49 protein-coding genes (1 of these 49 running past the window's edge) are annotated in these 57,671 nt (G+C 42.5%); 27 read left to right on the plus strand and 22 right to left on the minus strand.

The features are described from left to right. Positions 1 to 6 precede the first annotated feature (6 nt). Positions 7 to 108 (plus strand): zinc ribbon domain-containing protein, encoded by a 102-nt coding sequence (locus tag NWP21_RS01700; protein WP_271760987.1) that lies wholly within the window; start codon positions 7 to 9, stop codon positions 106 to 108. Between the two features lie 200 nt (positions 109 to 308). Next, the gene (locus tag NWP21_RS01705; RefSeq protein ID WP_280791370.1) at positions 309 to 1,118 is read left to right on the plus strand and encodes a substrate-binding domain-containing protein; all 810 of its coding nucleotides are present in this window, start codon (positions 309 to 311) and stop codon (positions 1,116 to 1,118) included. Here NWP21_RS01705 and NWP21_RS01710 read toward each other — a convergent pair. After that, positions 1,115 to 1,822, minus strand: a complete 708-nt coding sequence (locus tag NWP21_RS01710) for an HAD family phosphatase (RefSeq protein WP_280791371.1) — start codon at positions 1,820 to 1,822, stop codon at positions 1,115 to 1,117. The genes NWP21_RS01705 and NWP21_RS01710 overlap by 4 nt on opposite strands. A gap of 771 nt (positions 1,823 to 2,593) precedes the next feature. Here NWP21_RS01710 and NWP21_RS01715 point away from each other — a divergent pair. Then, the gene (locus tag NWP21_RS01715; protein WP_280791372.1) at positions 2,594 to 3,430 is read left to right on the plus strand and encodes an alpha/beta hydrolase; all 837 of its coding nucleotides are present in this window, start codon (positions 2,594 to 2,596) and stop codon (positions 3,428 to 3,430) included. A gap of 29 nt (positions 3,431 to 3,459) precedes the next feature. Continuing rightward, on the plus strand, positions 3,460 to 4,635 hold the full coding sequence (locus tag NWP21_RS01720) for an inactive serine/threonine-protein kinase VRK3 (protein WP_280791373.1): 1,176 nt from the start codon (positions 3,460 to 3,462) through the stop codon (positions 4,633 to 4,635). Here the strand turns inward: NWP21_RS01720 and NWP21_RS01725 are convergent. The 4 genes from NWP21_RS01725 to NWP21_RS01740 all read right to left on the minus strand — a co-directional run bounded on the left by NWP21_RS01725 (position 4,621) and on the right by NWP21_RS01740 (position 11,359). Continuing rightward, on the minus strand, positions 4,621 to 7,323 hold the full coding sequence (locus NWP21_RS01725; RefSeq protein ID WP_280791374.1) for a PAS domain-containing protein: 2,703 nt from the start codon (positions 7,321 to 7,323) through the stop codon (positions 4,621 to 4,623). The two genes, NWP21_RS01720 and NWP21_RS01725, sit on opposite strands and share 15 nt — an antisense overlap. A 16-nt stretch (positions 7,324 to 7,339) precedes the next feature. Beyond that, entirely contained in the window at positions 7,340 to 7,804 is a 465-nt protein-coding gene (locus NWP21_RS01730) for a response regulator (protein WP_271763548.1), read from the minus strand. Positions 7,805 to 7,808: 4 nt separating this feature from the next. Further along, entirely contained in the window at positions 7,809 to 10,106 is a 2,298-nt protein-coding gene (locus tag NWP21_RS01735) for an ATP-binding protein (protein WP_280791375.1), read from the minus strand. A 365-nt stretch (positions 10,107 to 10,471) separates the two neighbouring features. After that, a complete protein-coding gene (locus tag NWP21_RS01740) occupies positions 10,472 to 11,359 on the minus strand; it encodes a cation diffusion facilitator family transporter (protein ID WP_271734249.1) in 888 nt (295 codons plus the stop codon). A 430-nt stretch (positions 11,360 to 11,789) separates the two neighbouring features. Between NWP21_RS01740 and NWP21_RS01745 the strand changes: the two genes are divergently transcribed. Beyond that, positions 11,790 to 12,146, plus strand: coding sequence for a hypothetical protein (locus NWP21_RS01745; protein ID WP_271734250.1), 357 nt, complete (start codon positions 11,790 to 11,792; stop codon positions 12,144 to 12,146). A gap of 346 nt (positions 12,147 to 12,492) precedes the next feature. Here NWP21_RS01745 and NWP21_RS01750 read toward each other — a convergent pair whose 3' ends face one another. The 3 genes from NWP21_RS01750 to NWP21_RS01760 all read right to left on the minus strand — a co-directional run bounded on the left by NWP21_RS01750 (position 12,493) and on the right by NWP21_RS01760 (position 13,987). Further along, positions 12,493 to 12,738, minus strand: coding sequence for a DUF4327 family protein (locus NWP21_RS01750; protein WP_271734252.1), 246 nt, complete (start codon positions 12,736 to 12,738; stop codon positions 12,493 to 12,495). Between the two features lie 528 nt (positions 12,739 to 13,266). After that, entirely contained in the window at positions 13,267 to 13,671 is a 405-nt protein-coding gene (gene rbfA / locus NWP21_RS01755) for a 30S ribosome-binding factor RbfA (protein ID WP_271734253.1), read from the minus strand. A gap of 109 nt (positions 13,672 to 13,780) precedes the next feature. Next, the gene (locus tag NWP21_RS01760; protein ID WP_271734254.1) at positions 13,781 to 13,987 is read right to left on the minus strand and encodes a DUF751 family protein; all 207 of its coding nucleotides are present in this window, start codon (positions 13,985 to 13,987) and stop codon (positions 13,781 to 13,783) included. Between the two features lie 144 nt (positions 13,988 to 14,131). On the opposite strand from NWP21_RS01760, the gene NWP21_RS01765 reads away from it, so the two are divergent. Then, on the plus strand, positions 14,132 to 14,959 hold the full coding sequence (locus tag NWP21_RS01765) for a DNA adenine methylase (RefSeq protein WP_280791376.1): 828 nt from the start codon (positions 14,132 to 14,134) through the stop codon (positions 14,957 to 14,959). Here the strand turns inward: NWP21_RS01765 and NWP21_RS01770 are convergent. The 3 genes from NWP21_RS01770 to NWP21_RS01780 all read right to left on the minus strand — a co-directional run bounded on the left by NWP21_RS01770 (position 14,956) and on the right by NWP21_RS01780 (position 18,061). Then, positions 14,956 to 15,438, minus strand: coding sequence for a PD-(D/E)XK nuclease superfamily protein (locus NWP21_RS01770; RefSeq protein ID WP_280791377.1), 483 nt, complete (start codon positions 15,436 to 15,438; stop codon positions 14,956 to 14,958). The genes NWP21_RS01765 and NWP21_RS01770 overlap by 4 nt on opposite strands. A gap of 300 nt (positions 15,439 to 15,738) precedes the next feature. Then, positions 15,739 to 16,959, minus strand: coding sequence for a HetZ-related protein (locus NWP21_RS01775; RefSeq protein ID WP_280791378.1), 1,221 nt, complete (start codon positions 16,957 to 16,959; stop codon positions 15,739 to 15,741). Positions 16,960 to 17,410: 451 nt separating this feature from the next. Further along, the gene (locus NWP21_RS01780; RefSeq protein WP_271734258.1) at positions 17,411 to 18,061 is read right to left on the minus strand and encodes an L-threonylcarbamoyladenylate synthase; all 651 of its coding nucleotides are present in this window, start codon (positions 18,059 to 18,061) and stop codon (positions 17,411 to 17,413) included. 167 nt (positions 18,062 to 18,228) lie between these two features. Between NWP21_RS01780 and larC the strand changes: the two genes are divergently transcribed. Beyond that, positions 18,229 to 19,485, plus strand: a complete 1,257-nt coding sequence (gene larC / locus NWP21_RS01785) for a nickel pincer cofactor biosynthesis protein LarC (protein ID WP_280791412.1) — start codon at positions 18,229 to 18,231, stop codon at positions 19,483 to 19,485. Positions 19,486 to 19,497: 12 nt separating this feature from the next. Here the strand turns inward: larC and NWP21_RS01790 are convergent, their stop codons facing one another. After that, positions 19,498 to 20,106, minus strand: a complete 609-nt coding sequence (locus NWP21_RS01790) for a hypothetical protein (RefSeq protein ID WP_280791379.1) — start codon at positions 20,104 to 20,106, stop codon at positions 19,498 to 19,500. 29 nt (positions 20,107 to 20,135) lie between these two features. Further along, entirely contained in the window at positions 20,136 to 20,702 is a 567-nt protein-coding gene (locus NWP21_RS01795) for a DUF6658 family protein (protein ID WP_280791380.1), read from the minus strand. Positions 20,703 to 21,023: 321 nt separating this feature from the next. On the opposite strand from NWP21_RS01795, the gene NWP21_RS01800 reads away from it, so the two are divergent. From NWP21_RS01800 to NWP21_RS01820, 5 genes are all read left to right on the plus strand, one after another. Beyond that, entirely contained in the window at positions 21,024 to 21,935 is a 912-nt protein-coding gene (locus tag NWP21_RS01800; protein ID WP_280791381.1) for a lysylphosphatidylglycerol synthase domain-containing protein, read from the plus strand. Positions 21,936 to 22,649: 714 nt separating this feature from the next. Next, a complete protein-coding gene (gene ndhL, locus NWP21_RS01805) occupies positions 22,650 to 22,883 on the plus strand; it encodes an NAD(P)H-quinone oxidoreductase subunit L (protein ID WP_271734074.1) in 234 nt (77 codons plus the stop codon). Positions 22,884 to 22,906: 23 nt separating this feature from the next. Next, a complete protein-coding gene (locus NWP21_RS01810) occupies positions 22,907 to 23,218 on the plus strand; it encodes a DUF3007 family protein (RefSeq protein ID WP_280791382.1) in 312 nt (103 codons plus the stop codon). Between the two features lie 58 nt (positions 23,219 to 23,276). Continuing rightward, positions 23,277 to 24,119: a tryptophan synthase subunit alpha gene (trpA, locus tag NWP21_RS01815; protein WP_280791383.1), complete on the plus strand. Its 843-nt coding sequence runs from the start codon at positions 23,277 to 23,279 to the stop codon at positions 24,117 to 24,119. A gap of 199 nt (positions 24,120 to 24,318) precedes the next feature. Continuing rightward, the gene (locus NWP21_RS01820) at positions 24,319 to 24,984 is read left to right on the plus strand and encodes a heterocyst differentiation related protein (protein ID WP_280791384.1); all 666 of its coding nucleotides are present in this window, start codon (positions 24,319 to 24,321) and stop codon (positions 24,982 to 24,984) included. Between the two features lie 57 nt (positions 24,985 to 25,041). On the opposite strand, the gene NWP21_RS01825 is transcribed toward NWP21_RS01820, so the two are convergent. After that, a complete protein-coding gene (locus NWP21_RS01825; RefSeq protein ID WP_280791385.1) occupies positions 25,042 to 26,844 on the minus strand; it encodes a serine/threonine protein kinase in 1,803 nt (600 codons plus the stop codon). A 167-nt stretch (positions 26,845 to 27,011) separates the two neighbouring features. Between NWP21_RS01825 and NWP21_RS01830 the strand changes: the two genes are divergently transcribed. The 3 genes from NWP21_RS01830 to rimM all read left to right on the plus strand — a co-directional run bounded on the left by NWP21_RS01830 (position 27,012) and on the right by rimM (position 30,000). Next, on the plus strand, positions 27,012 to 27,509 hold the full coding sequence (locus tag NWP21_RS01830) for a hypothetical protein (protein ID WP_280791386.1): 498 nt from the start codon (positions 27,012 to 27,014) through the stop codon (positions 27,507 to 27,509). A 577-nt stretch (positions 27,510 to 28,086) separates the two neighbouring features. Then, the gene (locus NWP21_RS01840; protein WP_280791413.1) at positions 28,087 to 29,370 is read left to right on the plus strand and encodes a valine--pyruvate transaminase; all 1,284 of its coding nucleotides are present in this window, start codon (positions 28,087 to 28,089) and stop codon (positions 29,368 to 29,370) included. Positions 29,371 to 29,373: 3 nt separating this feature from the next. Next, positions 29,374 to 30,000 (plus strand): ribosome maturation factor RimM, encoded by a 627-nt coding sequence (rimM, locus tag NWP21_RS01845; RefSeq protein WP_280791387.1) that lies wholly within the window; start codon positions 29,374 to 29,376, stop codon positions 29,998 to 30,000. Here the strand turns inward: rimM and NWP21_RS01850 are convergent. Both NWP21_RS01850 and NWP21_RS01855 read right to left on the minus strand, forming a co-directional pair. Continuing rightward, a complete protein-coding gene (locus NWP21_RS01850) occupies positions 29,990 to 30,988 on the minus strand; it encodes a serine/threonine-protein kinase (protein ID WP_280791388.1) in 999 nt (332 codons plus the stop codon). The two genes, rimM and NWP21_RS01850, sit on opposite strands and share 11 nt — an antisense overlap. 172 nt (positions 30,989 to 31,160) lie before the next feature. Continuing rightward, positions 31,161 to 32,075 carry an alpha/beta fold hydrolase gene (locus tag NWP21_RS01855; RefSeq protein ID WP_271733130.1) on the minus strand — a complete coding sequence of 305 codons (915 nt, stop codon included), beginning with the start codon at positions 32,073 to 32,075 and terminating at the stop codon, positions 31,161 to 31,163. 320 nt (positions 32,076 to 32,395) lie between these two features. Here NWP21_RS01855 and NWP21_RS01860 point away from each other — a divergent pair, with 320 nt between their 5' ends. The 5 genes from NWP21_RS01860 (at position 32,396) to NWP21_RS01880 (ending at position 39,023) form a co-directional block, all read left to right on the plus strand. Further along, on the plus strand, positions 32,396 to 32,587 hold the full coding sequence (locus tag NWP21_RS01860) for an NAD(P)H dehydrogenase subunit NdhS (protein WP_271733133.1): 192 nt from the start codon (positions 32,396 to 32,398) through the stop codon (positions 32,585 to 32,587). A 13-nt stretch (positions 32,588 to 32,600) separates the two neighbouring features. Next, positions 32,601 to 33,257, plus strand: coding sequence for an HAS-barrel domain-containing protein (locus tag NWP21_RS01865; protein ID WP_280791414.1), 657 nt, complete (start codon positions 32,601 to 32,603; stop codon positions 33,255 to 33,257). Positions 33,258 to 33,979: 722 nt separating this feature from the next. Further along, positions 33,980 to 36,199: a cation:proton antiporter gene (locus tag NWP21_RS01870; protein WP_280791389.1), complete on the plus strand. Its 2,220-nt coding sequence runs from the start codon at positions 33,980 to 33,982 to the stop codon at positions 36,197 to 36,199. Positions 36,200 to 36,550: 351 nt separating this feature from the next. Next, the gene (locus tag NWP21_RS01875; protein ID WP_280791390.1) at positions 36,551 to 37,486 is read left to right on the plus strand and encodes a UDP-glucuronic acid decarboxylase family protein; all 936 of its coding nucleotides are present in this window, start codon (positions 36,551 to 36,553) and stop codon (positions 37,484 to 37,486) included. Between the two features lie 157 nt (positions 37,487 to 37,643). Continuing rightward, positions 37,644 to 39,023: a UDP-glucose/GDP-mannose dehydrogenase family protein gene (locus NWP21_RS01880; protein WP_280791391.1), complete on the plus strand. Its 1,380-nt coding sequence runs from the start codon at positions 37,644 to 37,646 to the stop codon at positions 39,021 to 39,023. A 79-nt stretch (positions 39,024 to 39,102) separates the two neighbouring features. Here the strand turns inward: NWP21_RS01880 and NWP21_RS01885 are convergent, their stop codons facing one another. Then, positions 39,103 to 39,897 (minus strand): DUF2993 domain-containing protein, encoded by a 795-nt coding sequence (locus tag NWP21_RS01885; RefSeq protein WP_280791415.1) that lies wholly within the window; start codon positions 39,895 to 39,897, stop codon positions 39,103 to 39,105. Between the two features lie 294 nt (positions 39,898 to 40,191). Here NWP21_RS01885 and NWP21_RS01890 point away from each other — a divergent pair, with 294 nt between their 5' ends. After that, the gene (locus NWP21_RS01890) at positions 40,192 to 40,815 is read left to right on the plus strand and encodes a Uma2 family endonuclease (RefSeq protein WP_280791392.1); all 624 of its coding nucleotides are present in this window, start codon (positions 40,192 to 40,194) and stop codon (positions 40,813 to 40,815) included. A 120-nt stretch (positions 40,816 to 40,935) separates the two neighbouring features. Here the strand turns inward: NWP21_RS01890 and recG are convergent, their stop codons facing one another. The 5 genes from recG to NWP21_RS01915 all read right to left on the minus strand — a co-directional run bounded on the left by recG (position 40,936) and on the right by NWP21_RS01915 (position 47,593). Next, positions 40,936 to 43,434: an ATP-dependent DNA helicase RecG gene (gene recG / locus NWP21_RS01895; protein ID WP_280791393.1), complete on the minus strand. Its 2,499-nt coding sequence runs from the start codon at positions 43,432 to 43,434 to the stop codon at positions 40,936 to 40,938. Between the two features lie 40 nt (positions 43,435 to 43,474). Next, positions 43,475 to 44,344 (minus strand): hypothetical protein, encoded by an 870-nt coding sequence (locus NWP21_RS01900; protein WP_280791394.1) that lies wholly within the window; start codon positions 44,342 to 44,344, stop codon positions 43,475 to 43,477. Between the two features lie 149 nt (positions 44,345 to 44,493). Beyond that, positions 44,494 to 45,438 carry a translation elongation factor Ts gene (gene tsf / locus NWP21_RS01905; protein ID WP_271732126.1) on the minus strand — a complete coding sequence of 315 codons (945 nt, stop codon included), beginning with the start codon at positions 45,436 to 45,438 and terminating at the stop codon, positions 44,494 to 44,496. Positions 45,439 to 45,694: 256 nt separating this feature from the next. Further along, a complete protein-coding gene (rpsB, locus tag NWP21_RS01910) occupies positions 45,695 to 46,477 on the minus strand; it encodes a 30S ribosomal protein S2 (RefSeq protein WP_280791395.1) in 783 nt (260 codons plus the stop codon). A 135-nt stretch (positions 46,478 to 46,612) separates the two neighbouring features. Continuing rightward, a complete protein-coding gene (locus tag NWP21_RS01915) occupies positions 46,613 to 47,593 on the minus strand; it encodes a glycosyltransferase family 2 protein (RefSeq protein WP_280791396.1) in 981 nt (326 codons plus the stop codon). 657 nt (positions 47,594 to 48,250) lie between these two features. On the opposite strand from NWP21_RS01915, the gene NWP21_RS01920 reads away from it, so the two are divergent. The 6 genes from NWP21_RS01920 to NWP21_RS01945 form a co-directional block, all read left to right on the plus strand. Further along, a complete protein-coding gene (locus NWP21_RS01920; protein WP_280791397.1) occupies positions 48,251 to 50,452 on the plus strand; it encodes a PhoX family phosphatase in 2,202 nt (733 codons plus the stop codon). Positions 50,453 to 50,764: 312 nt separating this feature from the next. Then, positions 50,765 to 51,745 carry a cation diffusion facilitator family transporter gene (locus NWP21_RS01925; RefSeq protein ID WP_280791398.1) on the plus strand — a complete coding sequence of 327 codons (981 nt, stop codon included), beginning with the start codon at positions 50,765 to 50,767 and terminating at the stop codon, positions 51,743 to 51,745. A 90-nt stretch (positions 51,746 to 51,835) separates the two neighbouring features. Further along, a complete protein-coding gene (locus tag NWP21_RS01930) occupies positions 51,836 to 53,941 on the plus strand; it encodes an alkaline phosphatase (RefSeq protein WP_280791399.1) in 2,106 nt (701 codons plus the stop codon). Positions 53,942 to 53,967: 26 nt separating this feature from the next. Then, positions 53,968 to 54,414, plus strand: coding sequence for a carboxypeptidase-like regulatory domain-containing protein (locus tag NWP21_RS01935; RefSeq protein WP_280791400.1), 447 nt, complete (start codon positions 53,968 to 53,970; stop codon positions 54,412 to 54,414). A gap of 644 nt (positions 54,415 to 55,058) precedes the next feature. Further along, positions 55,059 to 55,481 (plus strand): hypothetical protein, encoded by a 423-nt coding sequence (locus NWP21_RS01940; RefSeq protein ID WP_280791401.1) that lies wholly within the window; start codon positions 55,059 to 55,061, stop codon positions 55,479 to 55,481. Positions 55,482 to 55,690: 209 nt separating this feature from the next. Further along, on the plus strand, positions 55,691 to 57,671 hold the 5' portion of the coding sequence (locus NWP21_RS01945) for a hypothetical protein (RefSeq protein WP_280791402.1). Its footprint extends 425 nt past the window's final position; only the first 1,981 of its 2,406 coding nucleotides appear in the window; the start codon lies at positions 55,691 to 55,693; the stop codon falls past the right edge of the window.

Genomic DNA, 57,671 nt, shown 5'->3' on the forward strand with positions numbered 1-57,671 from the left:
CAAGATATGCCACTAAAAGAAAGAATTTACAACTGTGGAAGTTGTGGTCATTCAATGGACAGGGATTTAAACGCAGCAATTAACTTATCGAGGTTGGCTAAACCTTGAAAGCTTACTGAGGGATAACCGCTCCCATGCTCCCCTTGAAGTAAGAAATAAATGTCTAGACTTGTCTAGGATTTATATAGCAGCAAGATTTACCGGAAATCACCGCAGTACCCGCCTATAATGTACCCCTAGGTGAAGCCCAAGTCGGTAATCAATGGATTGCTCATCCTTTAATTGGTCAAGATGCCTTCCGTACTGAAATGATACCAGCCGATGGGGAAGGCGATCGCCTACCTGGTAAAAATACTATGGTCGTCCAGTTGCTAGATGAACCGGTAAATCTGTATGATACAGTGATTTTGGCAGGTTGTGCGCCGGCTTTATCCCTATGGGCGCGCGCTGCGGAACGTTGGCATCCTCACCTGCGAGTACACTGGATTTTAGATAACAGTATGACAGCATTGCACCGACTGCGCCGGGGGGAAGTTCATCTGGCGGGTATGCATATGTACGATTCCCAGACGGGAGAATATAATACACCCTTTGTGCGTTCCATAATCAAAGATGCGACGACGGTATTAATTAACCTGGGTATCTGGGAAGAGGGAATGCTCACCCAACCCCATAATCCCTTGGGATTAAAAAGTATTGCAGATTTAGCCCAGCCTGGGGTCACCATTGCTAACCGCGAAGCTGGGTCAGGTAGTCGCCAAGTATTAGAGCGATCGCTACAAGAGGCAAATATACCATTTACAGCCGTCAAAGGATTTGACCACATTCTCCACGGACACTTAGAAGTAGCCCAAGCAGTAGCTACGGGTAAAGTAACATCTGGTATCAGCACTGTATCTGTGGCCGCAGCCTTTGGCTTAGGATTCATCCCTTTACAACAATCAAGATACGACTTAGCTGTTCTCCAGCCATACTTAGATGAAGCCCCCGTACAAAAGTTACTGGGTACATTAGGACATCGGCGGGTACTCTCACAGCTAGAGGCTATTGGCGGTTATAATACCAGTCAAACTGGGGAAGTAGTGGCTACAATCGAAGCAATTACAGGTAATTCCTAATTCATGTTTGGGTGTTTTAGGTTCTCAGGAACTTTCAATTCTTTAACCCTCGGTGGTAATAATTCCCCCACCTCTTCCAGGGATTTGAAAACTCCATAAGCTAAATTGCTAATTTCAGGGGATGGTTGTTCAATATCGGGAACCATAATGGCACACATTCCCGCCTCAAAAGCAGCTTCCACACCCACACATGAGTCTTCAAACACTATACACTCTGCGGGCGCAATGTTCATGCGGTGACTCGCTTCTAGAAAAATATCTGGTGCTGGTTTACCCTCAGCTACATCTTCACTGGTGACTATTATGGTGAAATATTGCTTAATCCCCGCATTTGTTAAACGTCGGATGGCTCTAGTACGTCCCGTTCCGGTGGCTAATCCAATCATCATACCCAGGTCATTGAGTCTTTGCAGCAAATCTAAAACTCCTGGTTTCATTGGTAGACCTTCTCTTAATTCCCGCTCATCACCAATGGCGATACGTTGGGTGGTCACTGAGTCAAATGGTAAACTTTCTCCGTAAACTTTTTTGAGTAATTTTTCCCGCCATGATAAGTCTCGTCCTACCAGTGACCTGTATAAATTATCGCTCATTATATAGCCATGCTCTTTGAGCGCCTGTTTCCACGCCCATCGAGCAATACTTTCTGTATCAAATATCAGGCCATCCATATCAAAAATTGCGCCTCGGTAACTTGATAACACTTTGACGACCTCAATAGTTATTATATTTAACTATTTAACAATGTTTTGCCGCCACTAACAAACATCTGTAGGGTCTGATAGCAGAGCATGGCCTTAAGGATAAGGCTCTGTTCTTTTGAGAAAAGATTTACATATAGGACTCCTATTTGATTTTTGAACAAGACTCAGTACACACGGCAATTCTTCTTACCTGTTCGGTGTTCGGTGTGTTCCCTGTTCCCTACGTAAACAAATCAATTCACAAACCAAACCGGATTTCTATATAGCAATCCTAAATGATTCATGAACAATTTCTGTTCCCTGTTCCCTGATCCGGTGTTCCCTTTCCTCACTCATAATTTCTCAAGTCAAACCGGATTTCTATATTTTCTAAAAAAAATCTAAATTATCTCCCAAAGTCTTTGATAAGTAACATTGTTTACGGTATTCATATTCATGAATCAATTATTAGTAGATGAAGTGGTTATAAATAGGATTTAGGAGAATATTTTGAATAAGGATTTATTAGCTTTTTTAGCTAGTATAATTTTCAGTGTTCTCACCATAAACCTGATTAAAACACTGAATCTACCTACATTTCTTACTTTCAGTATTGCTATTTATTCCAGTTATATATTGATGTTTTTTATCCTATTGCATCATTATATTTCTCAACATAGAAAAAAAATTAAATAAATTTGTCTCTAGTCTCTGCGTTATGCCATGGTCTAATCTATGATGAGTGTTGACTGTTGACTGTAAGCAGTTGTATAAACCTATAACTTTGTTCCCATGCCTTTCCGTCAAACCTTATCAAAATCTGATATCGAACTTTCCTATTTAGAGTGGAAACAAGCAGAAGAACCTTTATTGTTATTGCATGGTTTAGCTGACAACGCTTTGGTGTGGTCTAGCTTGGGAGATGACCTAGCCCCACAATATCACATAGTTGCCCCAGATATGCGTGGTCACGGTGAAAGCAGCAAGCCAGAAGATGATTATACCTTTGCAAGTGCGATCGCAGACCTAGAAGCCCTCATGGATCATCTGGGATGGTCTTCTACCCATGTGGTCAGTCACTCTTGGACAGGAAAACTCGCCGCTATCTGGGCGAGAAAAAACCCGCAACGTTTACGCAGTATGGTTTTAGTTGACCCGATTTTTATCTGGAAAATGCCTAGTTTATTGCGGTTAACTTTCCCCCTGTTATACCGTTATCTATCTTTCCTCAAGGGTATGGGACCATTTGCTAGTTACTCCGAAGCTGAAGCACAAGCGCGTCAATTAAAACAATATCAAGGATGGAGTACTTTACAACAAAACGTATTTCAAGGGGGAATTGAACAAAAACCCGATGGGAGTTGGGGTAGTAAGTTTACTATAGCAGCTCGCGATCGCATTTTTGCAGATGTTATGTGTGTACCCGGTTTTATTTCCCCCGTTGATACTCCTACCCTGTTCATACAACCAGAACAAGGTCTCAACCGCCTCAACTGGCAAATTAAACCTTACAAAACTTATCTAAATAATTTGCGCCTTTGCCAAGTTCCTGGTAATCATTGGCCATTTTTGACAGAACCGGAAGCATTTAACCGGACTGTAGCAGCATTTCTAGCAGAACGTAAATAAAAGCAGCCTGACTTTGACATTATTTGATCATGAGCCTTTGTATTAATCCAGTTTGTCCTCAACCTCATCACCCAAATAATCAAGACCGGTTTTGTCAGAGTTGCGGTTCTTCCTTGGAACTACTAGGACGTTATCGGGTGCTCAGTTTGTTGAGTGACAAAACTGGGTTTAGTAAAGTCTACGCAGCCACCGAACAAAACACGCCTAAAATCCTCAAAGTCTTGAATCAAGAGTTATCAAATGACCCAGAAGCAGTAGACTTATTTTGCCAAGAAGCCTCTATTTTGTCAAGTCTGAATCATCCAGTTCTGCCCAAATTTGCCGGATATTTTCAGCATGAAACTAGAAATGGTTTGGTTCTCCACTGTATAATCATGGAAACAATGGAGCAGCCTCATTTGGATGTGTGGCTACAGCAGCAAAATAACCTGGGTTCACCAGGGGAAGCTGTGGATTGGTTAAGAAAATTTATACCTACAAATATCACCCCCACACAGCCATCAAAGAAAGTTCCTTTACAAGGACTATTAGCGGCTCTGTTAGCTTCTTTGGGGATTCTGGGTTTGATAGCTTTAGTGATATACTCTCCCCAGTTTGCCACCTTGACACCATCCACACAATCACCCCAAAGAAAAGGGATGGTTGATTACTTTCCTTATCAGGAAGGTATGGATAGTCAAGGGAAAACTGCTAAGTTTAATATAGCTGTTTTGTCAGTTAAATATAAATGGTTACCTGGTAGCAATTTTCAAGTTAAATATAATGATGAAATTATTAGTCTTGACCTTCTCAACTTAAAACTACAGCCAGAAAATATCCAGGAAATCATGCAAGAACCTAGTGAAATTATTGCTGTGGGTCTGGCGAATTGTGGCGGGAAACCAGGAGTTAAACAACGCCTGGCTTTAGAACGCGCCCAACAAATTCAAGGTTTAGCAACTAGATTATTTCAGAACACACCCAGCGTTAAAAGTTATCGTTTGTTAAACCTGGGTCAATTTCAAGCAAGCACCTGTCAGGAAAATCAGGACTTGACCGCATACCAAACAAGTATAATTATCATCGGGGTGAAGGAAGTACCAGCAGGTCTGATTTTAGATGAAGCCTTAAGAGATAGGTTAACCAATAAACCTTTCGCCGATTTTAAGTTAGAAAATTACTCTCTGGGTTCTATCGGGCAATTTAAAACTTTATTCAGTAAATAAAGGCAACTTAACCGTAAAAGTAGCCCCTAACCCTTCCCCGGTACTATGGGCTTCAATAGTACCCCCGTGTAATTCTACCAAATGACGAGCGATCGCTAAACCCAGTCCCAAACCAGTTTGTTGATGACTACACTCTGCCTGATGATACCGCTTAAACACGTGGGGCAGAAACTCCGGTTTAATACCCACACCAGTATCACTCACCTGAATACGTATTGAAGACTGATCATTTTTTGCTAGTTGTACTTGCACTTTGCCACCAGATGGGGTAAACTTAATAGCATTGGAAAGTAAATTACCTAAAACTTGTGACAATCGATGGGTATCCCCAACTATAGGGGGGATAGATTCATCAATCACAGACTCTAAATGAATGCCTTTACCACTGGCATCCGGGTAAACAGTTTCCACAGATGCTTTGACCAGACTCACCAGATTGACTGGGCGGAGTTCTATCTGTAGCTGACCCCGGAGGATACGGGTCATATTTAACAGATCTTCCAAAAGTTTAGACTGAGATTGAGCATTACGCTCGATAGTTTCTAAAGCTCTGTCAACTGTATCTGGAGGTAGTTCACGAGTCCGTAGTAATTTAGCCCAGCCGAGAATGGCATTAAGTGGCGATCGCAAATCATGAGATACCATAGCCACAAACTCGTCTTTAGTTTGGTTAGCCGTTTCCGCGGCCGTCCTGGCTGCTTGTTCGAGCTGTAACAGCCTATCCCGTTCAGCCTCTAGCTGCTTGTGCTGGTCTATGTCAGTGCTAGTACCAAACCACTTAATCACCAGTCCCTGGTCATTCTTAATTGGTAAACCCCTAGCTAAATGCCAACAATAGCTACCGTCAAATTTCCGGTAACGCGTTTCCGTGTTCATAGCTTCTCCTGTCTCCAAGGCTTTTATCCCGGAGTGGATAACCGAGGGAAGATCATCTGGATGTATAACTTGTCGCCAGCCTAACCCTAGGGCTTGCTCCATAGTTTGACCCGTAAATTCACACCACTGTTGATTTACATACTCGTATTCACCCTCAAGATTGCAAATCCACACCAATTGTGGAATGGCATTAGATAAATAACGGTAGCGTTCCTCACTGTCGCGCAAAGCGGTTTCAGTAGCCTTGCGATCGCTAATGTCCGTAGCACTGCCTACGGCTCGTATGATAATCTGACCATGAGGGTCTCTGACAATTATGCCCTGGTCTAATATATAGCGATACCCCTGGTCTTTATGAAGTATTCTATACTCAAGAGAATAGTATTGACCCTTACTAAGAACATTTCTCCATTGCTCTCCCACACCCTTTCTATCTTCGGGATGAATTTTCTCCATCCACCATTTATGGGTGGGAACTGCTTCTGCTAAGGAATAACCCAAAATTCGGGTTAAACCCTCAGTTCTGCTAACAGTATTATTCTTAAAATCTATGTCATAAATTAAACAATTGACCGCAGCAGCCGCTAGTTGAAAACGCTCATTACTTAAACGCAGCTGTTCCTCTACTTGCTTACGCACAGTGATATCAAAAGCTGTACCCACAATGTGGTGCGGCGAACCGTCAACACTCCTGTTAAATACAGTATCTCGACTGACAAACCACCGCCATTCACCATTGGTGTGGCGCATCCGGTATTCAAATTCGACAATTTCACCATCCCCAGCGGAGTTAATTACTTGCAAGTGTCTAGTAAATCGTACCCAATCTTCAGGATGCATTAACAATGGGAGCAACTCAGTACCCATGTCCTGAATTTCTTGGGCAGTATAACCCAGGAGTTTGGTAAATTGATTATTAGTATAGATATTCTGCTGTTGAATTAAATCATAAACGTATAACATCCCTGGTATAGTATTAGTAATAGCTTCGATAAACTGCTGACTATTGCGTAACTTATCTTCCGCCTGTTTTTTCGCGGTGACATCTCGCCAAGAAGCAACGAAGCCATCCCCCATTTTACTGATGCGAATATCAATCACTTTAGCTGATTGCCGTCTCTGGTCACAAGCAGTCCAGACGACAGACTCTTTCACTAAAGGCTGACCTGTTTCTACCACTCGACAACATTCATCAAACAAGCCATTATCGCGGATATTCAGGAGAATGTTACACAGATATTCCCCCTGGACACCTGACATAATTTGGCTAAATTCACAAGCTGCGGCGTTCATATAATCCACACGAAAGCGCAGGATTTCCCCCATCTGCTGACGTACAGCCGAAAAAATGCCGAAACAATCCAGCATATTCTCAATGGAGGTGCGGAAACGTTCCTCACTGCGTTGCAGCTCTTGACTAAGTTGCACATTTTTAATCGCTGAGTGAATCGTTGAGCGCAAACGCTCACCAGTGGTCTGTCCTTTCACTAAATAGTCTTGAACACCACTTTTCATTGCAGCCACAGCCACAGTTTCGTTACCATAACCAGTTAACATAATCACTGCTGGCATGATTTTCTGTGACTGCTGTTGTAATTCTGCCAGAAATTCCAAGCCATCTAAGTCCGGTAGTAAAAAGTCTAATAAAATCGCATCAGGGTGAAACTGCTGACACAATTTCAAGGCTCCTTCCCCTGACTCCTCTTCCATGACTGTGTAGATGTATTCCTGGTCTTGCAGTAGATAACGACGATAGGCCTGGCGGTCTTCCTGACAATCATCGATAATCAAAACAGTAACCGGTTCTGTCATAACTATTTACTAACAGCTATGGCTTACGCCATGCTACGCTATCGGGGAGGATGACTATATCTAACCAATAAGTGATGAAACTTTGAATAGTTTCCACCAGTCTGTTAATATCAATGGGCTTTAACATATAACTAGCAACGCAAGATTGATAACATACTTCAATGTCTTTGGGATTAGATGATGTGGTAAATACAACTACAGGGATATATTTAAACTCCTCATCCTGCTTGATTTTCTGTAACACTTCTCGCCCATCAGTTCCCGGTAAGTTCAGATCGAGCAAAATAATCGACGGACGCGGTAAGTTTTGAGTATTACTGTAAATCCCGGTGTGGTAAAGGAAGTCTAGCGCCTCATCCCCATCAGTACAGCGAAACACAGGATTAACTACAGCTTGTTTCTTCATAATCCGACACAGGGCTTCAAAATCTTCGTCGCTATCTTCAATTACAAGTAAAGGCTTGGTAAGATTGCCAATCATCAGTTTATTTCACTCCTTCTAATGTGAAATAAAAGGTACTACCCTCGCCATAGGTGGAATCTACCCAAATTCTCCCCCCGTGTCTTTCTACTATTTTTTTGGCGATGGTTAACCCCGCTCCTGTACCTCCCCCATATTTACTGGGAGCGTGTAGTCGTTTGAAAATTCGGAAAATTGACTCAAAGTGTTTCTCTCGAATCCCAATCCCATTATCTCTCACATAAAATATCGTCGGGGATGGTGCTTCCTCTATGTAACCTATGGAAATCCATTTATTGGCTTTATCATTGTATTTGATGGCGTTAGTAATCAAATTGTTAAACAGTTCACCTACTCGGACGCGATCGCAATACACTGTCGGTAGGGGTCTGGAAATCTGAATATCTACTTTCATATCCTCAATCCGCGGACGCAATAACTCTAAACTACCATTTACTAGATCATTCAGGTCTGTGGGAGCCATAGCCAGGTCTGCTCTCCCCAAGCGAGAAAAATGCAGCAGTGAATCGATTAAATCCTCCATCCGCTGAGTGAGACGGATCAACGTTTCTAACTTTTTCTTGCCTTCTTCATTGATCAGCCCGCCGTAATCTTCCATCAGGAAGTTAGAATAATTGTGAATACCCCGCAGAGGCTCCTTTAAATCATGGGAGGCTATATAGGCAAAAGCATCTAATTCTCTATTACTCCGTTCCAGTTCCACATTTAGCTGTGCTAATTCATCCGCTTTGCGCAGCACTAACCCAATAATTGCACTTCTCAACTCCAGCGCTGCATTTATTTCATCGGATTTCCAAGGGAGAGACTTTAATAGTACTGTTTCTTGCCATAACTCAAAGGATTTGCGCGGTGATAGGCGTATACTGCCATTTTCTTGCGCTTCTACCGGTTTATTGGGATTACCACCCCAATCTACAGTTTGCACTACCTCCGGGCGAAACCATAAAACATAGTTTTTCTGAATTGGGGAAATGGAAACTACCATCAAACCACTAGCCACATCCCGCAATTTCTCTGCTTCTGGGTAAACTTGAGATAGGGAATCAGTGTAGAAAATCTCCTCCTTTTGGTTTTCATAAATCCATTGTACTAACTCTTGCACCTCCCGTTTTTCCGGAGTCTTCCCCACCGTAAAATATTCGCCATCAAAGCATACTGCTGCTCCTTGAGCATTGACAATATTTAACAGATTTGGGTCGTGGTTAATTAAACCATCAATGAAGTTCTGTTCCAATGACATATACTCCACTAAGTTGGAGTTGCAAGATTGCAAATACAGCTTATATTCAATATCCTCATGCTCTTGTTTACATGCAATTTCTAAAGAGGCTATTTGTCCTAAAAATTCGCAAGCATTCCGAATTTCATAGGGGATAAATTTCGGTGCTTGGTGATGACAAGCAATTAATCCCCACAGTTTTCCATCTTTCATAATCGAAATTGACATCGAAGCAGCCACGCCCATATTCTGCATATACTCAATGTGTAAAGGCGAGACGCTCCTTAACACAGAATTACTTAAATCTAAAGGTTCCTCAGTTAAAGGATTATTCCTGGGCAAAATTACCGCCGGTTCATAGTCTATATTTGGTATCAGTCTCAGCCAGTTTTGGCTATAGAGTTTTCTCGCTTGTGCGGGAATGTCGGAGGCTGGGTAATGTAATCCTAAATAAGATGTCAAATATTCTGGCTTTTCTTCAGCAATAACTACACCATTCCAATCCTGATCAAATCGATAAACCATCACTCTATGGAAACCGGTAATTTTCTTAGTTTCCTTAACAAGAACCCGACTAAATTCTCCTATATTTGATGCTGCTTTTAGCTTGGAAATTGCACTTTTTATCAAGTGGTAAAATTTGAAAAAAGCATCACCTCTTTCTGCTACCCTTGGTTCTAATTCTAAAACTAAACCCCCCTGATAACGGTGAATAATTCCATCAAAATTCACAGGATGATTATCCACTTTTATGCTCATTTCTATCGGATTAACAATTGGTAAATCATCTTCATTTACAGAGTCTTTTATTAACCTAATTTGCTCGGCATCCAGTAATTGGCTGAGACTTTTATTGATTACTTCTTCTGGAGGTAAACTAAAGAATTTGAGGAGATTATCACTAACTTGGAGGATGGTTAAATCCGGTTCTTTGAGCGCAAAAATCACTCCATGAGGCTGAATAGAGCCAGGAATATGAATAGGCTCTTTGTTACAGTTGCTGACATCAATTGGGAAGGGGATAGTAATATCGTTATTACTCACGTTTAATTCCTGATAGCGTCTCTGTGGCCTGGGTTCCATAGATTATAAGTAGTTTTGAGACTAGCTCTACTATTGTGATTTAGCAGTTCTGTGTCAAACATTCTTCATGCTTGGATTTACATAGTCCTTTATCCCAGCATAACCATAGGACAGACATAATTAATTGCATTTAAACTCATGACTGCTAACTGTCTGGAGTAGCAGTTGACAATTTATGTAAAATTGCTGTTTTTTCGCCTAAAACTGTATTTGCAGCTGGGTAAATAAAATTTAAATAATGTTAATTATAGTTACATCTTAATATAAAGTATCAATCTTTTCAACTAGTGTCTTTTCAGTCAATGACTCATCCCACCCTGTTCTATAACTACGCCACGCAAGCTATCGGTTAGACGTGGGGAGTGTCAAGGTTTAGCTGATTTGCTCTGGTATACCGGCGGCTCGATATGAATTAAAATTCTAGTGGGGTTGAAATGTCTTTCTAGTCGCCTTTCTACTTCTTCACTAATTTTATGGGCTGTTTCTACATCTACTGCATCTATAATTAAATGTATTTCTATGAAGACTTGGCGACCTAAAACACCCCGGGAGGCGATGTCATGACAATTAATCACCCCAGGAACAGCAGTGGCGATCGCCTCAATGGTTTCCGGTGCGATCGCCATTTGATCTACCAACCAAGGTAAATTGCTTTTCAGCACTGACCAAGCACTCCCCAATACTAACAAAGCGACAGGAAAAGCTAACACCACATCCAACCATTGATAACCTCGCCAAACCCCTATCAAACCCCCAATTACAGAAATGGTCACCCAAACATCACTCATGGTGTGTGTAGCATCAGCAATCAAAATTGCACTACCTAAACGCTGACCTACACGACGTTCGTAAAAAGCAACAAAAATATTGATACCTAGCACCACAAGCAATAACCACAACTCTACTGGGGATATCTCTACAGGTTCACTACCTTGAGTAATTCGCTCCACTATACCTTGCAGAATTTCAAAGCAGGCGATGACCAACAGAACCGCAATTCCTAAAGCTCCCACAGATTCAAATTTCTGGTGTCCGTAAGGGTGCTCTCTATCTGGTTCCGGCGCAGAATATCTATTGGCAACTAACCCTAAAATATTACTGGCTCCATCTGTCATACTATGTAAGGCATCAGCTAACAAGCTTAAAGAGCCTGTAGCATACCCCAAAAATCCCTTCAATCCTACCACCAACATATTCAGCAGTAAGGTGATAATTAACACCTTTTGTATTTCCGGGCGGTTGTCCTTAGTCATAAAACATATTTAAAATTTATTGCTATGACTTGTAATATAAAACTTCCCACCAAGAATCAATATGTAAAAATATTACACACTGTTGGCTATATCTCGCTATAATCGCTGTTATTCAACTACTTTACTGAGATTTTTTTTAAATAAACTTTCATCTTATCCTAGTAAAAATACGTTTTCCTCCCCTAAAATATATGGCTTACCCCACGGAAGCCATAGCATATTTTATTGTTAGTCTTGGTAATAGGACTCCTATTTGATTTGTGAACAATTTCTGTTCCGGTGTTCCGGTGTTCCGGTGTTCCGGTGTTCCCTCCGATAGTGCAAGCGATCGCTATCCGGTACAAGTTTTGTCAATACCACCTATTCGGGTAAGATAGGTAATATTATATGGCTGACACCACTCTACGCTATCAATCTTAAGAAATAGCTCATGTCTTACACTCCTCTAACCCTGAATCTGATTTCCGGTTCTGTTTCCTTCAGCTTTTCAGCCGAAAAAGCACGGGAATTAAAAGCCGCCATAGATAAATTAATGTTAAGTCTCAAAGCGGTCGCCGCTAAAACCAATAATCCCAGCGTCGGTAAAGTTACCCCTCAGCCTCCCCTAGAATATCGCTACACTGGTGAAGTATTTTTAGAGATTTTTTGTAATCCCAATATTTGGCCGAGTCCCTTTGCTGCTAAAGTTCTCCTTACTGTACGCGACTTGAATATTCGCTTAACTACAGAAGCTGAACTGACACAAATTCTTGAAGATGTTCACCAGTATTTAGAACAGGTAGGATGAACTATCAAAAAATTACCGCAGCAGTTTCATATGTTAAACTACTACGGCAATTTAATCTATAGTAAAATACTAAATTTTCAATGAGTGGCGCATCTAAACCAAAAATTGCCTCCACCCCTTCTTAACTGGCAAAATTGTATATATTCAGGTTCTAATGCTGCTTGCGTTAGTGCAAAAACTAAGATTCTGCATGAGGAAATACATATCAAAACTAGAGATTATCCGTTCCAATTCGCCATGAAATCCCTTGATCTCAATTACAAACATCCCAGTTGACAAGCTCACCGCCCTAAAAGTGCTGTGATTCCTTAATCTGTAAACAGAGAATTCCAAATCTCAAGACCGATTAGTCATTGTCCCATTCTTCCCGGCCAATTAGGTCGCCAATGCGATCGCGCAATAAAAAGTCACATCTTTCTAACTCACACTCCACGCCTACCCACTCTCTAGCTGGTATATATTGACACAGTGTATATATGGGCTGTTGCCGGCTAACAATTCCCTTTTGTACCAGTCGGCGTGCTTCGTCTTGGATCAAATCCAAAGAGTAGTAGGAGTAGTAATTGATAGAAGGCACCGTATTCACAGTCATGGTTTTTACTCACAAAGTTTACAAGTAGGCATTGTTCCCATCAAACACTAGGAACAAACATGAACAGCATCAGACTTGTGGCTAGGATTTTGTAGTTTGCTATACGGAACTAATCTTATTTTGACGCTATACACCTTCAAATTATCTAAAGAAATGTTAAGAATGTCAATAAATTATAACTTTCAGACGAAAAGTACTAGGATTAATGCTTTCAGGGCAATTAAGGGCAATTAAATTAACTTACTGGCAAGATCATGTCAATATTTCTTGGGGTTTTGCTTATATGAACTATAAGTATATTTTATGACATAGTATTATAGCATATAATTCCTGATAATTGACAAATAATTAGCCGAAACCTCAATGAGCATCAATAAATTGCAGTAATAATGGGAATTTTGCCAGAAAATATCCTCATAGTTAGATTAAAACAGACGTGATCACATCCCGTCTGTTAAGTGTTTAGCGAATTCACTAGGAATTAATTGTTCTCAAGTGACATTGTTAGCGAGTTACTTCTTCTCAAGATTAATCATCTTCATCGCTAGTATTATCCGCTACTTGCGTATTTTCTGGCGATCGCTGATACTCCAGTTGGTTTAAAAGCGACAGCACCTTAGTACCCCGCTCTATAGAATCGTCCTCAATAAAAATCACTTCTGGTGTGCGACGCAGCCTAACTCGTGAACCAAGTTCGCTGCGGACAAAACCAGTTGCAGACCTTAACCCCGCCATTGTTTCTGATTTAGCCGACTCTGTACCATAAATACTGACGTAGACCTTGGCGTGTTGGAGATCACCAGAAACATCTACATAAGTAACACTCACCATTCCTGTACCTACACGGTCATCTTTAATACCATGGAGTAGCATTTGGCTAACTTCCCGTTTAATCAATTCAGCAACGCGGGAAACGCGGCGATTAGTAGCCATAAAGTTGTGCCTCCTCACAGAGGTTGTACGACATAATTATATATAAATTGCACAGGACCGAGTTAGAAGCACTCAATACCCCACACAAGAACACCCTGATGCTTTGAGTCTAGACTGGATTCAAGCCTAGCATCGCCCGCAGTGTAAGACTCACAAACACTAGGCTACCCACAAAGAAACCCAAAAGAGCAATCAGGGTTACAGGGCGTTTTAACAACGGCATTAATGGCTCCACCGTGTTGAGAAACACCCCTAAGAGGATAGTAACAAAGTAGCGCGGGTAGCGAAAGACGTTATCCCAAAATCCGTCAAACATTTCAATATATACTGCCTTGTTATACAATTACACTTGCTTTCACATTTATCTTATTGTAATCTATGCAGCCAAAAAATTACTCAACTCAGATAAAATATGCTGCCTGCGCTATATTTCTTATGTTTGCTAGCTGAGTTGGAATCAATGGTAAGTCAAATATCTCCCAAAATTTTTCCGCGTCCATTTTTAAAGTGGGCTGGTGGTAAAGCTCGGTTAATCACACAATATAATCAATATTTTCCCCAGGAATATCAAACCTACTATGAGCCATTTTTAGGAGGTGGCGCGGTTTTTTTCTATCTCCATCCCCCCGCATCTATATTAAGTGATATTAATACAGAATTAATTACAACTTATCGCTGTGTCAAGGATAGTGTTGAAGAATTAATCTCTCTGTTACAAGCACATCATCAGCAGCATAGTCAAGACTATTACTATCATGTCAGAGCCTCACCGGGAGGGACTGACTTACAACAAGCTGCGCGTTTCATATATCTAAATAAAACTTGTTTCAATGGACTTTATCGAGTCAATTCTCAAGGTAAATTTAATGTCCCACTGGGAAAATATAAAAATCCTAATATTTGCCCGGAAGATATACTGCGAGGTGCATCAGCAGCCCTTAATACCGCGCAAATTAAACAAGCAGATTTTACAGATGTGTTAAATTATGCCACTAGTAGTAATGATTTTGTCTATTTTGACCCGCCATACTATCCTGTCAGTGCAACCAGTTATTTTACAGCTTATAGTCACTATTGCTTTGGTGAAACCCAACAAGTTCAACTCAGAGATATATTTGTAGAACTAGCCGGGCGGGGAGTAAAAGTTATGTTATCTAATTCAGATTGTGACTTTATTCGCCAACTTTATGCCGGCTTCCAGATTTATAGAATATCAGCCAGTAGGTCAATTAATTCTAATCCTAAAAAGCGAGGACAGATCACTGAAGTATTAGTAACTTCCTATTAAAGGTTATTATTAGACCAGGTAATAAAGCCTCTCAAGTCAAAAACTGCTAATAAGTTTTGATTAGAAACAACTTGTGTTTCTAACCATGAGATGGCTTGTGGTTTCGCGCCTTTACCATCGATTAATACTATCGCTTGTGTGGGATAGCAGTTTTGAATATTCAAGTTGAGATAGGGAAGTTTTTCATCTACTGAACCACTAGTTTGCTGCCATTTACATTCAATAATTAGTCCAGAACCAATTGGACTGCTACCAATAATATAAAAATCTACATTTATATCGCTGCCATAAATTCCTGGTCCGATATCAACCTGTCTTGCATATCTTTTGGGTATATTATTCGCACTCAAGAGACATTGTAGGCGCTGTTTTCTGGGTAAAACAGCGCCTACTTGAAGATATCCATGTCCCTGCAAAGTACCTTCTACACAGTTTTCTAAGACATTACCAGATGTAACTGCCCTTCCGCCCTGACTCATGTTGATTTTGCTTGATTTGACAAGATTTCCTGATTTTAGGATTTCCTACAAGCAACAGTAAATACTACGTTAATAAATTTTTAATTTTGCCACCTGAACCACAAATATAAAATAGTACTTTTGTACTAAAATAAATAGGCTTCGCAGCAGATGATCAAACTATCAAACCATTGGATAGTCAGCATTTGACTTTTGTCATAATTTCCCCATCTTTTTGAGTGAAGTAGTAGAGGTAATTTTTTATAGTTTTTGAGTTATTGATGGGGAATTAAGATCGGTTGATCTGCGATAAATTCACATTTAACTGGCTTGGATATGATTCTCGCCATTACGAATATCCCATGCCACTTCTAGCATTTGAGTCCAGCGCTTTTGCAGCTGCTTAGGTGTACATTTTATCGCTTTAGCGATCGCCTGATCACTGTGTCGAGTAGTTTTCAACTGCAAAATCTGTTTCTGCTCAGGAGATAACACACTCACAAAGATGTCCCATTGTCCAGAAGTTAAACCCAACTTTTGCTCTAGACCTGCACCCAACCATTGATGAACTAATTGCCATTGGTGGTTCTTGGCAAATTTTTCCACATGGTATTTAAAACGCTGTTGTAGATAGTCGCGCTCACGGCTAGTTAAACCCAGGATTTGGTCAATTTCTGGGGCACAGAGGTCTTGTAATTTCAGCTTCAGGTATTCCACACAGTCAGACTGACCTTGAGATTCCAGGTATTTTGCCAATTCCGCAATCACGCGATCGCGCTCCGACTCCTCCGACGGATCAAAATTAGTTTGAGCAACCATCTGGGATCTAATCTGTTGCACTGCCGAGTGACGCTGGTAAGATTCCGCATCTTCACTCCTAGTAGATTCCACCGCCATTTCAATATCTACAGTAGTTTCTTGGGGCTGACGACGAGCAAAACCTTGAGCGCGAAGGATAATCAATTGCTGATTATTCCCACCAGGTAAATTAATTCGGCGTTTAGCATATTGCTCTGTAAAAGCCATGTATTCTGCCAATTGCAACTGAGTCCGGGGTTGATAATCTTCTGACAATTGGTTTTCCCTGCGGAAAGCTTTAATAGCTTCGATGTAAAACGCTTGTAAAAAATCTTCAATCAGAGTGTAACGAGCATTAAACCCCAACTCTGAACCAGCCGCCGCAACATGACGGTAAACCATAGCACCTAAAGTACTATGTAATTCCACCCTCCCCCGCCGGGAACCTAGTTGGTAGTAATGCAGGCACTTTTGCAGGCGATGCCTAGCTAAATTAAGTTGCCATGACTGGACTTCTCCAGATTCTTGGATACGGGTGCTTTTATGACATATTCGTTCAACTTCTGTAGCTATACGCTGTGATACTGCTTGTACACACTCAGATGCCGCTTTCACAGACAAAAGCATTTCTTGATACAAGAATTGTCTCAAGCTATTGTCATCGTCCTGGAGCAATTCTGCAGGCGAAACATTGCAGAAAACAGCAGATTTTGAAGTTGGTAGATTTACAAGGTTGGCTTTCATGACTTTTCGGTGAGTGTGGTATTGCACCATAACTACAACGCAGGTACAGCAAATAAGGCCAGCCTTGGCTGGAGAACTATTTAGCATTCTCAAAACCCACTGCAAGCACTGCTCAGATACAAGACTGTAGGCAATTGAAAAATTTACACGGAAAATAGTGTGTTACTTCTTATAGATGTTCTCGCCTCAGTGAAGTACACGCAAGAGTTAATCAACCACAGATGTCAGGCTAACTATGAGAACGGCAAATACTATATATCAACCAGCAGGTTAGATATGACACATAGATACTTACCACGCCTCAAATGTGGTTAAAAGACTTGCTATCTCTACATTTATTGCCATTGTGTTTTAACCACTGCCAGATAATGTAAGTATGTCACTCTCAAAACTTGAGTTTTTCTATGACATTTCTGGAGAAACTAAAAGATAAACCTGTGTAGTTTGTTTGTTATACCCAAGCTGCTGCTGCTTCCCAACCTAACCCCTGCCTTGTGATCATTGGTTCGTCTCCCGTTAAGTCCAAAATCGTAGACACTTCATAAGTTGATTCCTCACCCGTGTCTATAATTAAATCTACTAAATTATCCAAACGGTCAAACAGTTCCATCCGCGATAGTCTAGGTTGTAAATCTAGGTCTACAGGTTCATCATCTGGCGGTAAATGTGCCGAAGTGGAAATAATCGGATTTTCCAATGCTGCTAGCAATGCCAAGCATACCGGATGGTCTGGTACACGAATCCCAGTAGTTTTTCGCTTAGGACTTTGTACCAGTCGGGGTACTAACTTGGTAGCAGGTAGTAAAAACGTGTAAGTACCAGGTATCAAGCGCTTCATAATCCGATAGGCTGTATCACTGACAAACGCATAAGTTGCCACATTTGATAATGAAGGACACAAAAATGTCAGTGGTTTATCATTGGCTAGCTGTTTAATTTGCCGCACTCGTTCTACTGCCGACTTGGCATTTAAATCACAACCAATAGCATAAACTGTGTCTGTAGGGTAGAGCATCACTGCGCCACTAGAGAGCGCTGACTTTATTTCCTCTATACGTCGAGTTTGTGGATTATCAGGATGGACAGCGAAAATTTTTGCCATAGCCAATTTTGAATTAGAGGTGGACAATTGTGCCAACGAGGAAAAATATCAAATTAAGCGTTACACATATTGTCACCGATATAGATGAGCGCCTGCCTCAAATAGGCCATAATTTACATCAGAATAATTGTGCAAAGTCTAAAAATAAAGTTGTTGAAGTTATCTATATGAGTAAAGTGGCTTATCTTCAATGTCCCACAGGAATTTCTGGTGATATGTGCCTAGGGGCTTTAGTTAGCTTGGGTGTTCCAGTAGAATATTTACGTGAAACACTCAATAAATTGGGGATTGACCAGGATTATCAGCTCACAGCCGAACTTGTGCAACGCCATGGTCAACAGGCCACCAAAGTTCATGTAGATTTATTACATAAGCATCACCATCACGGCCGCCACCTCCCAGAAATTGAAAAAATCATCTGCAAAGCTAACTTGCCATCACGGGTAGAAGCCTGGAGTTTGGCAGTATTTCGACAGCTAGCAGTAGCTGAGGGTGCAGTGCATGGGATCGCGCCAGAAAAGGTACATTTCCATGAAGTGGGCGCTGTAGATGCAATTGTCGATATTGTCGGTACCTGCTTGGGCTTGGACTGGTTAGGGATTTCCAGTAATCATCAAGGATTACCCCTACTATACTGTTCAGCCTTACCCACAGGAGGGGGAACAGTACGCGCCGCCCACGGTGAAATGGCTGTACCAGTACCAGCAGTATTGAAATTGTGGGAAATGCGGGGTTGTCCAGTTTTTAGTAATGGTATTGATCGGGAACTCGTGACACCAACCGGCGCCGCCATCGTTACTACCCTAACTAGAGAGTTTGGTTCACCGCCACCAATGACCATTAAACAGGTAGGACTGGGAGCAGGAACGATTAATTTACCTATCCCTAATATATTACGTCTGTGGCTGGGGGATTCCGCCCATAATTTTGAAGATACCAATGCCGATTTAGAAACCATCACCGTACTTGAAACCCAAATTGATGACTTAAATCCCCAAGCCCTCGGCTATGTCTTTGAAGCCTTGTTTACCGTTGGTGCAGTGGATGTGTTCACCCAACCCATAGGAATGAAAAAGTCACGCCCGGGAATTTTACTCACTGTCATTTGCCATCCTGAGAATTTACTCCCTTGTGAAGCAGTTTTATTTCGCGAAACCACTACTTTAGGAATTCGCCGCAGCACCCAACAGCGCGCCATTTTACAACGGGAAATTCAATCAGTGGAACTGGAATATGGCACTGTCCGGGTTAAAGTTGCATGGCACCGACCAAGACAAGATCAGCGTATTGCCAACGTCCAGCCAGAATATGAAGATTGTGCACAATTAGCTCGAAAGCATAATATCCCCTGGCGCGAAGTTCAACGATTAGCATTACAAGCTTGGTATTTGCAGCATCATCAATCTGGAGTTAATTACAGCTAGTTTTACCTGGTATTAATCTATCTCAATTTCTCTGATTCTCCTTTTCACTGCCTCCGCTGCATCCTCCCCTTGGCGTTGAACACTCTTTGCGGTGTCCTCCGCCCCGCGTTGGATATTTGTCGTCAGGTCTTCGGCAGTGCGTTGAGTGCTTTTCTCAATATTTTCTACTCCGCGCTGAGTCCCCTTAATCACACCTTTACCTAATTCCTCTGCAGAACTACCAATGTCCTCCCCCAAACGCCTGACCCGCTCATCTAAAGGTGTACCCTCCTGATAATTGCGAATATATTGCTCCGAGCTATCAATACCCTTTTTTTGAACGTTTTCCCGCGCTTTTCTGGCCAATTCTGCGGCTCTAGCATTTGCTTCTCTTTCAGCCTCTTTGGCTCTAGGATCGACATCACTAAAGTTATTCATTCCACCTTCTGGGGTGTTAAGTTTATAAATTTTTGTCGGGTCGTATCTTTCTACATTAGGCGGTTGACCACTGGGTTGCGGTGGCTGTTGAGCTATCCCTGGACGATTACAAGCCTGTGTCGTTAACAGCAATGTTACTGCTACAAAGACTGTTAAAATCTTCACAGGACTAATATTTTTTAGCCAATTAATGAATTTCTTCATAACTTTACTCTTGTGATGCTTTTAAGTTCCTACTTACCGACTGCTGGATTTTTTTGTAACTCAGGTCTAGAATTGGCTTGTTTTGCCTTTTCTTGTAAAAAACCAGAAGCTTCTTTAACTGAATCTTGTACTGTTTCCACCCGTTCTTGAATGCGAGTTCCTATATCCGGTTCTCGTTGAATCCAACCACCAGGCGCAGGTCTTTGGAAGTTTTTGTCAGTGATGATAGGCAATTCTTTTTCTTTTTCAACTCTACCTTGAGGTGTATCCGCACCGGGGTAAAGTATTTCTGAGTCTCTACTTATGGCTATCAAAAGTTGTAAATCTGATTGTGAACTAGCTCGATCAATTTCTTTTTTCTCTTCTGAATTAATCGCTTTAGTATCTGTACTCATCCTATATTTAGTATATTTATCTCCACCACCTTTATCAGGATTATTAGCACCACCAGCCTGAACTGCTGGGTTTTGTGGTTTTGAGCCTTGAAGATTTGCTCCACTACAAGAAGTAGTAACTATCAACAATAGACCAGCCACAAAGATAACCACAAACTGGCGTAGTTTTAACTTTTCCCAGAAAGCTATCATATTGTCCATCAAATCCTCCTTTTACAGGAAAATAGGTTACCCATTTAATTGATTATTTGATAGCATCAGCAAATTCTGACATTTCTCGGTTAACAGATATCAATTTCATCCCTGTTTATCTGTGGTTCCTAAGCTTTCTATTTACTCACCGGATTACAAACATCTATGTTTCATAACCCCACTCAAGATTAGAAATAAAACTATCAGTTAACCTCTAGCGTAGGTAACATTATACTTGCTACCAAAATCAGACTATGATCTAACTGTAGAGAGATTAATACCAGCAATTGATTATATTCGGGTGATTTAAGATATCTTTATTTGTTGCAAATGACGAAGCAAATTTTACGCGGACTAATTTTCGGTGTAACCATATTTTTTTTAGCGAAAGCCCTCAAGGATCATTGGTATGAGGTGATAACAATCCAAGTTGATGCAGTCGCATGGGCAATTCTGTGCATAGCCACAGGGGTAACTTTACTAGCACATATTTGGGGTGGTTGGATATGGACTTGGATTCTCCACGACTTAAATCAACCAGTCCCACCTGTGGAATTTATTCAGGTCTACCTCAAAACCAATATTGCTAAATATTTACCTGGTAATATCTGGCATCATTATGGCAGAATTATGGCAGCGAAAAATGCTCAGATTCCTGTGGGTGCTGCTACTTTAAGCGTATTGCTCGAACCCCTATTAATGGCGGCGGCGGCTTTAATTATGATTATTATCTTCGGTAATCAATTTGCCCCTCATCATATTACCGGTTCTGTGCAAATATTACAATTTTTTAGTTTGGCTGTAGTCCTGGTTGGTGTTCATCCCCGATTTTTAAATCCGGTGATTTGCTTCTGTCAGAAAATCAAGGTGAAAAGGTCTGCTACTGAGCCTACTATTCCTTTGGAAGTTAAACGTTATCCCCTTAGGGCTTTGTTGGGGGAATTGGGGTTTTTAGTCTTGCGTGGTTCTGGGTTTGTTTTAACTGTTTTTGCCCTGACTCCATTGCATTTGAGCCAATTACCTTTATTATTAGGTGCTTTTTGCTTTTCTTGGTTATTAGGTTTTGTGGTTCCCGGTGCCCCGTCCGGCTTGGGTGTGTTTGAACTGACAGCCATGGCTCTTTTGCAGCATCGGTTTCCTTCTGCTGTGATAATTAGTGCGATCGCTTTTTATCGTCTGGTTAGTATTATCGCCGAAACTGCTGGTGCAGCCCTAGCCTCCCTAAATAAACCCATACCCTAAGATTGTGCCAAAAATCAAACCTGCCCATGTTTAACTAGGCAGGTGTACTTCTACGTTAAATTTTTAGTGGGGGTGGAGGGACTTGAACCCACACGACCTTTTACGGTCAACGGATTTTCATTCTCTCGCAGTTTTCACTACTGCCGGGTTTTGACAACCTGCGGCTTTGAGAATTGGACTCTCCCTTTACCCTCGGCTTTACGTTAGGGTAGCTCCCGTCGAGTCTCTGCACCTTCCGATTAGTTATGAGTTTTAACACTCAGCACTTGTTTCGGCTTGGCTCAGGATTGCCATATCTGTGAACAGATTTAGGTTTCCCTGAGTTTGACAGCTTACACTTGAAAGATTTCTCTATCAAGGCTCAGTTTTCTAAGTCCGTAGCGTCTACCATTCCGCCACACCCCCATATCTATATTGGGTAGCCCTTTTGTTTAAGGCAGCCAATCTACTTAGTTTACATTAGCATCAAGTAGGTCATTTGTACAAGCAAATTGAGATTTTTTTTCCAGATTTGGTAGTTTATGGTTTTTATTCCTAGTTTTCTGGGATTGAGTATCTACAATTGTGCTTAACTTCAACTGTTTTTTGTTGCCTTTGTGATTGTAGCATCTATGTCAAGAATATACAAACAATTTCTTCTTGACAACTGCAATAGCTAGACTTTCCTCAGGCGAGGGGTTCAGCCTATGATGGGGAATAGATGCACTTAATGCTATTGTCCACCTCAAGAGAAGATATATGATTGTAGCCCTGCTGTATCTGGCTTTGGCTGGAGCTTACCTGTTAGTAATCCCTATTGCTGTGATGCTGTACCTCAAACAGCGCTGGTATGTAGCCGGATCCATTGAGCGAACCGTGATGTACTTTATGGTGTTTTTCTTTTTGCCAGGGTTATTAGTTTTATCGCCGTTTGTGAATCTGCGGCCCCGTCCCCGGCTTGAAGTTTAACAGATTGTTAGGTCATAAATCTCATGCGACGCATTGATGCTATTGGTATTGGCTTGGGTGTTTTTATTGCTGGTGGTTTGGGATACGTAGGATTACAGTTAGTGGGTTTAGAAGCTGCACAAGCTGGGATCTGGAGCCAAGTTTTACTAGTGAGTGGCTTGCTCGGCTGGTTGGCTTCCTATATATTCCGGGCGGTGGGAAATAACATGACCTACCATGAACAACGGGAACAGTATGAACAGGCCTTCCTCCAACAACGCCTAGATGAACTTACTCCTGAAGAACTGGCAAAAATTCAGGCAGAAATCGCACAAGAAGAACAAAGTCAAGTGTAAAGTTATCATTGATCAGTTATTTATAAACTGACCACTGACTCATAATTATTCTGGACACATGACCGCGATTTCTGATTGCTTTAACACCTTGGGACGAAATCGAGAGTGCGCTCTGATTCCGTTTATTACTGCTGGAGACCCAGACTTAGCAACGACAGCCGCAGCTTTGCAAGTTCTGGATCGTCACGGAGCCGATATGATTGAAGTCGGTATTCCTTACTCCGATCCTCTAGCAGATGGGCCGGTAATTCAAGCGGCTGCTACTCGCGCCTTGGAACGAGGGACAAAGTTAGAACAGGTTTTAGAAATGTTGCAAGCTACTACTCCCGGCTTGCGATCGCCTATTATCCTGTTTAGTTACTACAATCCCATTTTGCACCGGGGAATTGACAAGTTTCTTGGGCAAATTGCGGCAGCAGGGGTTTCAGGATTAGTAGTCCCCGATTTACCTTTAGAGTCAGCAGCAGAATTGCTGCAACCAGCAAGTGAAATGGGTATTGACTTAACTTTGTTGGTGGCTCCTACCAGTTCCCCCGCCAGAATCAAAGCCATTGCTCGCTCTTCCCAAGGATTTATTTATTTGGTCAGTGTCACTGGTGTTACCGGGATGCGAACTCAAATGGAGTCACGAGTGTCAGAGTTACTCCAACAAATACGTGAGGTTACGGGTAAACCCATCGGGGTGGGATTTGGCATTTCTGAAGCTGCACAAGCCCGTCAAGTCAGAGAATGGGGAGCAGATGCGGCAATTGTGGGTAGTGCATTTGTCAAACGTTTAGCAGAAGGTACACCAGAACAGGGACTAAATGCGATCGCCCAATTTTGTCAGCATCTCAAGGCTGCGATCAAAACAAGCGATAACATCACAAATACTCAAGCGCCAGAAGACAAAGTTGGTTAAAACTAATGGAACCATAACTTTGTGAAAGTGACTTTGTGGACAATTGAGCCAATATAGTTTTGAATATTAACAGCACAAATAAGCTGTAAAAAAACTAGCTAGTCCGGTCGCTTATAGTTGAGTATTATGTAAAGTTGAGTAGGCGAATTATGATGAGTGTGAGAGTGAGTCAGTCACGAGTAACAGAGGAGCAAAAGCGATGAGTGAGAGTATGGCATTTATCGGCGGTGTTGCCGTGGCCGGACTAGCGGCGCTTGTCTTGCTCAGGGGGGCAGATAGTCCCATACAAAGTAATTTCGCTGTTTCTGCTCCCCAGATACCGGCTACTATAGCGCCGCCCCTAATGCCCCAACCCCAGATGTATTCCCCCTATGGGGTGAATCCATACTATCCCCAACCCAATCAACCGCCCTCCCAGGCTAATCCAGAGCAGCGGGTGGAAATGGAACGGCTAAATATGCAGTTGGAACGCTTAAAAAGCGACAACGAACAGCTCAGAGCGCAAAACCAACAACTCCAGTTCCAATTCCAAAATTGGCAGAACGAGCAGGTACAGTTAAATCAACAAAATAGCCAAAAACTTACATCAGAAGCATTAAAGCCTCAAACTCCAGCAGCCCTGTGGTCTTCACCTATCATTTGGGCAGTAGGAGGCGCAACTCTCACTATTGGCGGTGGTGTTGTAGTCGCTGGTGTACTGGCTTTATTTGCACCACGCCAGCGTCCCGGTCGTACAGTACAAGTTATACATCCTTACCATGGTCCTACCCCACCCTTAGCCCCTGTACGTCGCGCGGAGATTTTGCCTTCTTCACGGATGGAGTCCAGAGGATTTGAAGCCCGAGAATATGACCAGATGCACTAAGAGCAATATAGCCAAATTAGAATATTGATTTTAGTTATTGACCAGGCTCCCACTCCCTTACCTTGGTAAAGGAGTGACTTTTTTGCTTTGTTGATGATCTAATTTCGGTGATGTCTCTTTTGTCAGATTGTCGTCTGCTTGTTCAAATAACGATTGTATTTTGTCGCGCCAGTATTGGGTATCTGGCAACTTTTCGGGATTATTTTTATAATCTAAAACTTTGTCCCATTCACCGTCTTCTATAGCTCTATTGATATCATTAAATAGCGCCTCGGCCTTAGCCCAGTCTTTTTGCCACTGATGAATCATAGTTACTGTCTGTTTCATAGCTTGCGTGGCGTAGTCATGGGCAGAAGAAGGCGATAGCTTACCTGGCGTAGCCATACCAGGAATAGACCGACCCAAAGCGGGGGAGCCTTGCAAATCTCCTGATTCAGACTCATGAGGATCATTGGTAGACGGTGACTGATTGAATGTCTGTGCTGGTTGGGGCTGAGGAACTGGTGAAGATGCAATCAAATTACTATCATCTACTGTGTTAATAGCAATACCTTGATCTGCCAGACAAGAAACCCACTCCTGATGATTGGTAATGACATCTACATGGGCCCAACCCAAATGACCAGAATTCAATTTAACTTGTACCCAACCTAGTTTTGTCTGCTTGCCTGTAACCTCAAACTCCTTATGGGTAATGGTTTTTTGCAAAATATCAGAATTAATGGAGCTAGGTTGAGAACGAATATTGGAATTACCAGCAACCACAGCCGAGCAGTTGTTTCTGATAGTATTATCCGCTAATTTCCGCACATTAGGATATACATTTGTGACTAAAGCCGCCGCCCCACCTGCTAAAAATAAACCAATCAAGAACGGCCAAGGATCTATTTTGTCAGATTTTTGACTACTTGGTTTGACAGCGACAAAATTCGCCGGCGCTACTGCAACAGTTTTTTCTGGGGATACTGGGGATAAAGATTGAGTGGGTTGATGGTGATGATGGTGAGAAGATTCTGGAGGTGTGGCGGGTGTAAATACTGGATGAATTTTATGACAAGCTTGCAATGCTTCTGTTGCGCTTTGGTAACGGTCTTTGAAGTGATAATGTACCATTTTCGTCAGCACTGCCGCCAACCGGTAGTTGACGGTTGCTAAATGCTGCCATAGCAATTCCCCTGTATTGGTGTTTTCTTCTAATTCCAGGGCTGGTAGTCCTGTAAGGGCTTGAATCGCAATAATCCCTAGTGAATAAATATCACTATTAGGGCGGGGTTTACCTTGCCCTTGTTCCGTAGGCATATAGCCAGGAGTCCCCACGGCAACTGTAGCAGTAGTTTTTCCCCCAACAGTGGCCATTGGTAATCTTAGCTGCTTGACTGCCCCAAAATCTACTAAAACTAATTTCTGGTCACAGGCGCGACGGATAATGTTGTCTGGTTTAATATCACGGTGAATTACGCCTTTTTGGTGAACAAATTGGAGGATTTCCAGGACTCCTAGCAACAGTTCCATGACTCGGCTTTCACTCCAAGGCTGACCGGGTATCAGTTCCGCCCCTAGGGTCTGTCCGGCAATAAATTCTTGTACTAGGTAAAATTCTTGGTTTTCATGAAAGTAAGCCAGTAGCCGGGGTATTTGGTCATGATAACCTAGATTTTCCAAGGTTTCCGCTTCGCTGTTAAATAAACGCTGGGCTGTCTCAAAAGCTCTGGGGTCGGAGGTTAAGGGCTTGAGGTGCTTAACAACACAGATAGGGTTGCCCGGTCGCTTGGTATCTTGGGCTATATAGGTTTGACCAAATCCCCCTTGAGCGAGGACTTGAATGATTTGGTAACGATGGTCTAATAGCTTACCGATCATATTTTCCCATCAAACTTATTACTTAATGATCTTACGTAATTTTTCATTTCATGAAAAACTATAGGGATGAAATCCGCTATTTTGCGATAAAGATTTAAACTAAAAAATTTAGTTTTTTAATAAACTTAGACTGTTTGTTTAGCATTTACTGTTCCCGGTTACTAGCAATGCCTCCTAAAATTACTAACCCAGTCACATGGCAGCAGGCTGAACTCCTGATGCAACCTGCTTTTATTCGTGTTGTGGATAATATTCGCAAGGGTCTTGACGCGTCTACTTGGAAAGGGACTTACCAGGATGTCCTGATTTGGCCCGCCAACACTACTGATGAAATTAAGGCTTTGGTAACTCAGCTGTTGCAAGAAATGGAAACTGCCACCGTAGAAAAGACAGAAGAAATTCGCGCTACTCTTGCTGATCTACCAATGCCTCATCCAGGATATCATTTACTTTTGCAGCGTCAACAGCATCAGGTGAGTATAGATTTATGGGAAATTTGTTATCAAGTGTGTTTTATAAATTACACTGCGGCGAATGCAGGGGCAAATATTGATCCTAGTTTAATTGATGATGCGGGGGAGGTGGATTGGCAGCGCTTGGAAGATAAGACTAGGGATTTAGTTTCCCAGGTATTTGCTAATTTACCAGGTGATGACAGTCGGTAGGTGGGTAATTTTGGTGTTGATCGGCAATTAGTGAGAGGAAGTTTTTTTCACTTTCATGTAAATTAACTATCAAAACATAGTGGGGGCGTGGGAACCCCTACGCTTTAGCGAGGGGCTGAAACGCGACTCAATGGGAATCAAAACTTTATCCCCATTCCCACAGGGCGGCTAATTCAACTTCATGAACAACTTTGTCCAGAATATGGCATAAAATTAACGATTACCGAAGAGGCGTATACTTCAAAAGCGTCTTACCTGGATGGCGATCGCCTCTACAAACATGGTGAAAAACCCAGGGGGTGAAAACCGTCAGGTCAAAGCGTAAAACGCGGATTGTACAAAACTGCTGCTGGGATACTGCTAAACGCTGACTGTAACGGTGCCGCGAATACCTTAACAAAAGTAGCCACACACCTAGGTGTTAGCCTAGCCAAGTTGGGTAGGGGAGATGTCAAAAAATTTCCAAATTACTTTTTCCCTTGAGATTGCTACATTAGTTACAGGTGGCAAACCTGATGCCATCATAGAACTTAATAATTTTGTCCATTTCTACCTCATCGATATTTTTACAAAGCTTATGAATCCTGCCCTCACAAAAATTGGCGCTCAAATGTCTAACCTAACTGGCGTTAGAGCAATTATGAAAGATATTATCGAAACTTTGAAAGCCGGGGCGGGGCAAGAATTTATTAATTTGAGCGCTGGTAACCCGTTGATTTTGCCAGAGGTAGAACAGTTATGGCGAGACTGCACGGCTGAATTATTAGCTAGTTCCGAATATGGGGAAGTGGTTTGTCGTTACGGTTCGAGTCAAGGGTATGCACCGTTAATTGAAGCGATCGCCCATGACTTTAACAACCGATATGGTTTAAACTTAAGCGATCGCAATATTTTAATTACACCCGGTAGTCAAAGCCTCTACTTCTACGCTGCTAATGCCTTCGGCGGTTACACAAGTAACGGTGATATTAAGCAAATTGTTCTCCCCCTCAGTCCCGACTATACAGGCTATGGCGGTGTGTGTTTAGAGCCAGAAGCCTTAATCGCATATAAACCCACTTTAGACATTGATGTAGAGGCTCACAGGTTTAAATATCGTCCAGATTTCAGCCAACTGTCAATTACAGAAAGTACCGGTTGCGTGATCTTCTCTCGTCCCTGTAACCCCACGGGTAATGTTCTGACTCAGGATGAAGTGAAAAAAATTGCAGCTTTAGCAGCACCTCACGATATACCCGTGTTAATTGACTCAGCTTATGCGCCTCCTTTCCCGGCTTTGAACTTCACAGAAATGACACCCGTATTCGGTGGGAATATTCTACATTGCATGAGTTTATCCAAGGCGGGATTACCGGGGGAACGTATAGGTATCGCCATTGGTGATGAAAGCATGATTCAAGCCTTAGAGTGCTTTCAGACAAATTTGTGTATTCATCCCTCACGGTATGGACAAGCTATAGCCGCTAGTGCTATTAACTCTGGTGCTTTAGCCCAAATAGCTGAAGCAGTGATTCGTCCCTTCTACCAGAAGAAGTTTTCTGTGCTAGAAAATACTCTAGATGCCGCAATGCCCCGAGATTTACCTTGGTTCCTCCATCGCGGTGAAGGTGCTATATTTGCTTGGTTGTGGCTGCAGGATCTACCCATTACTGACTGGGAATTTTACCAGGAACTCAAGCAAGTGGGTGTAATTGTTGTTCCTGGTAGTAGCTTTTTCCCTGGTTTGCGGGAACAATGGCAGCACAAGCATCAATGTTTACGTATTAGTCTAACGGGTAGTGATGAGGAAATCGCCATAGCTATGCAACGTTTGGCACAAGTGGCAGCACAAGTGTATCAGCCTGCTGTAGTAAATGCATAAATTATGAAAACCAAGAGCCAAGGCGCAAAAACCGCCAAGAATCAAATTACCTCAGTCCCGAATCTTGATGAATGGTTGGAAATTGGTAAAATCGTCGCACCTCAAGGCTTGTCTGGGGAGTTGCGGGTTTATCCCCAATCGGATTTTCCCGAACGGTTTGAGGTTCCGGGAATACGTTGGTTATGGTATCCAGGCGACAGCGAGCCACAACCAGTGGAGTTGTTGTCGGGACGTTATGTAGAAGGTAAAAATTTGTGTGTGATTTGTTTGGCGGGTGTGGAAAATCGTAACCAAGCAGAGGCTTTGCGTGATTATATGTTACTAGTACCCGCAAGCGATCGACCCCAATTAGGTGAAGATGAATATCATGTCACCGATTTATTGGGGATGTTGGTTTTTATGCAAGAATCAGGGGAACTTGTGGGGGAGGTGGTAGATGTAATTTCAGCCGGTAACGATTTATTACAAGTGGAGATGCATCAGGAAAATGAACCTGTAACCTCAGAAAAATCACTTAAGACTGTTTTGATCCCATTTGTCAAAGAGATTGCCCCGGTGGTAGATTTATCATCCCGTCGGATTGAAATTACTCCCCCTCCTGGTTTGTTGGAACTAGCCATTAGTCGTTAGTCAGCTGCTGGGCTACCTCACTTTTGTGGGAAAGTATCAAGGTTGTTGTCGCTACTGCTAGTATGCCTGTGATCCCTAGGCATAGCAGAGCGGTTTTTTGTCTGAGTTTGATTGACCTGGTAAAACTGTCGATGTGATGATCAGCACAAATAACTGGAATTTCTTGCAGTGCTTTTAAAGCCAGAGATGCACTAGCATAGCGATATCTACCCTGAAATTTCACCAGTTTCATTAACCACGATTGAAAACGCGGATGTAATTGGGGAAGTATTTCCCGGCAATTAAACCCATACTGCTTGTCTATCAATTGACAAATCTCAAGAGAACTAGTACCACTGAGTAAGCAAATCAATGTTATCCCTAAACTGTACAGGTCTGTAGCCTGGGTGAGGGGATGACCAAGTTGCTCCTCTGGAGGCATGAAACCAGGCGTTCCAGAAGCAATGCTAGTGAGAGGCATTTTCACCTCCTGTAACCAAGCTAAGTCAAAATCCACTAGGTAAGCGTTGAGATCCTCATCAACTAAAATGTTTTCTGGTTTGATATCCCGATGAATAATTGGGTTGGGTCTTGTCTGCAAATAAACTAAAATCTCTAAAACCGATAGGGCTATTTGTTTGACTTCTTCCGGCTGAAAGCTGCGTCTTAACCCCAAAGATGGAGCATTTTTATACTCCTGTACCAGATAAAAATGATCGGAGGTGGCACAAGAGTCTATGTAGCGGGGGATACGAGGATGATCAAGTTGTTGCAGAATTTCTATTTCCCGTTCGTAAGTTTTTAAACCTGACCAATCAGCATTCGTATGGGCAAAATTGAACTGTTTAATTACCACCTGTTGATGAGATTTACAGACCTGAGCCTGGTAAGTAATGCGCCCCTCTATCTGGTTCCGTCCTAGTTCTCTGATCACTTCATAGCCTAGCTGAGAAAAATCAGGACTATGAGTGAGGGGAATTGCTTCTGCATTGTGTACATCAAGCTCCATTACACACACCATCTACGTCTGATTTGCTCAAGGGGCGACAGCTACTGCTTGCGTAAGCCATAGAAAAAATAAGAGGTGTTGACGCAGTTTTGTCACCTTACCCACACTAGAAGATAGTTTGTGCATCTATTCACCGGCTAGACGCCTTTTGGGCGTCTGTATAGCTCAACTATTAATTTTGCGCCAACCAAGCGACAATGTGGGCGTTAACAATGTCTGGAACTTCATCGTGGGGACAATGACCGGCGTTAGGAATGGGCATAATTTTGATCTCTTTGCCATTCTCACGCGCTTGTTCATAAATCTTCGCCCCGGTAATTGGTGTCCAAGGATCATCAGCACCCCAAATTACTAATAAAGGACGTTGGATGTTGGGCAATAGTTCCTCTGGACTAGGACCAGGTGGGGCTGTGAGGATGGAGGCGAAAACTTCCTGCGCCCCTGGGTCACAAGATGGAGTATAAAGAATATCTACTAATTCATCTGTTACAGCTTCCCGGTGGCGGTAAACTTGGTATAGGGTGCGACGAATTTGGGATTTTTGACGAATGCGGTTATAAACAAATTTACCTGTGATCGGCGATCGCACGAATTTATTAAAAGCTGCCATTACTATGCGCAAAGGTGGATTCAACTCATGGGGACGATGACTCAAACCACCAGCAGAGTTAATTAAAACACCACCCGCCGTAATTTCTGGATGTTCTGCCAGCACTATCAAGCTTAAAAGCGCACCAATAGAGTTACCGATAAATACAGCAGGTTCTTGGATATGTGCTTCCCAAAAATCTTTCAGTAGTTCTACCCAGACTTCTACACTGTAGTTGATTATCGCCTTATCAGAACCACCAAAACCCAAAAGATCTAGAGCAAAAACCCGATAGCCGGCGTCAGCTAAAACCGGGATATTTTTCCGCCAGTGTCCAATGGAAGCACCAAAGCCGTGAACCAGTACCAAAGGGCGGCCTGTACCCATGAGGGTGTATTGAATTTTGTGACCTCGCCAAGTCCAAACAAGTTTTTCTAAGGTGACTGATGGCGATGGGGTGGCGTTAGCCATAGATGGCTGCTGTGTAGTTCCGGTCATTGTCATTATTAAAATTAATCAAGTATTGTTATATATAATTATTGTCCCTGAAAGCATGGCTACGCCACCTAAACCACTGAGAATATGTTAAAATCAGGTAGCCTAGACAGGTAATTGTGCCAAGTAAGGCCTGGTGAGTGGTTTATGGCTAACGCCACGCTATCGGCTACGATAAATGGCAGTCTTTGGGGTTACCACCCCTGGAGAAGTTTCACTGAGGGTTTTGCAAACTAGTGGGAAAGGTGACGCTCTCACTAAGTTGAATAGGAATCTCCCGTTAATGTATTGTCAAAAACAGTAAACCAGCGAGGGTAAACATGATGATTCTGCCTGGATCAATAGTTAGGGTTAAAAATCCCGCAGACACCTATTATCGCTACGAAGGACTTGTACAACGTGTCAGTGACGGCAAGGTAGCTGTGCTGTTTGAAGGTGGTAACTGGGATAAATTAATTACCTTTCGCTTATCAGAATTGGAACCCGTAGAACTCAATGCCGGCAGAAAGGTTTAACTGAACTAAGATGATGCGTCTACCACTACCACAGTTTACCACAGGCGATCGCCAGCCCCGGCATATTGCGGAGGTGATAGAAACTAGTTCTACTGAATTTCTTGCCCAGTGCTTGGAAGCGGAAGACTTAAGTGTTCCCGCCATGCCGCCTTTTGGTAGTTGGGTTTGTGCCGTGGATGAAGAGTCAGGCCATCAGATTTATGCTGTGGTGTATCTTGCTACCACGACTCCCATAGATTCAGTACATCGCGCTGTGGCCTTGGGGTTGTCTTTGCAGGACTTACGCGAGGAACAGCCCCAAATTTTTGCCATGTTGAAAACTGAATTTCGGGCGGTTATTGTAGGGTTTAAGCATTCGTCGCGGACTCTAGGGCTAAACCAAGGCCTATATCAGTATTTACCACCCCGTCCCCCGCAAATTCATCAAGCTGTTTATCTGTGTGAATCAGAAACCATCATCAAATTCACCGAAGAACTAGATTTTTTACGGACATTGCTTTCTCTAACTAGCGCCCCAGTAGAGTCATTAACAGCAGCAGCCATCCGCCATGTTTACCAATTACGCCAAGCTGACCGACAGTGGCTGATCAAAGCTGGGCGTACTCTCAGTATTTTGTTAAAAGACGATTATGATCGCTTAAGGTTTATTTTAAGTCAAATCCATCCTTAGATTACCTAAAACGACTTGAAAAAACCAAAGTATGTAACCAAAGGTCAAGATGTGATCCAGTGAGTATCAGCGTTAAAGCGCACATATAAAAAGCTAAGTAGTAAAATCCTAAATCCAAGTAAAGGCAGGTTGACCAAAAAACGAGACGTGAGCCAGTGGGTTTAGACATGGGGATGAGTCGGTAGCGACTGAGAATATTATATAGCTTGACTTGTTGCGAAGGTTGCAGCTAATATTCTAAGAAAAGTAGCGATCAAGCTAGGTTTAGACCTAAGCCGAATCAGTAGGGTGTCTTTGATCACCATTGAAAGTTCATTTGTGGACTCTTCAAGAATCCCCCGGCTTCTAGCCGTCGGGAGTATCAAAGATATCATTGGAGTTAACATTACGTGGAAGTCCCCACCCTTAAAGTACTCGTAGGGTGGGGATAGGGAACGGGCAAAATGAGGATTGCATACCTGACTAATATTAACCGCAAGGTTGAATAGGGAATGGTATGTATGAGGAATCGCCAATTAATCCGGTGGGAGCTTCTTTATTAAACACCCACTTCAGTTGTAATATTAAAGTAGGGAAATAACTGGTGTCCCAATAGGGACGAACCATAATCTTTTAGTTTTTTGAATTTTTCGCCAGGGTGGATTTTACGTTAATTAATCATTTTGAGTTGATTGCCTGGTAGGTAATCACAAATTCGGCGTAACCCCTTAAAGTCTAAATCCATGGAACTAATATCACAAGTTCTGCTCACCGATAGCTTGCGTGGCGTAGCCATACCAACTACTCAGGTTATCGGCGAGGAAGCAATTGTGACCTTTGCTGTTTTGCTGGTGGTCATCTTAGTTATACCCATCCTCTTTGAGCGATTGAGACTACCAGGATTTATCGGCTTAGTCTTATCTGGGTTAGTACTCGGTCCATCAGGGTGGAATCTCTTGCACACAGAATCAGGGGTTATGAAGCCCTTATCAGACATTGCCTTACTTTACTTGATGTTTGTAGCTGGTTTAGAACTGGAACTGAAGCATTTCCAACGCCAGAAACAACGCTCATTAGGGTTTGGTATCCTTACCTTTAGTTTTCCCCTACTCATGGGAATCTTGGTAGGACAGATTTTTGATTTTCAATGGAACACCTCGATTTTAATCGGCTCCTTATTAGGTTCCTATACCCTTGTGGCATATCCCATGATCACTCGTCTGGGGATGATAAATAATGAAGCTGTCAGTATCACCGTGGGAGCAGCCACTTTTACCAACCTCAGCGCTGTACTGGTATTAGCTGTTTGTATAGCGACCCCTGACCCGGAGTTATTCAGCTGGGCGTCACTAATGCGCTTGTTGATCTGGTTGAGTATTTACACCATCCTCATTGTAGTTGGTTTAAGCATTCTGGGTAAAGAATTTTTCCGCCAATTTAGAGACGACGAGGGTAATCAGTTTTTATTTGTGTTACTCAGTGTATTTCTGGCTGCGCTGGGTGCTCAATTGATAGGAGTGGAAACAATTGTCGGAGCCTTTTTAGCAGGTTTGGCGGTGAATGCAGCCTTGGGTGAGGGGCCAGTTAAAGAAAAGGTGATATTTATTGGTAGTGTCTTATTTATTCCCATTTTCTTGATTAATTTTGGCTCAATTATTGATTTAACTGCCTTAATTACCAGTATTACCACCCTGGAATTAACACTTGTGATTGTAGTCAGTTTAATCAGCAGCAAATTCATAGCAGCTTTATTCACAAAACTGCTTTACGGCTACAACTGGGGGGAAATATTGACTATGTGGTCATTGTCAATACCTCAGATGGGGATAACTTTAGCAGCCACTTTAGTGGGATATCGGGCTGGGTTGCTCTCAGAAGCAGTATTAAACAGTGTCCTTGTTTTAATGATCGTTACCTCGATCTTAGGTCCATGGATGACCAGTCAGACAACTGTAGCCTTAGTCTCTACCCCCGTTGCTACATCAACCGCAACTCTATCTAAAGAGAAAACAGAAGCAAAACACAGTTGTATGACCATAGTTGTACCTGTGTGTAATCCTCATACTCAGCAGTATTTAATTGAAATGGCAGGATTATTAGCAAATCAAGCTGAAGGTAAAATTGTACCATTGGCCATTGCTACTGCTACCGGTAATATGGATGCACCGCATTTAGAAACTGCTCTGCGCCGCAGTGAGCGGTTATTAGCAAAAGCTAGAGCACAAAGTCGACTCTTGGGAGTAAAAGCAGAACCATTACTGAGAATTGATGATGCTTTTGCTTCGGGTATTAGTAGAGCAGCTCGGGAACAAAAAGCTAATTTAATCATCATGGGTTGGGGTAACCGCACTGGGTTGAGAGCGCGTTTATTTGGCAATGTAATTGATAATGTCCTGTGGTCATGTCATTGTCCGGTAGTAGTGACCCGTCTGGTGGACTCGCCAAAGAAAATTCAACGCATCTTAGTACCCTTAGAAGATTTAACAGCATCATCATTGCCACCTGTACAATTTGCCCAGATGTTGGCTGAGGCTAATCAGAACGCCATCGTTACCGTACTGAATGTATGCACTCGTCCAGCTTTTAATTGCGGTCTGTTATGGCGGACTCATAACCGCAGCAGTATGGCTAACGCCACGCTATCGCTATCAGAGAAAATCGCCAACCGGCGATCGCACCTGGCCTCATTAATATCTCAACTAGATGTACCTATTCCCCCAGAAATTCAAATTATCGTTCATGAAAATGCTGCCCAAGCCATTTTACAGGCAGCACGATTATATGATTTAGTAGTATTACCTTTTATACGAAATCGTACAAGTCCCGGAGGGTTAGCTGTTAGTGATGTCACCAGCCAGTTAGCTGGAGAACTTACCTGCTCTATTGTCATGCTGGGAACACCACAACAGAGTCAAGGGGGAGTGTTACAGCCCCAGATTTCCCGGTCGACCTCTGTCCTATAGAAAAACGGTGTCTCTATATTTTTCCGGTAAATCACTTGATATGAGCAGATGTTTTGATTGTGTCCTCAACCGTTCATTGAAGGCGGCAAGAGAGTGATATTTGATCATTGAAGATTTGATGAATTATCAGACCAATCAGACCATCTGATGGGGCTGTTTGCTATCTTTATACTATGAATTATTCAGCAGTAAAGTTGAAAATTGACAAAATTCAGTTTATACTGTTCTTGTATAAAAATGTTTCTTTAAAGTTACATTTGTTGGTTCGATATTTATTTGCGCACGGAAACCGGATGATTTCATCCTCAGTTCCAGGGTAACTACAAATATTTGTAAACTTTCTGTAAAAATATGAGAATTTTGGTTACGGGCGGCGCTGGATTTATTGGTTCTCATCTGATTGACAGATTAATGTCAGCAGGCCATGAGGTTATTTGTTTGGATAACTTTTACACAGGTCGTAAAAGTAATATCCTCAAATGGATGAATAATCCATATTTTGAGGTGATTCGTCATGATATCACAGAGCCAATTCGCTTAGAAGTCGATCAAATATATCATCTAGCCTGTCCAGCTTCTCCAGTACATTACCAGTACAACCCGGTAAAAACTGTAAAAACTAATGTGATGGGGACATTAAATATGTTGGGACTAGCTAAACGTGTTAAGGCCAGATTCTTTTTAGCCTCAACCAGCGAAGTGTATGGTGACCCCGAAGTTCATCCCCAAACAGAAGAGTATTGGGGTAATGTTAATCCCATCGGCATTCGTTCATGTTACGACGAAGGCAAACGCATTGCTGAAACTTTAACATTTGATTACTACAGACAAAATAAAGTCGATATTCGCGTGGTGCGGATTTTCAATACTTATGGTCCGAGAATGTTAGAAAACGATGGTCGAGTAGTCAGTAATTTTATTGTTCAAGCCTTACGGGGTATTCCTTTAACTGTGTATGGTGATGGTTCCCAAACTCGGAGTTTCTGCTATGTTTCCGACTTGGTGGAGGGATTTATCCGCTTAATGAATAGTGACTATGTTGGTCCGGTGAATTTGGGTAACCCTGGGGAATACACGATTCTAGAATTGGCGCAAACTATACAAAATATGGTCAACCCAGATGTGGAAATTCACTACGAGCCTTTACCATCTGATGATCCGCGTCGTCGCCAGCCTGATATTACTAAAGCGAAAACCTTGTTAGATTGGTCACCTACTGTCCCGCTGCAAGAGGGGTTAAAGCTGACAGTGTCAGATTTCTGCGAGCGGATAAAATACGGTACTTAAATATCAGCTTTTTGCGGTATTTACTGTTGTGCTTAATTAGCCTGTAGGCTAAATATGTTCCTATTCGTTATTTTGCATTATCGGTGCTTCCGACATTAATGTAATATTTTAACGATTTTTTTCAAGGCTAACCCCAAAAAACGAGGAGTTAAACTCAATGCGTGTTTGCGTAATTGGTACTGGTTACGTTGGTTTGGTGACGGGCGCTTGCTTGGCCCGTATCGGCCATGATGTAATTTGTGTCGATAATAATGAAGAAAAAGTTAAGTTAATGAAATCGGGACAGTCCCCCATTTTTGAACCGGGACTCTCGGAAATTATGCAGTCTGCTATTCGAGAGGAGAAAATTCACTTTACTACAGATATTGCCGCCGGAGTAGCCCATGGTGAGATTCTGTTTATTGCAGTGGGAACACCACCCTTACCTACTGGTGAAAGTGATACCCGTTATGTGGAAGCTGTCGCTCATAGCATTGGCGCGAATCTCAACAGTGGTTATAAGGTAATTGTCAATAAGTCTACAGTACCCATTGGTTCTGGTGACTGGGTGCGGATGATTGTTTTAGATGGTATTGCAGAACGTCAAAAAACACTTATACCCAACGGTGGGTTGGCTGTCCAGGAGAAATTACCTGAGTTTGATGTTGTCAGCAATCCAGAGTTCTTACGTGAAGGTTCGGCAGTATATGATACTTTTAATCCCGATCGCATTGTCTTGGGGGGTAATAGTCAAAGAGCGATCGCTTTAATGCAAGAATTATATATTCCCATTGTCGAACGTCAGTACGCTGCGGATAAATCTTTACCTCCTGTGCCGGTGCTGACCACAGACCTGAGTTCGGCAGAAATGATCAAATACGCTGCTAACGCCTTTTTAGCTACCAAAATCAGTTTTATTAACGAAGTGGCTAATATCTGCGATCGCGTCGGTGCTGATGTTACCAAAGTAGCAAAAGGCATAGGTCTGGACTCCCGGATTGGTTACAAGTTTTTAAACGCTGGTATTGGTTGGGGTGGTTCCTGCTTCCCCAAAGATGTGGCCGCACTGATTCACACTGCTGATGATTATGGCTACGAAGCCCAAATTATGAAAGCTGCTGTTAGTGTAAATGAACGCCAACGCTTAATCGCTTTAGAAAAACTCCAACAAGCCTTAAAAATCCTCAAAGGTAAAACTGTGGGACTTTTGGGTTTGACCTTCAAGCCAGATACAGATGATATGCGCGACGCTCCAGCACTCAACCTCATTGAGCACCTCAACCGACTGGGCGCAAAAGTCAAAGCCTATGACCCCATTGTTTCCCAAACAGGTATACGTGATGGTTTAACCGGTGTACTAGTAGAAACCGACGCCGAAAGGTTAGCTGATGGCTGCGACGCTTTAGTATTGGTGACTGAATGGCAACAGTTCGGCAGTCTAGATTATGCTAAAATGGCGCAATTAATGAACCATGCGGTAATTATAGATGGTCGTAACTTCCTTGACCCTGACACTATGGTGAGGGCTGGTTTCCAATATATAGGCGTGGGAAGATAGAGATCCCGGACTTCTGTATGGATACTCAAGGGTTGGGAATTCATGAAAGAAGTCCGGGATCTAATTAACGGTGGTGTAACTAAGGATTACGAGGTATACGTTCTATTTCTGCATATCCACTAAAGATTAACTTTTTACCTTCAGTTTCTAAACGATTCAGCCGCATTTTTACACCATCAAGGTCAAAGCGATCTAAGTCAACCATATTATCTAAAATTTCTGCGAATGCTATCCCCAATACTTGGGACACTTCTCGTTGTGCTACAGGTACTGTGTCCAGTTCAATTTTAGGGTCTTTAAAAGAAATCCGTCGCCGTCTTTCCACCGCGACAGCCATGGTCATACATAGGGGTATGAGTTCCCCATTATTTAAATCTGCCTTAGCCATCATTCGCAGACGATTTTCTGCCAACAGTTCTACTTGAATATTAGTGAATGTTACCGGTTCACCGCCAGATATTGCCGTCAAGGAGGGTATGGTAAGGTTCACCAGATGCTGTGTTACTAGTTTGGCATTGAAGGCTTGGTTAATGCCAGCTTCTGATAATACTACGTGAGCGATCGCTTGAGTAGGCTGCTTGAGCTTGAGCTTACCACTCATAACCGCGCCGAAGTCAATGGCAACAGCATCCGTTTCAAAGGACATTTCCTCTACCAAGAAATCTTTGCGAATCACCAACCCTCGACCGCTCATTTTAAAGCTGTCAATGCTGCCTTGCAACAGTTTGCTGGAGGGATAGCAGCGTACAAAGACTTCTACTGACTCGCTTTGGGTAAACAAGTGGCGAATCGTTTGGCTGGCGACTGTGTTTAGCATTCGCTCTCCCCAATCTGTACCTTGAGAATCTTTTAAACCAGTAAGTCCGCCTAACATGAAGTTTTGGGTCTCTAGAAGTTCTTTATACTTTTGTAACAAATTGTGAACAATACAGCAAGCGATCCCCACATTCATTTTGCTGATGGTGAGGTGAGCGACAAGTGATAATTGATGTTTAAATGTGTCAGATATTACATTATTCTATCTCGGAAACCCAAATTCTTGTTGTTCACGAATCGATTCAACGTCAAAATATTAATTATGGATTGGGTTTTAGTTAAGAGTGCAGATTTCAGGATTTCAGAGAGAGTAGACTAGACCCTAAACCGCAAATCATACGGAGGAACAACGGTGGTTACACTACAACTGCGCCAAATTGATGTTCAACCAGGACAATGTTTGATATTACGCGAGATTAGTTGGGCAGAATTTGAAGCAATTTTAGAGGAATTAGGAGAACATCGCGGTGCGCGAGTTGCTTACTATCAGGGAGTGTTAGAAATTCGGATGCCGTTGCCAGAACATGAAAAAGCTAAGATAATAATTGGCGAATTTGTGAAAATTTTGCTTGATGAATTAGAAATAGACTGGGAACCTTATGGTTCAACTACATTTAAGCGTCAAGAAATGGCCGTAGGTTTAGAACCAGATGATTGTTTTTATATTCAAAATGCAGCACGAATGATCGGTAAAAATCGACTGAATTTATTAGTTGATCCGCCTCCAGATTTAGCGATCGAAATAGACGTAACCTCAAAGACTCAACTTTCAGCTTATGTGGCGTTGGGTGTTCCTGAACTTTGGTGTTATGCGGATAGTCAATTGCAGATTTTTCTGTTACGTGAAGGTGAGTATGTGCAGGTACAAAATAGCCCCACATTTGGAGATTTGCCTGTGATTGAGGGCATTTTGCAATTTTTGAAGTTGAGCGAGATAGAGGGTGCTAGTGCAGCGCGGCGAGCTTTTCGGCAGTAGCTGCGTTCTCTTCTAGGGGGATGAGTAGATACGTTTAAGCTCTTTCCATTTCTCGGTCTGTGAAAGGTATTGCCATTAAGCTATATTCAGTCTTGGTAAATAAGAGTGTACCCAAATATACTATGTTAAAATCGCCCCACCCATTAACCGCTCATAGCGATACTTCAACTCAGCTTTCATCAGATCCCAACGCCCCAGAGTGACATCTATTTCTATCACCTTCTCCGCCGCTTGTCTAGCTAACAGTAAAACCTCCTCATCTTCCACCAAGCTGGCTAAAGTAAAATCTGCTACACCTGATTGACGAGTTCCCAGAACTTCCCCCGGTCCACGTAACCGCATATCCATCTCCGCAATAAAAAAGCCATCCTGGGACTGTTCCAACACCTTTAACCGTTGTTGAGCATCAGGACTGCGAGAACTACTCATCAATAGACAAAAAGACTTCGCAGCCCCCCGACCCACACGCCCCCGTAATTGGTGCAGTTGTGACAAGCCAAATCTCTCGGCATTTTCTATGAGCATAACGGTTGCATTAGGGACATCGACACCCACTTCTACAACGGTGGTAGAAACTAAAATCTGGGTTTGGCGAGCGCGGAATTTAGTAATTGCCGCTTCCTTTTGTGCCGCACTCATGCGACCATGCAACAATCCCACCTGAAACTCTGGGAAAACAGTTTCCTGTAACTTTTGATGCTCCTCCACCGCCGAACGCAAATCTAACTTTTCCGACTCTTCGACAAGTGGTAAAACTATATACACCTGTCTTCCTTGGGCAACTTCCCTGCGGATTAAATCATAAGCTTGGCGGCGTTGTTGACCCGTTAATACAGTAGTCTGAATTTTTTGCCGTCCCGGTGGTAACTCATCAATCTGACTAACATTCATATCCCCATGTATAGTTAACGCCAAAGTCCGAGGAATGGGGGTCGCCGTCATAGTTAACACATGGGGTTGCTCACCTTTTTGCTGTAACAGCGCCCTTTGTTTCACCCCAAAACGGTGCTGTTCATCAATTACCACCAGCCCCAGTTGCTGGAAGTTAACAGTATCTTGAATTAAGGCGTGAGTACCCACCAACAGAGGTAATTCACCGGTTCCTAGCTGCGAGTGAATTTCCCGGCGTTTAGGAATTTTAGTGGAACCTGTGAGTAATTCTACTGGTAAATGCAACAAGTTAAACCAGCTAACTAACTTACGATAATGCTGTTCTGCTAAAACCTCCGTAGGAGCCATTAACGCAGCTTGATAGCCAGACTGAATCGCCGCCAAGATAGCAATTACCGCTACCACAGTTTTACCCGAACCCACATCCCCCTGTACTAAACGATTCATGGGTGTGGATTGTTGTAAATCCTTGAGAATATCATTAATTACCCGTTGCTGCGCCCCTGTGAGTTGAAAAGGCAAAATTTCCGAGAACTTCTCAATTAGCTGACCTTTAGGGGCGATAATAGCACTAGTTTGGATAGCCTTAGCTTGCTGCTGACGTTGTAGTAAGCCCAGTTGCAGGTAGAAAAATTCATCAAAAACTAGACGACGACGGGCAACTTGTAAACTGGTACTGTCATCAGGAAAATGGATATTAGCGATCGCATCCTTCAACTCCATTAAACCATACTTTTCCCGTAACCCCTTAGGTAAAGGGTCTTTCAGATTAACCACAGCAGGCAAAGCAGCCCTAACCGCCTGTCTGAGCGTATTGGCCACCACACCCTCAGTGAGAGGATAAATGGGCACTACCCGACCAATAGTCAGAGAATCAATGGTATCCCCAGGATGTGCTAATACTTCCAGTTCTGGGTTATCGAGAGTCAAACCATATTTACTTTCCTTCACCAACCCGCAAGCCGCCAAAATACTACCCACAGGGTAGCGGCGTTTTAAACCTTCTTGCCAACCGCGACTAGCAAAACGCGCACCAGCAGCAAAGCGACTAATTTTAATTTCGCCGGTCTTATCCTTGAGGACTAATTCTAAAATGGATAATTTTTTATTTTTGGGGCTAGTAAAACAGTTACAACGCTTGACGCTGGCAATTATGGTAACTGTTTCACCCCCTTGTAAGTCTCGGATATTCACCTGACGACCATAGTCAATGTGGTCACGGGGATAGTAGTAAAGTAAATCACGCACCGTGTACAAATTCAGCGCTGCCAATTTTTCAGCATTGCGGAGGCCTATTTCTGGTAAATCACTGAGTTTTTGGTCAATCTTAGGCGCTAACCGCCGAGACACCTCTGCTACAATTGGGGTTTTAGGTTGAGGATTTTGGCTTTGGTATTTCTGCTGTGGCTGTGTGGTAGTTTCCTTTGGTTCTTGCTGTAGTTGGTAGAGATACCGGCGAGTTTCAGCCACTAAGTGCTGTCTTTCCTCTAGGTCCAGATGGGGATAATTAGCAAACCTCGCCGCTAGTTCTTCCCAACGGCTACGTTCTGATCGCCATAGCGTGGTAGTTTGTTCCCTAGAGGGCGAAACTGTGGGGAATTTCCCAAAAGTCAAGCACAGAAATTCACTGAAGCGGTATTGTTTGCCCATCAAGTCTGTAAAGCCCTGGTCTGCTTCTATTGCCAAGGCTTTCTGCAATCTTACCCAATCTGGTTGGTCATTGGTCATTGGTCACTGGTCATGGGGAATGGGGTAAATGGGAATATCTCTACTCAAACCAACTCGCGCGCCATGCAGACTCAGCTTGAGCAACTGAGCGCTCCCGTTGCTTTTTTTGATAATCTCGTCCTACGCTCTGAAGTTGAACTAGAATAGGGCGAATTTGTTTACGATCAGATGAAAGTTTTGTATCAGCAAATTCCATTTCTGCCAATCGGAGATTAATCGCCATAACCTGTGTGAGTTTTGAGTTTTCCGGACTTTGTTCATTTTCAATTTCCACCACCAAGTTTAACAGGTTGGGTAGCCCTGGTATAACCTGAACAGATGCTTCTGATAGGGATAGCGTGGCATTTGGTTCCATAACCGCCGCTGCTGCTTCTAAAAGAGGTTCAGGTATTTTTTCGGTTATAATACAAAATCTTTGTAATAAAATATTTGTCTCACGGGAGATATTTTTCAGTACACCTTGGATGAATTCTTCTATGCTCTCTTGCCATTCTAATACTTCCATGGGGTTGGATAAATCAGGCGGGGAATTTTTTTTAGTTACATTGCTCATAGGTAAGTCTGATGACTCAGATAACATCTCCCTGACTTCCTCATCTACTTGATCTACTTGATCAGAGCTTATCCCTTGAGCTTGGAGATAAGAACTTAATAACTCTGCACCTTGGGTACCCAAATTGCGGATACCTTGCTGCAACTTTTGGCGCTGATTCAGGGATAAATTGAGAAACTTTTCGGGATACCCTTGAGTACATAGATAGTAACTTGCCAAAATCAACTGCTTGGTGCAAGCTGTCCCCAAACTATGACAATAACTAGCATAAGCATTTTGGAGCGACCTGGCGATCGCCCGGATAGCCTCTTGTAAAGCTGTAATATCCCGTTCAATTAGCTCAATTGCTCTGGTCATATCTTCCTTACTTATCTGTGTACCCTAGGTCAAGCCGCTAACTTCGACAACCCACCACTACCCCAAAAAAACACAGGCCAGTTAATTATCACTGACCTGTCATTACACAACCAAAGAGTTATAAAAATAACTCATAACCACCAGTAAAATTACTTAGCACCCATTTGTGCAGCAACTTCTTCGGCAAAATTACTTTCTTGCTTCTCAATACCTTCACCCAGGATGTAGCGCACAAAGCGACTCACCTTGATAGGTTCCCCTACTTTGCCTTTAACTTGTTTTACCAAGTCTTCCACAGAAATACCCTGGTCGCGAATGAAAGGCTGATCCAACAAAGTCATTTCTTTCAGGCGTTTCTCAATGCGACCTTGAACAATTTTCTCTTTGATGTTATCCGGCTTATTAGCCAAATCATCCCGCCCCATTTCAATCGCCTTTTCCTTTTGAGCAATTTCCGCTGGGATTTCCTCGATGCTAACATACTCAACATTGGGACAAGCAGCCACTTGCATAGCAGCATTCTTCGCCAATGTTTGAAACTCTTCATTCTTAGCTGCTGAATCAGTTTCGGCGTTAAGCTCTACTAAAACCCCAACTCGACCACCAGTGTGAATGTAGCTGTCTACGATACCTTCTTTACCTTCTGGAATGGCAAAATTGATAAAGCGACGTACCTGGATATTTTCACCAAGCTGGGCAATGGTTTGCTTGATAAACTGGTCTACCGTGACGCTTTGATCTTCAAGATAGGGCTGAGTCAATAAAGACTCTACACTATCAGCTGTGGCTGCTTGCTGGGCTAGGTTTTTCACGAGAGCTTTAAACGCTTCGTTACGGGCGACGAAATCGGTTTGGCAGTTAACTTCTATGAGTACACCAACCTCACCACCGGGTTGAATGTAGGTCTCTACTAGACCTTCTGCCGCAATGCGATCGCTTTTTTTCCCTGCCGAAGCAATGCCTTTTTGTCGCAGCCATTCTATAGATTTTTCTATGTCGCCTTCATTTTCCTTGAGGGCTTTTTTGCAGTCCATCATGCCTGCACCAGTTTTTTGGCGTAGCTCTTGGACAAGTTTTGCCGATATTTCCGCCATGTTGCCTTAATTCCTAACTTTACCTTGAGTTGTTATCGCTCACGGGTGTTGAGTATTTCTATCTTACTCAGGGCTGGGGAAGAAAAAGCTGTGAAATCTGATAGAGATGGTGAAAGAAGAACCCCACCCCCGTCACCCCCTCCCCTCAAAACAGGAGGGGGAATCATAATATACTTATTCTCATTAGCATGGCGTTAGCCATACTTGTTTCTTCCCCTTTGAACACTCAGCAACGCCAGATGCTGATTGATGATGATTATTCCTCGTCCTCAGAGGTGGAGTCAGCATCTTCGTACTCCTCGTACTCCTCGTCATACTCAGAAGCATCATAATCTTCGTATTCGTCAGTTTCTAGCTGACCGTGACGACCTTCATAAATTGCATCCGCCAATTTGCCAACTATCAATTTAATTGATCTGATGGCATCATCGTTAGCTGGTATGGGAATATCTACTACGTCTGGGTCGCAGTTTGTATCTAACATAGACACAATAGGCAGTCCCAGTTTTTGGCATTCTTGAACTGCATTATATTCCCGCCGTTGGTCTACAATCACCACCACATCGGGTACTTTCCGCATGTTCTTAATCCCACCCAGGTATTTCTGAAGCTTCACCATCTCGCGACGTAACATAGAAGCTTCTTTTTTGGGTAGTAAATCTAGAGCGCCGTTTTCTTCCCGGCGTTCCAAATCTTTGAGACGGTCTGCTCTGGTTTTGATGGTTGCCCAATTGGTGAGCATTCCACCCAACCAACGCTGATTAATGTAGAAAGAGCCACAACGTGCCGCTTCTTGGGCAACGATTCCGGCTGCTTGGCGTTTTGTCCCAACGAACAGGAATTTCTTACCTTGTTCAGACTGCGATCGCATATAACTATACGCATCTTCCATCAACTGGGCAGTTTGCACCAAGTCAATGATGTGTACGCCATTGCGAGAAGTATAAATGTAGGGAGACATTTTTGGGTTCCAACGCCGGGTTTGATGCCCAAAATGTACCCCTGACTCCATCATTTGAGCCAATGAAACTACTGGCATATTTTTTTACTCCTATTCGGGTTAAACCTCCACCCAGTTGTATTTCCCTGGTGAGGAAACACCCGAATTACTGGATGTGCGAGTTTAGACAACCCTCCGAGCATATCACAATAAATGTACTATTTCAACTCAATTTTACTGGTTTCTGACTTGGGCGTAAGCAGCATAAACTCCCTTGACGTTGTACCAATTAAGGAAAATTCGCGCCAATTCTAAGGCTAACTGGGGTTTACCTAAGTTAATTAGCCACCGCAACAAAGGCGCCATAGTCCGCTCATTCAGTAAGCCATTCAGGGAGAGAATACCCCACAGTAAACGATGTAACCAGGTCATTTGAATCATCATTCGCACTTCCCAACAGGGATGCTTTTGATAAAATAAAACTCCCATGCGTCCGCGTTGAATTTCTTGGTCAATCAAACGGGGAATTTGTTCTAAGTTAAATGGTGGATGCCAATGATAGCCCACCGCTGCTGGACATTTAATTAGTTTTAGCCCCAGTTTTTTGAGTCTCACACCTAATTCTAAGTCTTCCCAACCATACAGTTGGAAGCTATTATCGAACATTCCCGCCTTCTCTAGCCAATGCTTGGGGATGGCTACGTTACCCGTGGCAAAAAAAGCCGCAGAAAAATCTGTGATTTTATAGGGTTCAGCCGTGGGTTCATGGAAATTGCAAGTATTAATTACTGCACCATATGTAAAAAAGCGATCTGCTTCCTGCCGCGTTTCCCGATCGCTTCCTAGTTTTTTGCGCCCCTGCACCAGCGCCTCCCCATGGGCTTGCAGAAAATTCTTCACCACCACCAAATCACTATCAATAAAAACTATTATATCTCCCCGTGCTTGGGAAATCCCCAAATTTCGAGCCGCCGCCGGTCCGGCGTGGTCTTGCTCAAACCATCGCACATGGGGAAATTCTTCCTTATGTGCTTTCAACCAGTCCAATGTGCCATCAGTAGAGCCATCATCTACTAAAACAACTTCGTATGCACTTGATCCACTCAACTCTTGCACCTCCAAAGCGCGGAGGCACTTTTCTAGAATTGGTCGGCGATTATAAGTCGGTATAACAACACTGAAAAACACAGTCTTACCCACAACAGAATTACCCATCTCCAGGATAAGACAACAACAGACCAAGATAACTGCGGCGAGCCAGCCCCTGGCTTTAATCAAAAATAGGGGTGTTCAGTTGAAGTCACACAGTTTTGCCTAGTTACTCCAAATCATAAATTAAATAATAAATCAAGTATAGTTTTAGCAGTTTATAGAATAATTTTACTAATATTTATTTAGAGTATTTTTCTATGCACAGAAATTATTCTTAATCAAGACATCTGAGTAAATGTTTATTATTCAAAATTAAATGAGAATTATTTTTAATAAGTTGGGAAAAATGATCAATTAAGATAAATGTCAACCAAGGTTAGATAGCTAATTTATAAGCCTGTAGCTGAAATTTAGCTGCTGTAATAGCAGTGATTTATTTGATCAATAAAACAAATTATTCTCAAATAAAGCTACTGAATAAACTTAAATTAATCAGGTTATAACCATATTTTAATCTTTATTACATAAATTGAGGACAAAATATTGGTGCTTATGTTCAGTCAGGAAAATATCTGATTTTCCAATTTCCTCACCTGTGGGTAATTGGTTATCACAAGAGTAAAAACTATTCAATGGATATTGCAATTATCCCCATCAAGTCTTGTTTGAGTGTGCCAACTAAATTGCTTTGGTTATAAAGATTAAACGGAGTCACTATAAATGAAAGGTCATCTTCATCCGAAGAACAACATAACCCTCAACCCATCCGGTAATGAGTCAATTCTCGACGTAATTGGACGGGTGAGCATGAAGCGCCGGCGCTTTGTGGCAACAGCAGCTAGTACATCTATATTGGCAGTTTTGGGTGATACTACCGTCAGCGGCTTGCTGCAAACAGCAACTGCTTCCACATCCACAGTACCTGCAGGGCTTGGCTTTGCTGGTATAGGCTTCCAAAGTATTGAACCAAATCTCCGCAACGCAGAAACTGGACTGTTAGAGAAAGATTTAGTTAGTGTTCCACCGGGTTACACAGCGCGGATTTTATCGGCTTGGGGAGACCCCATCATGCCTGGTGCGCCTGATTGGCTACCCGATGCTTCTCAGGATGCAGCAGCCCAGGAAAAACAAGTGGGGATGAACCATGACGGGATGCACTTCTTCCCTCTTCCGGGACGCAGCTATTACAACCGGACATCGGGGTTAGATGTCCCTGTAGAAGGTCGGGCTTACAATAATAGGGGAATACTGTGTGTTAACCATGAGTATACCCAGGAATACTTCTTACATCCCGATGGTAACAACATCAGTAACACAACAATGACCATTGAGAAAGCCAGAAAATCTCAGGCTGCTCATGGTGTATCCATCCAAGAGGTATCCAAAAATAGATTTGGGGGTGGTTGGAGTGTTGATCGCAATTCCCGCTATGGTCGCCGCATTACCGTTAACACAGAAATGCGCGTTTCTGGGCCTGCGGCTGGCGATGCGTTGATGAGGTCTAAGAAATTCTCTATTCAACCCAATGGATCATTTGAAATTGGAGTGAATGATGGTTTCACTGCATACGGAACTGTGAACAACTGCGCCCATGGCATTACACCCTGGGGTACTTACCTGACCTGTGAAGAGAACTTTCACGGATATTTCGCTAACAGCACATTTGTAGATGGGCAAGATGACGATATAGTTAATATTCCAGGTCTGGAGGCTAAAAAGGCTGATATCATCAATGGACAAAGACGTTATGGTGTCCCTGCAGCCTCTAACTACTATCGCTGGCCTGAGGTTGATCCCCGCTTTGACGCTTTTAACAATCCCCTGGAGCCCCATTTATTCGGCTGGGTAGTGGAAATTGACCCCTACGAACCCAACAGCAGGCCAGTTAAGCGTACTTCCATGGGTCGCATCAGACACGAGAGCGTTCAATATGTTGTTGATGACAATAACCGTTTAGCTTTCTATACAGGTGACGATAACGTCAACGAATATATCTATAAGTTCGTTTGTTCTCGTACCTACGATCCTAAAGTGCGTGCCAATAACCGTGATATCCTTGACCACGGTACTCTCTACGTTGCCAAGTTCAATGACAATGGTACCGGTGAATGGCTACCTCTAGTGTGGGGTCAACGGGGACTGACACCAGAAAATGGATTTAATAACCAAGCAGAAGTGCTGATTAAAACCAGACAGGCTGCGGACAGAGTTGGCGCTACCATGATGGACCGCCCAGAGTGGATTGCTGTGCGTCCTCGCATTCGTGGGTTTAATGAAGTTGAAGTTTACTGCACATTAACCGCTAACTCTCGTCGCGGTACAGAACCCCCATCTGTTAATAATCCAGATGGCACAACCCGCGGAGGTTCTGCTCGTCCTCCTGTTGATGCGGCTAACCCCAGAGAGAACAACCGTTACGGTCACATTATCCGTTGGCGGGAGACTGGACGCAGCGTTGCAGCTACCACCTTTGACTGGGATATCTTTGTTCAAGCTGGGGATAAAACCAGAAGTGAGCCAAATCTACAAGGTAATGTGAATGGGGATGACTTTAGTAATCCAGATGGTTTATGGTTTGACTATTATGGTCGTCTGTGGATTCAAACTGACCACTCGGGTACTGGTACAGGTGATGTGGTTAATATTGGTAGTAACACCATGTTATGTGCTAACCCTAATGATCCTAGACAGGTCAAGCTTTTCCTCACTAGCCCCACAGACTGTGAAGTCACTGGTGTAATTACTACACCCGACCACAGAACCATGTTTATTAATATTCAGCACCCCGGCTCTCGCGGAAGTGCGGCTAATCCTACCAGCAATAGCAACTGGCCACATAGTCAAGGTCATGGCCCATCCGGTCGCCCCCGTTCTGCTACCGTGGTAATTACCAAGAATGACGACGGTATTATTGGTACTTAAATCCTAGACAGGTGACAAGCGTCAAGATTATTTTCCTATCCTCGACTTAAATAATAGTCGGGGATATTTTTTGCTGGGTTACAGGTTGGATATCTGACCTAGGGTAAAAGAGATATATATTTAACTGTTTATTAATTGTTTATTTCCTAAATTTTATTCTGGACTTTACCTATTCTTAAATTAAGCAAAAAATTTTCAACATAAATTAAATATATGTTCTTATGTTCAAGGTTTGGAATTAGTCAAACTGACTCTTAATTGAGTTTGGATTGGACAATTATATGGCGCTTCGCTATTAGTTGGGTTGGGATAATGCTTTCACTTGAATGGTGTAGATGTGGCTGTAATGATAATTCTCAAACAGTGCCAATAGGTGAGCAAAAAACTAAAGTTCTCCTGGTAACAGCAGCCTTGCTGAGTTTTTTCTTTGTGGCTGAGTGGACTGTGGGGCTGTGGAGTCACAGTTTATCTTTACAGGCAGATGCTGGACATATGTTTTCTGATGTGACAGCCCTGGGAATATCACTATTTGCTAGTTACCTAGCCCAGCAACCAGCCAGGGGGAAAGCAACTTTTGGATATCAACGTATTGAAGTTTTAGCGGCGTTGTTAAATGGTTTGAGTTTGTTGGCTATTGCCTCCTTTATTACTTGGGAAGCTGTTCAAAGATGGCAAAATCCGGGGAATATTTTAGGTTTACCGATGTTGGTAATTGCCATTGTCGGTTTAATTGTGAATCTAATTAATATTAGCTTTTTACATCCCCATACTCACAATGACTTAAACCTGAAAGGGGCTTTACTACATATCATAGCTGATACTGCTAGTTCTGTGGGTGTGATTGCTGCGGCTGTGGTTATCCATCTGTGGAATTGGTGGTGGGCTGATGTGGCTATTAGTTTAGTTGTGGCAACTTTTACCGGTGTGAGTGCATTGCCTTTAATCCAAGAAAGTTTAAAGATTTTTCTGGAATATGCACCTAAATCTATTGACCCGGTGGAGGTGAAAAAGTTTATTGAATGTTTCCCAGGAATTGTGGAAATAGAGAGGCTGCATATTTGGACAATTAGCAGCAGAAAAGTCATGCTTTGTGCCAATGTGACGGTGGAATGTGCCACGAATATAGAACGCGATCGCCTACTTGAGAAATTACATACTCACCTCCAGGACAATTTTCAAATTACAGATATAACTTTGCAGTTAGCTAGTCCCGCAAAACCAGGAAAAGTCCGTTTACATCCCTTATTTAATCAAGATTTATCTTTAATGTTAGCCGCAAAAAAATCTGGTTAACCCCATTAAATTTACCTTTACACATGATGCTTATAGCCAGGATTCTCAGCATAATCATCACCCATTTATTCGTCCACAATAGGAAGTAAAATGAAGGATTTCTCAGGATTCGGGTCTGTTTGGACTCGATGGCAAACAGCATTAGTAGCAATGCTATTAATGATATTCTACTGGTCATTTACCATAGTACCGGCTCATTCCCAATCCCTAGTGGCTGAACAGGTGAGGATTTGGCCTACTAACAACTCCACTCTGTTAGTAGACCAGCGTTTTGATTTGCGGGTAGAAAGTATCTTCCCAGCGGAAACTCAACAGGAACCGACTTTAACCTCTATTAGAATCAATGGGGTAGACTTTACCAATTCCTTTAGAGAAGGTATTAACCAACAGCTACAATTACCAGGGGGCGAACTGGAAATCGGTAAGCCATCAGACTCTAAACTGTTTGGTCAAACACTGCGGAACTATTCCTTTGATACCCCTGGCGTTTACGAGGTAGAGGCTACGGTCAATATTGATGGTAGAGATGTTTTCGCCCGTAACACCTACAAGGTGCAGCGCTTCCAACCCAGCGGAAACCTCAACCGAATTATCTTTTACGTCGGTGATGGTATGGGGGTTCCTCTACGCACTGCAGCCCGGATCATGGAATATGGAGTTAAGGATGGTCAGCCTGGTGGTTATTTGCAAATTGAGCAGATGCCAGAATTAGGTTTAGTATCTACCCATTCTTTAAATAGTATTATCCCTGACTCTGCCAATACTGCGGCAGCTTGGGCTTCGGGGACTAAAACCGTCAATAATGCGATGAACGCTTTCCCGGATAATACCCCCGGGAATCCCTTTGACAATCCCCGGGCGGAAACTCTACCTCAGTACATGAAGCGGAAATACAACTGGGGAATTGGGTTAGTTACCACTGCGTTCACCACCGACGCTACACCCGGAGCATTTGGTACTAATATTATCGCTCGCGCTCAAAACCCGGCGATCGCTCAAACTTATTTAGACTTCTTTAGTGACGATGGATACTCACTACCTGCGACTGGCTACCAGGGTTGGAAGGAACTAGCCCAACCTGTGGATGTGATTTTAGGACCCGGCGCACGGAACTATGTACCCCAATCACGGATTGCTGAATTTAAAGATACTGCATTCCGCCAGGATGGCAAAGACCTAACGGAAGTGGCTACAAATTTAGGTTACAGCATTGTCAAAGATGTTAACCAGTTAAATAGCGCCCCCAACAATCGCCCTATTTTAGGCCTATTTTTGGGAGATTTCCGTCAGGGTTCGGCTTTGGGAGCTTCTAATATTCCTTCGGAACTAGACCTGTTAATTGCTAGAGGTCGGGCGACAATTGAAGGACGGGGTGCTAATCAACTTGATCCCCCTATCCCCCCAGAATTTGCTAGTATACCTACTCTGGCACAAATGCACCAAAAGGCGATTGCCGTTTTGGATCAACTGCATCCCGAAGGCTGGATTTTACTTGTAGAATCTTCTCAAGTTGACAAATTAGCTCATCCTCTGGATACTGACCGCACATTATACGAAGTTTTGGCGCTGGATGAAGCTGTAGGTCGCGGTAGGGAATATGCTAGACGCTCAGGTAATACTCTGTTAGTGGTAACTTCTGACCACGCCCAAGGTCAAACCGTTGCTGGTACTGTGGATAGCGTTGCTATCCGCGAAGGTAGAGTAGACCTCAGAGATGCTATGCGTTCCTTTGGTAATGCTGGTTTTACTAACTATGTGGATGCTGATCGCAACGGTTTCCCTGATGATGCGACTCCCAGCAGCAAGTTAGCTATTGGTGTTTCCGCTCGTCCGGTGTTCCGCACTGACTTTTTGACCGATGACTTCAACCGCAATCCAGCTACCGGGGGAGATGGTACTCAGGTTAATCCTCTACGTGACCCCAATGGATTACTGCTGACTGCTGACTTGCAACGCATAACCACGGTTGCTAACCACACTGCTGATGATGTGGCGATCGCCTCAGAGGGACCTGGTAGCAGATTATTTAACGGTGTGATCGATAATATCGAAGTCTTCCAGCGCATGGGGGCGGCTATTTCTGGTGTTCGCGATCGCAATGACTTAGCTCAGTTGTTAACCGATGTGAGACCCACTCCCCCAATTCGCTCAATTCGTCCTGTACGTCCTGTGCGCCCTGTGCGTCCACTTCGTTAATTTCACTAAATTGTCAGGTATCAAATATGTTGAAACTCTTGCGGAATAAAGTTGGGAAATTGCGAGTCAAGCAAGTGCGACGATTTCTTGGTGGTTTGTTGGTGATGGTAACTGCAATGGCGGCGATCGCTATTCAGCCACCCGCTATGGGTTTGTGGAACGCACCCCAAGGGGATAGCGTCATTTACGGTAAACTCGCGGATACACATCTGTGGAACGGTATACCAGGTAAAGACTTGGTACACAACGCTAAAGTTAGCATCAATACCCTACCCCCCCAAACTACTCGCACTGATGAACAAGGTAATTTCTGGTTTAAGAATTTACCAGATGCTGAGTATATCCTCAAGGTACAGTTACCTTATGAGTCTAAGAAGGACTACATTTTTAGAACTCAGGTACATGGTAAGACTGGTACTTTCCTAGACGTAGCTATGGATGAGGCTCATAACCTCAAGGAAATTGATTACTAACTCCTGATCGTTAATTTATAAGTTGACATATTAGGGTGTATTACTCACAATACACCCCTATTTTATCTGGTCAACTAACTGCCACTCTATGGTGATCAGCCACTGGACTAACACACAAAATAGAAATATCAATGGTAAGAGTCTTGTGACGTCGGCATATCAAATTTTTAGAGATTATTAATTCCATCAATCAGCATGAATTATTATGGTTCTTGCATAGATTTTATGGTAATCGAGGATTGATAACAACAAAACCCTTACGGGGTAAGGGTTATAAACGATTATGCCCAATATTTTCAATGAAATGCCGACATAATAAGGCTTTCAATGATTTTGAACTGGGTTCTCCATAAAAAGTACCGAAGAACCATTATCATTCAGTATTAATTGCCTGAGTCAGAATTTTTTTTACGTAATTCATAATACAATTTAACTTATATTTAACCTTAAATACGCTAAAGTATAACCTTTTTTTTATTTAGATACTAAATAGTAATGATGGTAGTCATACACAAAATTCGTTCAATTTTGTGAACTTACCCTGTGGTACTAAAAGTAACTAATAGTGAAAATTAGCAAACTACAGACGTTAATGTGCATACATCGCAAGTAGATCAAAGTTGAAATAAGAGGAGTGCAAGTTGATGAAATTCCACAAACAAGTAGCGATCGCCCTAGTTACAGTTTCTGCTAGTGTATTTGGCTTTGGTTCTGTAGCCTCTGCTGGTGAAGGTGCTGCTGCTGGAGCTGTAGCAGCTACACTTGATGAAAATGGTTTAGTAATTGAAATGACTGCTGCTGGCGCTATTGGTAAAAACGATGCGGCTGCTTTAGCCACATCCAACTTTGGTGTGATTTCCGCAACTGCTTTAGGTAGCGCTGGCGTGATTGAAATCATCAGCGATAGTGGGAATTATTCCTTCAGTGAAGGTGATCAGTCTGAAAGCGAATTTTACAACAATGTTACTATGACAGGTGGTGTTGATTCTGCTTTAGAAACCGCCCAAGCTAACAGCATTGCTACCTTCACAGAACTACCCATTGGAACCATAGAAACTGGATTTTAAGTAATCTGGGATGGTAGCGCTTTTATTTAAAAAAATTGTTAGGGTGTCAAGAATTTAAAATTATCAATAGGGGCAGTTAAATTGATACCGTCATCCAATTCTTTTAGCCCTAACTTTTTTTAAGTTAGAAGAAAAATACAAACCATAAATCCCTATGATAATCTTTTAACCAGACTTGATAATTATTTCAGGACTGGTAATAAGTGTCTATGCTGATTCTGCACTACCAAAAATTAAACTTAACAATTGGTCTTCTCTTGAGTTCAGCAGTGATATTCCTGGCTCAAACAGCAGTTGCTGAGATATCTAAAAATACAAGCAATAGCCAATTAGAAGTTTTTGCCACTTCCGAGGTGGAACAGAAAATATTTAATAATCTGGAGGACATATCAGCATCTGGTATTATCCACCAGCTAAAGGTGACAAATTTAGCAGAAACTAGTTCTCAGGTTACCTTTTGTCCGTTCATTCATCCTGGACAAGCAGAATTTACCGCCGTCAGGGACTTACTAACAAGTAATTCTATAATTCATTCTTGTATACCTACTAAGACCACAGAATCTCATACCCTAGAATTAGTTTCACAACCTAGAGTTGATGAATTAGAAATTAAACAAAAATTAGCAATAGAAAAACCACATCCAGGGGATAATCAAGAATATATCATTGCTCCGAGGATTGCTGATGAGCGAAAAATCCATCGCCGCACAACTACCTTACCTATCAATGGTCTATTGATTGACCACTTAACCGAGAGACGATTAAATTTAGGTTACGACTTTAATAATACCCCCAATAATATTTTTAATATTAACGGAATTGTCAAGGTGAACGGAACAGTCAAGGAAAACTTAACAACAAATAATATCTTGACTGTAGACCAAATAGGAGAATATTTACAACTGCAAACCACCAGACAAACTAGAGAAGTTACTGTTAGCTTCAAACAACCACAAACTGTGTTGGGTACAAACCTGCAATTGAGTATGACAGGTTCATGTATCTTTCCGGGGACTAACCCCGATCAAATATGTACATATATTCCGGCTTTACAATCTGGGAATATTAACTCTGATAATCTACTACCATTTAGGATTTCCCAAACTGCAACACTGGGGGATGTAGTAGCAAGAACAACAGCAGAAGAAATCAGGAAACCGGAATTTCAACCAGGGTTAGAAAATGGTCAACAAATTGGTATAGATTTGTTAATACCCAACACCGGCGCATTCATTGGTAATAGTAATGGCGACCAAATGTCAGTCATTAGAAAAGAAGAAGTTGAAAATACTCCGGTCGCCAGTTATTCTATAATTAGGCAAATTGTGAGGATGAATGACCGGGAAGCTGTCATGGGTCGAACTGTACGCGGCTTTAGCTTCATTTTAAATGATGATAATACTTTGTTGAATACAGCTTTGCAATTGGGATATAGTGTATTACCTGATATTGTACCCAACATAGCTAGTTCAGAAACCAGATTTAACTCAAGTGGGAAAAACAATTTAGCTTCACCGGGGGATAATCATCACAAACCTTCTGGGAGGAGGACTGTTAACAGAAATTTGTTTTTAGCTGCTAATAACGTGAGAATTCCTGCTAATAGTTTAACTGCTTATCATGGCGGAATTGCTAGAGCCGAGAGTATTCCCCCAGGATTGACAAGTTTGTCACAAGTACCTGCTGCTAGTTTTAATAGTATTTGGGTAGGAGCGTCACCAACTATCCAACGTAGTTCTGGTGTTAGTACTCGTTTTGAAGATATTGGTAACCTGAAAATATTATCCTCTCAGGGTTTAGAAGGGGGGTCTGAGTCTAATATAGATTTTAGATCTACTATTAATAATCAAAGTTTTTCACCTCTGAATGTAGCGAATTTTTATGCTCAAGTTTATGTGACTGTTTTTAATCAAGAGGCGAATAGTGTCACATCTAGCAAATATACACAAGAAACAGTATATGTACCACATTTGAGTTTCAGTGGTAATATTACTCGGAGTCAGGATGTTTTGCGATATTATACAGGTGTGATCGGCGCAGAAGAAATTCAAGCTTACACTGGTGTGGATTATACGAAAAATACTGCGGACAGATGGCGTTTTTCTGGAGCCATAATTGGTTATCTTAATCCAGATGTTGATAATTACAGTCAAGTTACAGGTAGTATTGATAAAGTTATCCCCTGGAATC

Source organism: Anabaenopsis sp. FSS-46 (assembly GCF_029891665.1).
Taxonomy (GTDB): domain Bacteria; phylum Cyanobacteriota; class Cyanobacteriia; order Cyanobacteriales; family Nostocaceae; genus Anabaenopsis; species Anabaenopsis arnoldii.

Excerpts from the sequence above, each read along its gene's own strand:
- NWP21_RS01850 (WP_280791388.1), bottom strand. The coding sequence starts at position 30,988 with ATGGAGCTTGATGTACACAATGCAGAAGCAATTCCCCTCACTCATAGT.
- trpA (WP_280791383.1), top strand. The coding sequence starts at position 23,277 with ATGACCGCGATTTCTGATTGCTTTAACACCTTGGGACGAAATCGAGAG.
- NWP21_RS01760 (WP_271734254.1), bottom strand. The coding sequence starts at position 13,987 with ATGTTTGACGGATTTTGGGATAACGTCTTTCGCTACCCGCGCTACTTT.
- rimM (WP_280791387.1), top strand. The coding sequence starts at position 29,374 with ATGAAAACCAAGAGCCAAGGCGCAAAAACCGCCAAGAATCAAATTACC.
- NWP21_RS01735 (WP_280791375.1), bottom strand. The coding sequence starts at position 10,106 with ATGGAACCCAGGCCACAGAGACGCTATCAGGAATTAAACGTGAGTAAT.
- NWP21_RS01750 (WP_271734252.1), bottom strand. The coding sequence starts at position 12,738 with ATGACTGTGAATACGGTGCCTTCTATCAATTACTACTCCTACTACTCT.
- NWP21_RS01940 (WP_280791401.1), top strand. The coding sequence starts at position 55,059 with ATGAAATTCCACAAACAAGTAGCGATCGCCCTAGTTACAGTTTCTGCT.
- NWP21_RS01740 (WP_271734249.1), bottom strand. The coding sequence starts at position 11,359 with ATGACTAAGGACAACCGCCCGGAAATACAAAAGGTGTTAATTATCACC.
- NWP21_RS01865 (WP_280791414.1), top strand. The coding sequence starts at position 32,601 with ATGCGTCTACCACTACCACAGTTTACCACAGGCGATCGCCAGCCCCGG.
- NWP21_RS01915 (WP_280791396.1), bottom strand. The coding sequence starts at position 47,593 with ATGGGTAATTCTGTTGTGGGTAAGACTGTGTTTTTCAGTGTTGTTATA.
- NWP21_RS01715 (WP_280791372.1), top strand. The coding sequence starts at position 2,594 with ATGCCTTTCCGTCAAACCTTATCAAAATCTGATATCGAACTTTCCTAT.
- NWP21_RS01875 (WP_280791390.1), top strand. The coding sequence starts at position 36,551 with ATGAGAATTTTGGTTACGGGCGGCGCTGGATTTATTGGTTCTCATCTG.
- NWP21_RS01700 (WP_271760987.1), top strand. The coding sequence starts at position 7 with ATGCCACTAAAAGAAAGAATTTACAACTGTGGAAGTTGTGGTCATTCA.
- NWP21_RS01820 (WP_280791384.1), top strand. The coding sequence starts at position 24,319 with ATGAGTGAGAGTATGGCATTTATCGGCGGTGTTGCCGTGGCCGGACTA.
- NWP21_RS01870 (WP_280791389.1), top strand. The coding sequence starts at position 33,980 with ATGGAACTAATATCACAAGTTCTGCTCACCGATAGCTTGCGTGGCGTA.
- NWP21_RS01935 (WP_280791400.1), top strand. The coding sequence starts at position 53,968 with ATGTTGAAACTCTTGCGGAATAAAGTTGGGAAATTGCGAGTCAAGCAA.
- NWP21_RS01840 (WP_280791413.1), top strand. The coding sequence starts at position 28,087 with ATGAATCCTGCCCTCACAAAAATTGGCGCTCAAATGTCTAACCTAACT.
- NWP21_RS01800 (WP_280791381.1), top strand. The coding sequence starts at position 21,024 with ATGACGAAGCAAATTTTACGCGGACTAATTTTCGGTGTAACCATATTT.
- NWP21_RS01810 (WP_280791382.1), top strand. The coding sequence starts at position 22,907 with ATGCGACGCATTGATGCTATTGGTATTGGCTTGGGTGTTTTTATTGCT.
- NWP21_RS01880 (WP_280791391.1), top strand. The coding sequence starts at position 37,644 with ATGCGTGTTTGCGTAATTGGTACTGGTTACGTTGGTTTGGTGACGGGC.
- NWP21_RS01745 (WP_271734250.1), top strand. The coding sequence starts at position 11,790 with ATGTCTTACACTCCTCTAACCCTGAATCTGATTTCCGGTTCTGTTTCC.
- NWP21_RS01925 (WP_280791398.1), top strand. The coding sequence starts at position 50,765 with ATGCTTTCACTTGAATGGTGTAGATGTGGCTGTAATGATAATTCTCAA.
- NWP21_RS01790 (WP_280791379.1), bottom strand. The coding sequence starts at position 20,106 with ATGAAGAAATTCATTAATTGGCTAAAAAATATTAGTCCTGTGAAGATT.
- NWP21_RS01855 (WP_271733130.1), bottom strand. The coding sequence starts at position 32,075 with ATGACCGGAACTACACAGCAGCCATCTATGGCTAACGCCACCCCATCG.
- NWP21_RS01725 (WP_280791374.1), bottom strand. The coding sequence starts at position 7,323 with ATGACAGAACCGGTTACTGTTTTGATTATCGATGATTGTCAGGAAGAC.
- NWP21_RS01825 (WP_280791385.1), bottom strand. The coding sequence starts at position 26,844 with ATGATCGGTAAGCTATTAGACCATCGTTACCAAATCATTCAAGTCCTC.
- NWP21_RS01720 (WP_280791373.1), top strand. The coding sequence starts at position 3,460 with ATGAGCCTTTGTATTAATCCAGTTTGTCCTCAACCTCATCACCCAAAT.
- rpsB (WP_280791395.1), bottom strand. The coding sequence starts at position 46,477 with ATGCCAGTAGTTTCATTGGCTCAAATGATGGAGTCAGGGGTACATTTT.
- NWP21_RS01730 (WP_271763548.1), bottom strand. The coding sequence starts at position 7,804 with ATGATTGGCAATCTTACCAAGCCTTTACTTGTAATTGAAGATAGCGAC.
- NWP21_RS01770 (WP_280791377.1), bottom strand. The coding sequence starts at position 15,438 with ATGAGTCAGGGCGGAAGGGCAGTTACATCTGGTAATGTCTTAGAAAAC.
- NWP21_RS01885 (WP_280791415.1), bottom strand. The coding sequence starts at position 39,897 with ATGTTAGGCGGACTTACTGGTTTAAAAGATTCTCAAGGTACAGATTGG.
- NWP21_RS01780 (WP_271734258.1), bottom strand. The coding sequence starts at position 18,061 with ATGGCAAAAATTTTCGCTGTCCATCCTGATAATCCACAAACTCGACGT.
- rbfA (WP_271734253.1), bottom strand. The coding sequence starts at position 13,671 with ATGGCTACTAATCGCCGCGTTTCCCGCGTTGCTGAATTGATTAAACGG.
- NWP21_RS01930 (WP_280791399.1), top strand. The coding sequence starts at position 51,836 with ATGAAGGATTTCTCAGGATTCGGGTCTGTTTGGACTCGATGGCAAACA.
- tsf (WP_271732126.1), bottom strand. The coding sequence starts at position 45,438 with ATGGCGGAAATATCGGCAAAACTTGTCCAAGAGCTACGCCAAAAAACT.
- NWP21_RS01765 (WP_280791376.1), top strand. The coding sequence starts at position 14,132 with ATGGTAAGTCAAATATCTCCCAAAATTTTTCCGCGTCCATTTTTAAAG.
- larC (WP_280791412.1), top strand. The coding sequence starts at position 18,229 with ATGAGTAAAGTGGCTTATCTTCAATGTCCCACAGGAATTTCTGGTGAT.
- recG (WP_280791393.1), bottom strand. The coding sequence starts at position 43,434 with ATGACCAATGACCAACCAGATTGGGTAAGATTGCAGAAAGCCTTGGCA.
- NWP21_RS01795 (WP_280791380.1), bottom strand. The coding sequence starts at position 20,702 with ATGGACAATATGATAGCTTTCTGGGAAAAGTTAAAACTACGCCAGTTT.
- NWP21_RS01860 (WP_271733133.1), top strand. The coding sequence starts at position 32,396 with ATGATTCTGCCTGGATCAATAGTTAGGGTTAAAAATCCCGCAGACACC.
- NWP21_RS01705 (WP_280791370.1), top strand. The coding sequence starts at position 309 with ATGATACCAGCCGATGGGGAAGGCGATCGCCTACCTGGTAAAAATACT.
- NWP21_RS01830 (WP_280791386.1), top strand. The coding sequence starts at position 27,012 with ATGCCTCCTAAAATTACTAACCCAGTCACATGGCAGCAGGCTGAACTC.
- NWP21_RS01900 (WP_280791394.1), bottom strand. The coding sequence starts at position 44,344 with ATGACCAGAGCAATTGAGCTAATTGAACGGGATATTACAGCTTTACAA.
- NWP21_RS01920 (WP_280791397.1), top strand. The coding sequence starts at position 48,251 with ATGAAAGGTCATCTTCATCCGAAGAACAACATAACCCTCAACCCATCC.
- NWP21_RS01775 (WP_280791378.1), bottom strand. The coding sequence starts at position 16,959 with ATGAAAGCCAACCTTGTAAATCTACCAACTTCAAAATCTGCTGTTTTC.